Below are 55,253 nucleotides of genomic sequence, written 5' to 3'. Positions count from 1 at the left end.
CTTCAAACAGGACCTAGGCCCGTACTTCGCAGGTCACCCGTTAGGAACGCCTCAACTCAAGATCGTTGGCCGATCTCGGCCGCGTTGGCCCAGCCGTGACAGACCGCACGGCGTCAACTATCCGATGGCGACCGATCGCGACCGGTTGATCTTCACGATCGGGTGACCTGCGAAGTCCGGGACTAGGGTGACCGCATGACCTCTGGCATATTCGACGCCTACCTGCGGCGGCTGGGCGTCCCCGGCCCCGCCGCCGCCCCCTCCGCCGAAGGGCTGTTCGCGCTCCAGCGGGCCCATCTGGAGCGCGTCCCCTACGAGAACATCGACATCCACCTCGGCCGGCCGCCCGGCATCGACCCCGAGCTGTCCGCCCGGCGTTTCGCCGCCGGGCACGGCGGCTACTGCTTCCACCTCAACGGGGCGTTCGCCGCGCTCCTCGGCCACCTCGGCTACGACGTCACCTTGCACCTGGGCGGGGTCTACGAGGAGACCGGGGCGCAGGACGTCAACGGCAACCACCTCGCGCTGACCGTCCGCGTCGACGGCGCCGAGTACCTCGTCGACGTGGGCCTCGGCGACGGCCCGCACGAACCGCTGCCGCTGCGCGAGGGCGCGTACGACCAGGGCGGCTTCTCCTACCGGCTGGAACCGCTGGCCGGGCCGCTGGAGGGCTGGACCTACCGCAATCCGTTCGGCCCCTTCCCCGTCATGAACTTCCTCTCCGCGCCGGCCGCCATGGACGACTTCGACGCGGAGCACCTGCGGCTGTCCACCGCCGAGGACTCCCCCTTCGTACGCACGCTGGCCCTGCTGCGCCGGGACGCCGAGTCCCTCGACCTGCTGCGCGGGCGGATCCTGACGCGCATCGACCCGGCCAAGGGGCCGAGCGAGCGGGAGCTGACCACCCCGGAGGAGTTCTACGAGGCCATCGCCACCGTCTTCGGGCGCGACCTGGACGACCTGACCCCGGTGGACCGGGCCGCGCTGTGGACCCAGGTGAACCGGGCCCACGAGGAGTGGCTGGCCTCCCGGGAGGGCTGATGCCGGCGCCGCAGGGCAGACTTGGGGCATGTCCCACTCCCCCCGTCGGGCCTGTCCCGCATGCGGGCGCGACTGCGCCGTGACCGCCGGCCGGATCGCCCGTCACGACCCGCCCGCCGGGCGGGTCCGCGGCGACCTGGTGTCCTGCCCCGGCTCCCGGGCCCGGGTGCTCCTCGGCGCCTCCGCGCCGACCCTGGACGGGTTCACCCTGGGCCCGCACCCGGGGCAGTTGCCACTGTTCTGAGTCTCGGTACGGGTCCGGGCGGGCTGAGGACGGGCGCGGATCCCCGTACGGCCGCCGCGGGCCACGAGGGCCCCGTGGCCTAAGAGATGGCGGTGCGGAGCCGGGCCACGTCGATCGGCTCGGTTTCGTCGTGGGCCGTCAGGTCGATGACCTGGCCGACCGCGCGCATCTCGGGGGTGGCCGGCTTGGTCTGCGCGGACTCCGCCTTGTGGAGGGCGAGGGCCTCGGCGCCGACCACGTCGGCGAGGTCCTCGTTCTGGACCGCGTCGACCACCGCACGCGCCTGCGCCGTGCTCTTGGTACCGAAGAAGTCGAAGCCGCCCTCGACGCGGGACGCGGTCCGCCGCTGCGCCGCGTACGGAGCCACGGCCGCGGCCGGCCGCCGGGCCGGGACCGCGGCGGCCGGCCGCCCGTGACCCCCGTCGCCCCCGGAAGGCGAGGTCGGGGACGGGGGCGCGGCGGGCAGCGCCCTCGGCTCCCTCTGCGGCTGGGCCGAAGCCTGCGCCTCGGCCTTGCGGGCCGCCAGCGCCCCCAGAGCCGCATGGGCCCGGGTGTAGCCAACCGCGGTGGGCGCGCCCGCGGAGGTGCGCTCCTCCGTGGCCGGCGCAAGCTGCTTCGGCGCGGCCGGGGCCGCGGCGGCCTCGATGGCCAGCAGCCGGCGGCCCTCCAGCGCGCTGGCGCGCTCGGTCTCGGCGGTCGCGTACCGCCGCAGCAGCGCCGCGTGCTCGCCGCGCAGCCCGGCCAGTTCGACCCGCTTGGCGCGCAGCTTGCCGTCCAGCTTGGCGCGCAGCATCCGCGCTTCTTCGAGATCGGATTCGAGCTCGGCTATCCGCTCTTCCGTCCTCCACTCGTCCTTGACCCGCTCGCGCGCGAGTTCCGCGACGCGGCGGCCCGCCGAACGGTCCCAGGCGCGCATCACGACGGCACCGGCCACCCCGGCGCCCGCCGTGAGGGCCACGAGCAGCCGTAGCGCCACAGGTTCCGCGAGCAGCCAGGCCGCGCCGGCGCCGGCGATGGACACACCGGCCACGCTCGTCGGCGTAAGCAACCGGTGCAGGGGTTCGGGATTGCGGTGGCGTCCACGGGGCATGGCCTGAAATTTACAGGGCGTGGACGCCATGTGGGGTACCCGCCCGGCAAATCTCTCCCGGACGGTTACCCCACATTTCTCCACCAACCGCTTAACTTCTACTTCTTCAGCAGGCCCTTGGATTCCAGGTAGGCCTTCGCGACGTCCGCCGGCTTGGCGCGCTCCGCGTCCACCTTGCGGTTCAGGTCGACCAGGTCGGCCGTCGTGAGCGTCTTCGTCAGCCGGTCGAGCGCCGCCGCGACCTCCGGGGCGCCCGCGTCCTTGGCGTTGACCACGGGCAGCACGTTGTCGGCGTTCTGGAGCTTCTTGTCGTCCTCCAGCAGGACCAGGCCGAAGCTGTCCAGCGTGGCGTCCGTGGTCGTGGTCAGCACCAGCTGGTCCGCCCCGTCCTTGACCGCCTGCTTGGCCTGCGGGGTGCCGACGCCCTTCGGGTCAATACCGGAAACCTGGATTCCGTATGTCTTCGTCAACCCGGGTGCGCAGAAGGGGCGGACGGCGCATTCGTCGCCCGCCGCGATCTTCACCTTCAGACCCGACTTTCCAAGATCGGAAAGGGATTTGAGATTGTTCTTCTCGGCGAATTCATTGGTCACCGCGAAGGCGTTCTGGTCGACGGCCGCACCCGCCGGCAGCGCCTTGAGGCCGAGCGGGGCCCCGAGCTTCTCCAGGGCGGCCACCGTCGCCGCGACGTCGCTCGACGCGACCGGCTTGTCCTCCGGCGCCTTCGGGCCGTTCACCTTGGCGTTGAGGAACTCCGCGAGCGTGGCCGCGTACTCCGGGACGACGTCGATCTCGCCCTTCTCCAGCGAGGGCTCGTACAGCTCGCGGTTGTTGACCGTCTTGATCGACGTGCTGTAGCCGGCGTCCTTGAGGAGCTGCGCGTACAGCTCGGCCAGCACGTTGGACTCGGTGAACCCGGCCGCGCCGATCACCAGGCTGCCCTTGGCGCCGCCCGAGGCGGGGGCGGCGGCGGAAGACGAGCCGCCGTCCTTGCTCTTCTCCAGGCTGTCGCCACCGCACGCGGCCAGCGACACCGTCAGGGCCAGGCTGCCCAGGGACGCGCCGAGGACGCGCGTGGTCTTGGTCATGGAGGTACTCCGTTCGAGGCGGGGAAAAACGGGAGAAGGAGGCGGCACGGATCAGCGGTGGGCCCCGACCCGCGGCAGCAGCCGGTCCGCCGCCACCAGGGCGCCCTCCACCAGCAGGGCCAGCGCCGCCACCAGCAGGGCGCCCGCGACGACCTGCGCGGTGTTGTACGTGTTGAAGCCGGCGGTGATGATCCGGCCGAGACCGCCCTGGCCGACCATCGCCGCGATCGTGGCCGTGGCGATGACCTGCACCGCGCCCGAGCGCAGCCCGGTCATCACCAGTCCGCGGGCGAGGGGAAGTTCGACCCGGAAGAAGAGCTGGCCGCCGGACATGCCCATGCCCCGCGCGGCCTCCACCACCGAGCGGTCCACCTCGCGCATGCCCACGTACGCGTTGGTCAGCAGCGGCGGGATCGCGAACAGCACCAGCGCGACGATGGTCGGCAGGTAGCCCGCGTTGCGCAGCGGCGAGACCATGAACAGCGCGAGCACGGCGAAGACGGGCACGGCGCGGCCGATGTTGGAGATGTTGACGGCGAGAGCGCCGCCCTTGCCGAGGTGGCCCAGGAACAGGCCGGCGGGCAGGGCCACCGTGCAGGCGATCGCGAGGGCGACCGCGCTGACGTAGGCGTGCTCGCCGAGCCGGTGCCAGACACCGCTCTCGCCCGACCAGTTGGCGCCGTTCGCCAGCCAGTCCCAGGCACCTCCCAGGACACCCATGGCCTCAGACCGCCTTTCCCGCGGTCGGCGGGGCGATGGGGTCCGGAACCGGCGCCGACCGGGCCGCCGGCCGTCCGGAGACCCGCGTCCACGGCGTCAGCAGCCGCTGTACGCCGAGCAGCAGCAGGTCGGCCACGAGCGCGAGCAGCACGCACAGCACCGAGGCGGTGAGCACCTGGGCCTTGAAGGAGCTGTTCACGGCCGGGGCGATGAGATTGCCGAGGCCGCCCTTGCCGACGATGGAGCCGACGGTGGTCAGCGCGACGGTCGACACGGTCGCGATCCGGACCCCGGCGAGCAGCGCGGGCAGCGCCAGCGGCAGCTCGACCTGCCAGAGCAGCCGGCCGGGGCCGTAGCCCATGCCGCGCGCGGCCTCCCGGACCTCCTCGGGGACGGCTTCCAGGCCCGCGATCACATTGCGGACCAGGATGGTCAGCGAATAGAGCACGAGGCCGGTCACCACCAGCGCCGCGGAAAGCCCGAACACCGGCAGCAGCAGGGAGAACATGGCGAGCGAGGGGATCGTGTAGAGCAGGGTGGTGAAGGCGAGCACGGGCGCCGCCCAGCGCCGGCCGCGGCGGGCCAGCAGGGCGAGCGGCACGGACACGGCGAGGCCGATGAGGACGGACGCGCCCGTGATCCAGATGTGTTCGAGGGTGGCGTCGGTGAGCTCCTGGGAGCGCGAGGAGACGTACTCCCAGCAGATCCAGTCGTTCGCCACCAGGCAGCTGCCCTGCCCGGCCATGTTCCTCACCCCCCGTCACCGAACGCCCGTATCAAGGCCTCCGGTCGACCTTAACCCCCGGCACCGTCAATGGCCGGAACCCTTCACAGTCGCGCAACACACACCTGACAAAGCCTTCGCCGAAACGGGCGCACCGGTAGGGAAGGATGGAGAGGTGATCCGATTCGAGCATGTGACCAAGCGCTACCCCGACGGGACGACGGCCGTCGAGGACCTGTCCTTCGAGGTGGCCGAGGGTGAACTGGTCACGCTGGTGGGCCCCTCGGGCTGCGGCAAGACGACCACGATGAAGATGGTCAACCGGCTGATCGAGCCGACCTCCGGCCGCATCCTGCTCGGCGGCGAGGACATCGCGGCCGCCGACCCGGTCGAGCTGCGCCGCCGGATCGGCTACGTCATCCAGCAGGTGGGACTCTTCCCCCACAAGACGGTGCTGGAGAACACGGCGACCGTGCCGCAGCTGCTCGGCACCCCCAAGGCCAAGGCCCGGGCGCGGGCGGCCGAGCTGCTCGAACTGGTCGGCCTGGACCCGGCCGTGTACGGAGGCCGGTACCCGGAGCAGCTGTCGGGCGGGCAGCGCCAGCGCGTCGGCGTGGCCCGCGCGCTCGCCGCCGATCCGCCGGTGCTGCTGATGGACGAGCCGTTCGGCGCGGTGGACCCGGTGGTGCGCGAGCGCCTCCAGAACGAGTTCCTGACCCTCCAGAAGACGGTGCGCAAGACGATCCTGCTGGTCACGCACGACCTGGAGGAGGCGATCCGGCTCGGCGACCGCATCGCCGTCTACGGGGAGGGCACCATCGAGCAGTTCGCGAGCCCGGCCGCGGTCCTCGGGGCGCCCGCCACCGAGTACGTGGCCTCCTTCGTCGGCGCCGACCGGGGGCTCAAGCGGCTCGCGGTCACTCCGGTGGAGGCGGCCGACGTGGTGGCGGCGGACGGCACGTCCTGCGCCCCGGCGGTGGCGGTGGAGCTGGGGGCGACCCTGCGCGAGGCCCTCTCCGCCCTGCTCCAGGAGGACTCGGGCCGGATCGGGGTCACGGACCCGGACTCCGGCGAGCTGATCGGCGTACTGACCCCGGAGGGCGTCCACCGGGCGCTGCGCCGCGCCCAGTTGCAGGAGGCGTAACCGAAGGGGCGTAGGCGACGGCGTAACGGAAGGGGCGTGGCGGAAAAGGCGTGGCGGAAAAGGCGGAAGGGCCCGGCCGGAGCCGGGCCCTTCCGCCTGCGCCGCGCACACGGCTCACGCCTGGATGCGGCCGCTCATCCACACCAGCATCGGCGGGATCTCGCGGCGCCACGTGTTGAAGTTGTGGCCGCCGCTGTCGAGGATGATCGAGGAGACCCGGTCCGGGCCCTTGACCAGCTTGATGAACTTCTTGGTGTCGCCGAGGTTCGGCTCCCCCTTCTCGCTGCTGGTGACGAGGAAGGAGGTACCGGTCGGCTTCTTGTTCTCGATGCTGTGCAGGACGTCCGCACGCTTCTTCAGTTTGGCGTCCCCGTGGAACAGGTCACCGGTCGTCGGGTCGTCCGGGGCCTCGTAGTACGCGGACAGACCCGCGGCGGCACCGAAGGTCTGCGGGTAGTGCGCGGCGATCTTCAGGGCGCAGTAGCCGCCCGTGGAGTTGCCGATGAAGCCCATGTTCTGCGGCTTCTTGCCGACCCGGAAGGTGTCCGTGATGACCTGCGGGAGGTCCTGGCCGAAGAAGGTCTCGGTCTGCGGTCCGCCGGGTATATCCACGCACTCGGTGTCACGCGGGGGCGCGACGGTCGGGCGCAGCATGACCAGGATCATCGGCTTCATCTTGCCTGCCTTGGACAGGCTGAAGGCCTTCATGGGATAGTCGAGCCCTTTGATCAGGTTCTCGGCCGTGCCCGGATACCCCGTCAGGACGATGGAGGCGGGAAAGTTCTGGTCCTTGTGCTGCGGCTGGAAGTACTCCGGAGGGAGCCACACGTAGCCGGGGCTCGTTATCTTCGACTTCTGGCCGGTTATGGCAACCTTCAGGATCTGACCGCCGACCTGCGGCTTGCCGCCGCCGGGGACGTCCAGGTGCTGCTTGTCGAGGACCTTGATGTCCTTGCTGTTCATCGAGTGGTCGACGACCTTGCCGATGGACGTCTCCTGGCCGAGCAGGTCGGCCCAGGAACCGTAGAAGAGGAACGACTTGTTAGCCGCGAGACCGACGGCCGAGAACAGCGCCAGCTGGGTCGCCAGCAGGAGGCCGATCCGGCCGGCCAGCGCCCGCCAGGTGCGGCCGGAGAGCTTCGGCCAGAACCAGATCGTTGCCGCGAAGAGCAGCACACCGGCGATGATGGCCAGCGCCAGGACCGTATTACTGGTGAGACCCATGAGCAGTCAGTCGACTTTCTGATGGCAGGACTAGTTTTTTTCCGACGGAAGAGTGAACCCGCTCCTCCTCGATGTCGTCCTAAGGGACGCACCAACACATCGGAGGCTGTCGCGGCCTTCGGCCACATGATCTCTCGCGGAGCAACGGGAAGCGATGTCTAGCAGGATAGATGGCGATAAGTCCGGACAGGTTCCGAAGCGGGTCCGCCGAATCCTCAGCGGACCACGACCGGAGTCCGTGCCCGGCCTCGTAGGTACGGCCGTCACGATCGTCGGCCTTCTGGACATCGCGGCCGGGGTGTTCCCCCGGTTCCGGCACAGCCGGATCCACGCGGTCACCGAGGTGCTGCCCGGCTCCGTCGGACCCTTCGCAGCCGCCCTCGCCATCAGCTCGGGCGTCCTGCTCCTGCTGCTGGCGCACGGCCTCAAGCGGCACAAGCGGCGCGCCTGGCGGGCCGCCGTCCTCCTGCTGCCCGCGGGAGCCGCCGCACAGTTCGCGTACCGGCACTCCCTCATCGGCGTCGTCATCGCGGCCGTCCTCTTCGGCCTGCTGCTGCGCCACCAGGGTGAATTCAAGGCGCTGCCCGACCCGCGCAGCCGCTGGAAGGCGCTCGCGAACTTCGTCCTGATGAGCGCGGGCTCCATCGGCCTGGGCCTGGTCATCGTCAACGTCCACCCGAGCAAGGTCGTCGGCGACCCGGGGCTGTACGAGCAGATCACGCACGTGGTCTACGGCCTCTTCGGCTTCGAGGGCCCCGTCGACTACGTCGGCCAGGTGTCCTGGACCGTCGGGTACTCCCTCGGCGCCCTCGGCATGCTGACCGCCCTCACCACGATCTACCTGGCCTTCCGCCCCGAGCACCCGGCCGCCCGGCTCACCGCCGACGACGAGGCCAAGCTGCGCGAGCTGCTCGCCAAGCACGGCGGCCGCGACTCGCTGGGCCACTTCGCGCTCCGCCGCGACAAGGCCGTCGTCTTCTCCCCCAGCGGCAAGGCCGCCGTCACCTACCGCGTCGTCTCCGGTGTGATGCTCGCCTCCGGCGACCCCGTCGGCGACGTCGAGGCCTGGCCCGGCGCCATCGAGCGGTTCATGGAGGAGGCCAAGGCCCACTCGTGGACCCCTGCCGTCATGGGCTGCAGCGAGACCGGCGGCGAGGTGTGGACCCGCGAGACCGGCCTCGACGCGCTGGAGCTGGGTGACGAGGCGATTGTCGATGTCAAAGACTTCTCCCTCTCGGGCCGCGCCATGCGCAATGTCCGCCAGATGGTGAAGCGCATCGAGCGCAACGGCTACACCACCAAGGTCCGCCGTGTGAGCGAGCTCACCGAGCTGGAGCTGGAGCAGGTGCGCGGCGCCGCCGAGGCCTGGCGCGGCACCGACACCGAGCGCGGCTTCTCCATGGCGCTGGGCCGGGTCGGCGACCCGGGCGACGGCGACTGCTTCATCGCGACCGCCCACCGGGTGGAGGAGGGCGACACCAGCCCCTTCGGCGACCTGAAGGCCGTCCTGCACTTCGTCCCGTGGGGCGCCGACGGCATGTCGCTGGAGCTCATGCGCCGCGACCGCGCCGCCGACCCCGGCATGAACGAGCTGCTGATCGTCGCCTCGCTGGAGGCCGCCCCCGCCCTGAAGATCGAGAAGGTCTCGCTGAACTTCGCGATGTTCCGCTCGGCCCTCGCCCGCGGCGAGAAGATCGGTGCCGGGCCGGTGCTGCGGATGTGGCGCGGCCTGCTGGTCTTCCTGTCGCGCTGGTTCCAGATCGAGTCGCTGTACAAGTTCAACGCGAAGTTCCGCCCCCGCTGGGAGCCCCGCTTCGTGGTCTTCCGCACCACCCGCGACCTGCCCCGCATCGGCTTCGCCGCGATGCAGGCCGAGGGCTTCGTCACGCTGGCGCTGCCGCGGCTGTTCGCCGGCCGCCGCCGGCCCAAGCCGGTCCGCACCTGCGCCCACACCGACAGCCACACCACCGCCAAGGTCCCGGCCCAGGCGGAGCGCGAGGTCCAGGTCGCGTAGCTGCCCGTACACCTCGTACGGCCCCCGGAGCCCCGGCAGCCGACAGGCGCCGGGGCCCTGCCGTATCGAGGGCAGCCCTACCCTTTACCTATGAACACGAAGAGCGGAGCCACCGGCAGGGGCCGGGTCGCAGGTCTGCCCGAGTGGGACCGCTGCGCGGTCATGGGCGTCGTCAACGTCACCCCCGACTCCTTCTCCGACGGCGGCCGCTGGTTCGACACCACCGCCGCGGTCAAGCGCGGCCTCGACCTGGTCGCCCAGGGCGCCGACCTCGTCGACGTCGGCGGCGAGTCCACCCGCCCCGGCGCCCCCCGCGTCGACGCGGAGGAGGAGCTGCGCCGGGTCGTCCCCGTGGTGCGCGGCCTCGCCTCCGAGGGCGTCACCGTCTCCGTGGACACCATGCGCGCGGCCGTCGCCGCCCAGGCCGTCGCGGCCGGCGCCGCTCTGGTCAACGACGTCAGCGGCGGACTCGCCGACCCCGGCATGATCCCGGCCGTCGCGGCCGCCGAGGTGCCCTTCGTGGTCATGCACTGGCGCGGCTTCAGCGACACCATGAACAGCCTCGCCGTCTACGAGGACGTGCTCGCCGAGGTCACCGCCGAACTCCGGGCCCGCATCGACGCCGTCGTCGCCGGCGGGATCGCCCCCGAGCGGATCGTCGTCGACCCCGGCCTCGGCTTCGCGAAGAACGCCGAGCACGACCTGGCCCTCGTGGCCCACCTGCCCCAGCTGCGCGCACTCGGCTTCCCGCTGCTGGTCGCCGCGTCGAGGAAGCGTTTCCTCGGCCGGGTCCTGGCCGGCGCGGACGACGCCGCCCCGCCGCCCGCCCGCGAGCGCGACGCCGCCACGGCCGCCGTCTCCGCCATCGCCGCCCACCAGGGCGCCTGGGCCGTACGGGTCCACGAGGTACGGGCGACCGCGGACGCGGTTCGGGTGGCCCGCGCCGTGGAAGGAGCGTTCTACCTCGATTCCCGTACAACCGGGGCCACCGCCCGAGAAGGAGCCACGTGAGCAGAACCGACATCGAAGCGGTCGAAGAGGTCAACACGGCCTTCTACGAGGCCATGGAGCGGGGGGACTTCGACACGCTGTCGGCGCTCTGGCTCGAAGACGAGATCTCCTGCGTGCACCCCGGCTGGCCGGTGCTGTCCGGCCGCGGCGAGGTGCTGCGCTCGTACGCCCTGATCATGTCCCACACGGACTACATCCAGTTCTTCCTCACCGACACCAAGGTCGCCGTCATAGGCGACACCGCGCTGGTGACGTGCACGGAGAACATCCTCAGCGGCGGGCCCGCCGAGGACGGCGGGGAACTCGGCCCGCTGGTCGGCCAGCTGGTCGTCGCGACGAATGTGTTCCGACGCACATCCGAGGGCTGGAGACTGTGGTCCCACCACGGTTCTCCCGTCCTCACGGAGTCCGATGAGGACGAGGAGGACGACGCCTCCTGACCCCTCCGGCAGGGTCGCGGGGTTTTCGCAGGTAAATTCGAAGACGGACGACGCCGACCGCACTCGGCGTAGGCCCATGGCCCCGGGGAGCCCCGGGACCGGAAGAACCTACGAAAGCAGGAGTGATTCGCGTGGATCGTGTCGCGCTGCGCGGCCTCAAGGCTCGCGGGCACCACGGCGTCTTCCCCCGGGAGCGCGAGGAAGGCCAGACCTTCATCGTCGACCTCGTGCTGCACCTCGACACCCGCCCTGCGGCGGCCGGAGACGACCTGGCGAAGACCGTGCACTACGGGGTCGTCGCCGAGGAGGTCGTCGACGTGGTCCAAGGAGAGCCGGTCGACCTGATCGAGACGCTCGCCGAGCGGATCGCCCAGCAGTGCCTGAAGCACGAAGCGGTGGCGCAAGTCGAGGTCGTCGTCCACAAGCCGGACGCGCCCATCACCGTCCCCTTCGACGACGTGACCATCACGATCACCCGGAGCCGCGCATGAACAACGGACTGAGCGCCCAGAGCGACCCCACCGTCCAGCCCGTACCCGCATCGGTCGTCGAAACGGTCGACGCTGCGGACGTCACTCTCTCCAACCCCAAATGGGCCGTCATCGCGCTCGGCGCGAACCTCGGCAACCGGCTGGAGACCCTCCAGGGCGCCATCGACGCCCTCGGCGACACCCCCGGCCTGCGGGTCAAGGCCGTCTCCCGCGTCTACGAGACCGAGCCGTGGGGCGTCGACCCCGGCTCGCAGCCCGCGTACTTCAACGCGGTCGTCTCCGTGAAGACCACCCTGCCCCCGTCCTCGCTCCTGGAGCGCGGCCACGCCATCGAAGAGGCCTTCGACCGCGTCCGCGAGGAGCGCTGGGGCCCGCGCACGATCGACGTCGACATCGTCGCGTACGCCGACGTGGTCTCCGACGACCCCGTCCTCACCCTCCCGCACCCGCGCGCCCACCAGCGCGCCTTCGTGCTGGCCCCCTGGCACGACGTCGACCCGGAGGCCCAGCTCCCGGGCCGCGGCCCCGTCGCCGACCTCCTGGCCGGAATCGGCCTCACCGGAGTCACGGCGCGCCCGGATCTGGAACTCCGCCTCCCCGAGTAGTCGTTACCCTGTGGACTGCCTGACGGATCGGCGCGGAAAGCGGGGAACGGGCACGTGAAGCAACTGAGGCCTGCGGTCCTGGCGGGGATCTTCGTCGTCGCGGGGGTCCTGTGCTGGGCCGCCGCCCGGCTGTGGAACGCGTACGGCACCCTGCCGGGCGTCCCGCTGGCCGCCCCCATCGTCCTGGGCGCCATCGCGGCGATCCTCCTCGCGACGGCCCTGTCGATGCGGGCCCGCCTCAAGGCCCAGCGGGAGCGCCGCCCGGGCGCCAAAGGCGTGGAGCCGCTGATGGCGGCCCGCGCGGTGGTCTTCGGCCAGGCCAGCGCCCTGGTGGCGGCCCTCGTCGCGGGCGCCTACGGCGGCGTGGGCGTCTTCCTGCTGATGGACTCCCTCGACGTCCCCGCCCGCCGCGACCAGGCCTGGTACGCCGGCTTCTCGGTCCTGGCGGGCGCGGCCGTCATTGCCGCCGCCCTCTTCCTGGAACACGTCCTGAAGCTTCCCGAGGGCGACGACACCACCCCGGAAGCCCAGGCCCGCGCCTGAGCGCGGCACCTGGTGCCCACTACCCGTCGGCCCGCAGCAGGTGGCCGTACACAAGGAAGGTGGAATACGGCTCCAGGCGGTAGCTGTAGATCCTGCGGCGTGAACAACCCGGTGAACCTAGGCGGTCACAGCACTAGCGAGCCACGATCAGGCTCATCGCCTCGCTGCGGGTCGCGGGATCGCGCATCTGGCCGCGCACGGCGGAAGTGAGGGTCTTCGCGCCGGGCTTGCGGATGCCGCGCACCGACATGCACATGTGCTCGGCCTCGACGACGACGATGGCGCCGCGCGCTTCGAGAATCTGCATCAGCGAGTTGGCTATCTGCGTCGTGAGCCGTTCCTGCACCTGCGGGCGGCGGGCATACACGTCGACCAGCCGGGCCAGCTTCGACAGGCCGGTGATCTTGCCGGACTCGGCCGGGATGTAACCCACGTGGGCCACTCCGTGGAACGGCAGCAGATGATGTTCGCACAAACTTACGATTTCAATGTCCTTCACCAGGATCATCTCGTCGTGCCCGAGGTCGAACGTCGTCGTCAGCACCTCCTCGGGTTCCTGCCTCAGTCCGGCCAGGATCTCCTTGTACGCCCGCGCCACGCGCGCCGGGGTCTCCAGCAGGCCCTCGCGGTCCGGGTCCTCGCCGACCGCGATCAGGAGCTCGCGGATCGCCGCCTCGGCGCGCTTCTCGTCGAACTCGCCGATCGTGCCCTCGCCACCGGTCAGGGTCACTGGGTCGGTCATCTCATCCTCGTTCCTTCGTGCACGTCCACGGGCACGTGAAAGTGCCGCGCCCCCAAGGCTAGAACCTGGGGGGCGCGGCATCCATTCCGGGTGATCCTGTGCGCGGACTACTCCGCGCGGTCCTCCGGGGCGGCCTCCGGGGCCTTCTCCACCGAGACGGCGGCCTGGGCCGCAGCCGAGGTTCCGTTGGCGGAGTTCGTCAGCTGGAGCTCCTTGGGAGAGAGCACCGGCGGACGGGTGGAGGGGGTGCGGCGGGAGGAGCCGGTCCACGCGGGGCGGGCCGGACGCTTCACGATCGTGGAGAAGATCTCGGCGATCTGCTCCTTGTTCAGCGTTTCCTTCTCCAGCAGCGCGAGGACCAGGTTGTCGAGGACGTCGCGGTTCTCGACGAGGATCTCCCAGGCCTCGTTGTGCGCGGTCTCGATGAGCTTCTTGACCTCTTCGTCGACCAGCGCCGCGACCTCTTCCGAGTAGTCCCGCGGGTGCGCCATCTCGCGCCCCAGGAACGGCTCAGTGTTGTCGCCGCCGAACTTGATCGCGCCCAGCCGCTCGGTCATGCCGTACTGGGTGACCATCGCGCGGGCCGTTGCCGTGGCCTTCTCGATGTCGTTCGCCGCGCCCGTGGTCGGGTCGTGGAAGACCAGCTCCTCGGCCGCGCGCCCGCCCAGCATGTACGCCAGCTGGTCGAGCATCTCGTTGCGCGTGGTCGAGTACCTGTCCTCGTCGGGCAGGACCATGGTGTAGCCCAGGGCCCGGCCGCGGGACAGGATCGTGATCTTGTGGACCGGGTCGGAGTTCGGGGAGGCCGCCGCGACCAGGGCGTGTCCGCCCTCGTGGTACGCGGTGATCTTCTTTTCCCGGTCCGACATGATCCGGGTCCGCTTCTGCGGGCCCGCCACGACGCGGTCGATCGCCTCGTCCAGGGCGTGGTTGTCGACCAGCTTCTTGTCCGAGCGGGCCGTGAGCAGCGCGGCCTCGTTCAGGACGTTGGAGAGATCGGCACCGGTGAAGCCGGGCGTACGACGGGCAACCGCGCCCAGGTCGACGTCCGGAGCGACCGGCTTGCCCTTCTGGTGGACCTTGAGGATCTCCAGACGGCCCTGCATGTCCGGACGGTCGACGGCGATCTGCCGGTCGAAGCGGCCGGGGCGCAGGAGCGCCGGGTCGAGGATGTCCGGACGGTTCGTGGCGGCGATCAGGATGACGCCGCCCTTCACGTCGAAGCCGTCCATCTCGACCAGCAGCTGGTTGAGGGTCTGCTCGCGCTCGTCGTGACCGCCGCCGAGACCCGCACCGCGGTGCCGGCCGACGGCGTCGATCTCGTCGACGAAGACGATCGCCGGGGCGTTGGCCTTGGCCTGCTCGAACAGGTCTCGGACACGCGAGGCACCGACACCGACGAACATCTCGACGAAGTCGGAACCGGAGATCGAGTAGAAGGGAACACCGGCCTCGCCCGCGACGGCACGCGCGAGCAGGGTCTTACCGGTGCCGGGCGGGCCGTAGAGCAGCACGCCCTTGGGGATCTTGGCGCCGACGGCCTGGAACTTCGCCGGCTCCTGGAGGAACTCCTTGATCTCGTGGAGTTCCTCGACGGCCTCGTCCGCGCCCGCGACATCGGCGAACGTCGTCTTCGGGGTGTCCTTGGTGATGAGCTTGGCCTTGGACTTCCCGAAGTTCATGACTCGGGAGCCGCCGCCCTGCATCTGGTTCATCAGGAACAGGAAGACAACGACGATGAGGACGAAGGGCAGGAGCGAAAGCAGCACGCTCAGGAACGGGCTGGTCTTGTCCGGAGTGACGGAGTATCCGTCCGGGATCTGACCGGCTTCGTACTTGGTCTGGAGGTTCTGGGCGAGCTGGACGCCCTGATCCCCGATGTAGTTGGCCTGGAACTTGGTGCCGTCGTGCTTGCCGAGCTTCTGGCCTTGGCTCAGCTCGATCTTGATCATCTGGCTGTCGCCGGTGGTCAGCTTCGCTGTCTCCACCTGGCCACTGTTGATCGCCTTGATGACCTCGCTGGTGTCCACCGACTTGTAGCCGCCGCCGGAGCCGACGACATTCATCAACACGACCACGGCGAGGACGGCCAGCACGATCCACATGACCGGCCCACGGAAGTATCGCTTCACGTCCATCCATACGGGGCGCCAGGCACCCCGTCCCTCCTGCCCGTAGGTAAATGCTGCTGTGAGTAAAGACTGTTCTTCGGAATGTACCCCTGTATTGTCACCCGCGGCCTCGTGGGACGGCTGACAGACCCGCCTTCCCCTGCTTCAACGGCGGGAATCGCCCCCAGGTTCCCCGAGCCTTCACGGGGTTCCCGGGGACGGGAGCGGGATCAGCCGCCGTAGACGTGCGGGGCGAGCGTGCCGACGAACGGCAGGTTGCGGTACTTCTCCGCGTAGTCGAGGCCGTAGCCCACGACGAACTCGTTCGGGATGTCGAAGCCGACCCACTTCACGTCGATCGCGACCTTCGCCGCGTCGGGCTTGCGCAGCAGCGTGACGACCTCGATCGAGGCCGGCTGGCGCGAGCCCAGGTTCGACAGCAGCCAGGACAGCGTGAGACCGGAGTCGATGATGTCCTCGACGATCAGGACGTGCTTGTCCTTGATGTCGGTGTCCAGGTCCTTGAGGATCCGCACCACGCCGGAGGACTGCGTCCCGGCGCCGTACGAGGACACCGCCATCCAGTCCATGGTGAGCGGGGTGGACAAGGCGCGCGCCAGGTCCGCCATCACCATCACGGCACCCTTGAGCACACCGACGATGAGCAGGTCCTTGCCCGCGTACTCCGCGTCGATCTTCGCGGCCAGCTCGGCCAGCTTCGCGTCGATCTCTTCCTTGGTGATGAGCACCGACTGGAGGTCGTTGCCCATGTCCTTCTCGTCCACCCGCATCACTTTCGTTGTCGGCCGGGGCTCCGGGGGTGCCCCCGGAGGACTCAGCCGTGTTTCAGCACCAATCAGCCCTGCCGAATGACAAGTCTGCCACCCTGCCGCTGGGCCTCGACCCGGCCGGGCAGGTTGATGGCGCCCTGACCGCGCCATCCGGTGATGAGGCGGTCGACTTCCTCGATGTGGCGGGCGAAAAGGGAGCCTGCGGGGGAGCCGGCGGCGACCACGGCGCGGCGCAGCACCCGGCGGCGGACGGCCGGGGGCAGGGCGTACAGCTTGGCGCACTCCAGGCGGCCGTCCTCGTCCCGTACGCCGGTCTCCGCCTCGGCGGCCCAGGCGTCGAGGGCGTCGGCGTCGTCGCGCGAGAGCTGGGCGGTGCGGGCGAGCGCCTCGACGACCCCCTTGCCCAGCGCCTTCTCCAGGGCGGGCAGTCCCTCGTGGCGCAGGCGGGAGCGGGTGTAGGCGGGGTCCATGTTGTGCGGGTCGTCCCAGACGGGGAGGGACTGGACCATGCAGGCCTTGCGGGCGGTCTGCCGGTCGACCTGGAGGAACGGGCGGCGGTAGCGGTGGCTGCGGCCGGGGCCGCCGGACACTTCCGCCATGCCGGACAGCGAGCGGATGCCGGAGCCGCGGGCGAGGCCCAGCAGGACGGTTTCCGCTTGATCGTCCCGGGTGTGGCCGAGCAGCACGGCGGCGGCGCCCAGCCGGTCGGCGGCCTCGTCCAGAGCCCCGTAGCGGGCATCGCGGGCGGCGGCCTCGGGTCCGCCTTCCCGGCCGACGCGCACGGCGACGGACTCCACCGGGTCGAGGCGGAGGGCGGTCATGCGGGTGACGACCTCGGCGGCGCGCAGGTCGGAGCCGGGCTGGAGGCCGTGGTCGACGGTGATGCCGCCGGCCCGGATGCCGAGTTTGGGGGCCTCGAAGGCGAGGGCCGAGGCGAGGGCCATGGAGTCGGCGCCGCCGGAGCAGGCGACGAGGACGAGTGGCGGGTTCCCGGCGCCGGTGCGAGGCTCGGCGCAGGGGGCACCCCCGGACGGAGTCCGGTGGAGGTCGGGGAGGTCGGTGAGGACGTCGTGGAGTACGCGGCGGACCGCCAGGCGTATCGCCGCGACCGCAGGATGGGGACCCATGTCCGGTGCCCTTCGATGAGTTCGGATGCCTCGGAGGCTTTGGGGGTGTGGTGCGCTGGGGGTGGTGCCCGGTACCCCCGCGGACGGGGGCTGTCACTCAGGGATGCCACTCAGGGATGTCACTCAGAGTGCGACGATGGTGACAGAACCGAGCCGTTCCCCGAGCATCGCACGCCCTTCCACGGCCCACGGTCCCTCGGACGGGTGATGCTGCTTCCCCCAGTGAGACATGTTTACGCCCCCTGGGTCACCCTCGTTCGCTCTCTTCGCTCCCCTTGCGGTGGACCCGGGCCACCCAGTCCGCGGGCCTGGCGATCTCGGCCTTGGTCGGCAGTGTGTTCGGGGAGGTCCACACCCGGTTGAAGCCGTCCATCCCCACCTGGTCGACGACGGCGCGCACGAACCGCTCCCCGTTTTCGTACTGCCGCAGCTTCGCGTCCAGGCCCAGCAGCTTGCGCAGCGCGGCGTCGAGCCGCCCCGCCCCGCTGGCCCTGCGCTGCTGGAACTTCTCCCGGATCTCGGCGACCGAGGGCACGACCTCGGGTCCGACCCCGTCCATGACGTAGTCGGCGTGGCCCTCCAGCAGGGACATGACTGCGGTGAGGCGGGCCAGCACCTCGCGCTGCTCGGGGGTCTGCACGATCTCGACGAAGGAGCGGGCCTCGTCGCCCCGCTCGGCGTCGGGGCGGGCGCCCGCGAAGGACTGGGCGGCCTCGCGCAGGCGCTCCAGGACGGTCATCGGGTCCACTTCGGTGGCGCGGAGGAACGTCTGGATTTCGCCCTCCAGGTGGTCGCGGAGCCACGGGACGGCCGTGAACTGGGTACGGTGCGTCTCCTCGTGCAGGCACACCCACAGCCGGAAGTCGTGCGGGTTCACCTCCAGCTCGCGCTCGACGTGCACGATGTTGGGCGCGACCAGCAGCAGCCGGCCGCCGCCGGAGCCCGAGCCGGAGCCCGGCAGATCGCGGGAGACCGGCGCGAAGGTCTCGTACTGTCCCAGGACCCGGGAGGCCAGGAAGCTCAGCAGCATGCCCAGCTCGACGCCGGTGACCTTGCCGCCGACCGCGCTGAGGACGGCCCCGCCGGGGGTGCCCGCGCGGCGGTCCAGCAGCTTGCCGAGGAGCGGCTGGAGCAGCTCGCGGAAGCCGGCCACATTGGCCTTGACCCAGCCGGCCCGGTCGACGACCAGGACGGGGGTGTCGTTGACGGCTGCCCCTTCCGGGACCATCCGGGTGAACTCGCGCACGTGCCGTTCCGAGGTCCTGGCGTGCCTGCGCAGCTCCGCGACGACGGCCCGGGCCTCGTCCCGGCTGACCTCCGGGCCGGGCCGCACCAGTCGGGTCGCGGTCGCCACCGCGAGGTTCCAGTCGACCATCTCCGCACCACTGATGCTCGTCATGCGTCAACCGTACGTGGACCAGCGCTTTCGCGGACCCCCTACGGAGTGCCCGCGACAGCGGCGGCCAGCTTGTCGAGGCGCTTCTCGGCAGCCGGGCCGTCGGCGCTGTTCGCGGTCAGGAAGGCAAAGGCGAGGAGCCTCCCGGACGGGTCCACCACCGTCCCCGCCAGCGAATTGACCCCGGTCAGGGTGCCGGTCTTGGCCCGGAGCAGGCCGGCGGCCGGAGAGGTGCCGGCGTTGCGGGTGCGCAGGGTCCCGCTGAATCCGGCGACGGGCAGTCCGGTCAGGACCGGCCGGAGCTCGGGGTGCTGGGGATCGGCGGCCCTGGCGAGGAGCCCGGTCAGCAGGCCCGCGCTGACCTTGTCGGCGCGGTTGAGTCCGCTGCCGTCGGCGAACCGCGAACCGGCGGTGTCGACACCGAGAGCGGCGAGCTTGGCCCCCACCGCCTTCTCGGCGCCCTCGAAACTGGCGGGCTGCCCGGAGGCGAGGGCGGTCTGCCGGGCGAGGGCCTCGGCGATGTCGTTGTCGCTGTTGGTCAGCATCCGCTCGACGAGCCCGGCCAGCGGCGTGGAGAGCGTACTGGCCAGCGGCCGTGCACCGGCGGGGGCCTTCGCCCGTACGGGTTCGCCGCTGACCTTGACCCCGCGCTCCGCCAACAGGGCGGCGAAGGCCCGGGCGGCGGCCTGGGAGGGGTCCTCGGTCCGTTCGACGGGCCCGGAGGTGGAGTCGTCCGGGCGCCCCTCGTCGGCGGCCAGGGCGGTCACGAGGGCGATGTTGGGGTTGTCGCCGATCGGATGGCGGGCGGGGCCGCTGTAGAGGCTGTCGTCGTACCCCAGCGTCACGCTGCCGGTCCCGGCGGCCTTCAGTACCTGCGCAGTGTCGGCGGCGAGCGCGACGAGGCTGCCGCCGGACCCGGCCGGACTCTTCTTCTTGGCGGTCAGGGAAGGATCACCGCCCCCGACGAGGACGATCTGCCCGGGGCCGGCGCCCGACGTGACGGTGGTCTTGATCCGGTGCTCCGGCCCCAGCGCGGCCAGTGCCGCCGCAGCGGTGGCGATCTTGACAGTGGAGGCGGGGGTCATCGCCTCCCCCGCCCCGGACTCGTACAGCACCTCGCCGGTGGCGGTGTCGACGACGGAGGCGGTGCGCACCGTGCCGAGCGCGGGATCGGCGAGCAGGGGCGTCAGCACGGCGGCGAGCCCCTCGGAGGCGACCGCGGCCTGCCCGCGCGGGACGCCCGGCCCGACGGCCCCGAGCACTCCGGGAGCGCTGGGCGCGGCCTGCGGCAGCGCCTCCGCGCCGTGATCTGCGCCACCCGTACGGCCCCAGGAGGCGGCCCTGTCCCGCTCGGCCTTACGCTGGCCGGAGTCCCATGGACCGGAGGCGGCCACCACTGCCACCGACAGGGCCAGGCCGGAGACGGCCGACCCGGCGATGAGCTGCCACGTCTTGACCAATGGCACCTCGGACCAGCCCCTTTCGCGATCACACATATGCGTGAGGGACACTTAATCACTGCGTCTTGCCGCGAGCATGGCACCCCACCCGGCTGGGGGTACCTCCCAGCGGTAGCTGGGGGCGGCTGGGCCGGACGCGCTATCACTCGAAGCATATGGAGGAGCAGGACGTGGAGTTCGACGTCACCATCGAGATCCCCAAGGGTTCGCGGAACAAGTACGAGGTGGACCACGAGACCGGCCGGATCCGCCTGGACCGTCGCCTCTTCACCTCGACCAGCTACCCGGCCGACTACGGCTTCGTCGAGAACACCCTCGGCGAGGACGGCGACCCGCTGGACGCGCTGGTCATCCTTGACGAGCCGACCTTCCCGGGCTGCCTCATCAAGTGCCGCGCCATCGGCATGTTCCGCATGACGGACGAGGCGGGCGGCGACGACAAGCTGCTGTGCGTGCCGGCCTCCGACCCGCGTGTCGAGCACCTGCGCGACATCCACCACGTGTCCGAGTTCGACCGCCTGGAGATCCAGCACTTCTTCGAGGTCTACAAGGACCTGGAGCCGGGCAAGTCCGTCGAGGGCGCTGACTGGGTCGGCCGCGCCGAGGCCGAGGCCGAGATCGAGGCCTCGTACAAGCGCCTCGAGGCCCAGGGCGGCCACCACTGACGCTGCCCCGGCAGCACGGGGCGCGGGGCATGGCCCCCGCCCCACAGAGTTACGCGGGCGGCACCCCCGGGGGGTGCCGCCCGCGCCCGTATCCCCAGCCGGTGCGCCGCCGCCGGGGCTCCGCCCCAGACCCCGCGCCTCAAACGCCGGCGAGGCTGACGGGAGCCCCCCGCGCCCCCGCCGAAACGGTTCCGCATACTGATACCGGGCTGCCAGGACTGGAGGACGTGTGGCGGAGGCCGAAGGATCCGGGTCCGAGGACCGGAAGCCGAAGTCCGACGAGGCGCACAGCGCCTTCTCGGTGCCGCCGGGGATGGAGGCGGAGGTTCCGGACGAGGACCAGCCGACCTCCGAGTTCGCCCGTCCGGCCGGTGCCGAGCTGCCCGCCGCCGAGCCCGAAGGTTCCGCTTTCGCCGCCCCGGCCACCTACAGCGCCCAGCACTCCCCGCCCGCCTACACCCCCGGCCAGGGGTTCCCCGTGGCCGCCATGAAGGAGTCCCCCTGGCAGGACCGGATGCGCACGATGCTGCGCATGCCGGTCGACGTGCGTCCCGTACCGGACCTCGTGCAGAGGCCGACCGAGGCCGGGCCCGCCGTGGGCCGCGTACTCGACCTGACCCTGCGCATCGGCGAGCTGCTGCTCGCGGGCGGCGAGGGCGCCGAGGACGTGGAGGCCGCGATGTTCGCCGTGGCCCGCTCGTACGGGTTGGACCGCTGCGAGCCCACCGTCACCTTCACCATGCTGTCGATCACCCACCAGCCGTCCCTCGTGGACGACCCCGTCTCGGCGAACCGGACCGTGCGCCGCCGCGGCACCGACTACAACCGCCTGGCGGCCGTGTACCGGCTCGTGGACGACATCAGCGCCCACGAGATCGACGTGTCCCTGGAGGAGGCCTACCGGCGGCTGGCGGAGATCCGCCGCAACCGCCACCCGTACCCCGGCTGGGTGCTCACGGCCGCCGCCGGGCTCCTCGCCGGGGCGGCCTCCACCCTGGTCGGCGGCGGGGTGCTCGTCTTCATCGCCGCGGCCCTCGGGGCGGTGCTGGGCGACCGGCTGGCGTGGCTGTGCGCCGGGCGCGGGCTGCCGGAGTTCTACCAGTTCGTGGTCGCCGCGATGCCGCCGGCCGCGTTCGGGGTGGCGCTCAAGCTGGCGGAGATCGAGGACATCAGGGCCTCCGCCGTGATCACCGGCGGACTGTTCGCGCTGCTGCCCGGGCGGGCGCTGGTGGCTGCCGTCCAGGACGGCCTGACCGGCTTCTACATCACCGCCTCCGCCCGGCTGCTGGAGGTCATGTACCTCTTCATCGGCATCATCATGGGCGTGCTGATCGTGCTCTACCTCGGGCTCCAGCTCGGCGCCTCGCCCAAACCGGAGGAGGTCCTCCAGATCACCCAGCGGCCGCCGATCCAGATCGCGGCCTCGATGGTGCTGGTGTTCACATTCGCGATCCTGCTCCAGCAGGAGCGGTCCACCGTGTGGATCGTGACGCTGAACGGCGGGGTCGCCTGGGTGACCTTCGGGGCCCTGCACTACGCGGGAGGCATCCCGCCCGTGCCGTCCACGGCCGTCGCCGCCGGGCTGGTGGGCCTTTTCGGCCAGCTCTTCTCCCGCTACCGCTTCGCCTCCGCCCTGCCGTACACGACCGCGGCCATCGGCCCGCTGCTGCCCGGCTCGGCGACGTACTACGGGCTGCTGCTGATCGCCGAGAACCGGCTGAACGAGGGGCTCGGGTCGCTCACGAACGCCGCGGCCATCGCCCTGGCCATCGCGATCGGGGTCAACCTCGGGTCGGAGACCTCGCGGCTGTTCATGCGGATTCCGGGGGCGGCGAGTGCGGCCAAGCGGCGTGCGGCCAAGCGGACGCGCGGCTTCTAGGAGCCGCCGTACGTACGCGTACGCCCCCGCAGGCTCTGCTTGAGCCTGCGGGGGCGTACGGGGCGGCTGATGCGGGCTGGCTCGCGCGGCTGCCGACGGGGCCGGATCGCGGCCGATGCCGCCCTCTACCGCTTTGCGTGGCGGCCGCGCTGGCCCGGGGTCTGGGGGCCGTCGGCCTCGAAGGGGGCCCCGGCGGAGAGGGCCTTCTTCTCCTTGCGGGCCTTCAGAACCTCGAAGATCACCGGGACGAGCGAGATGAGGACGATCAGGACGAGGATCGCCTCGACGTTGGCCTTGATGAACTCGATCTGGCCGAGCCAGTAGCCCGCGATCGTGATCCCCGCGCCCCAGCCGATGCCGCCGATGACGTTGTACGTGAGGAAGGTGCGGTACTTCATCGAGCCGGCGCCCGCGACCATCGGCGCGAAGGTACGGATGATCGGTACGAAACGGGCGAGCACGATGGCCTTCGGGCCGTGCTTGTCCATGAACTCGTGCGCCTTGTCCAGGTTCTCCCGCTTGAAGATCTTGGACTTGGGCCGGTTGAAGAGCTTGGGCCCGAAGAACTTGCCGATCATGTAGCCGACCTGGTCCCCGATGATCGCGGCGGCCGCGATCAGAGTGCAGACCAGCCACAGCGGCTGCTTGATGTACTCGCCGTTCGCGACCAGCAGGCCCCCCGTGAACAGCAGGGAGTCACCCGGCAGGAACGCGAAGAGTCCCGACTCCGCAAAGACGATGACCAGGATGCCGGCCAATCCGAAATGTGAGATCAGGTAGTCCGGGGACAGCCACTGGGGCGCGAGCGCAAGCGTGTACACGGTTTCCGGACTCTCCTGGATGAGGGGGCGTGCTGCGGGGGCGGGCGGTCTCAATTATCAACGCACACGACCCCCACCCGGTTCCAGAGCCCGGAGGGAGCCGCGTGCGTGAGGATTCGCCTACGCCTTGCGCACCGCGTTGGCCAGGATCGCGTCCCGCAGGTGCTCGGCGAGACCGGGCTTCACGGAGTCGTAGAACTCCTTGAACCGCTCGTCCGACACGTACATCTCACCGAGGCCCGTGTGGATCTCGTACGTGCAGTCGTAGTACCACTCGACGATGTGCCGGCGGTGCTCCTCGGCCATGTCCATGGCCGCCTCGCCGTCCGCGGGCTCACCCGCCTCCATCAGCGCCGCGTACCGGGCGCCCCAGTCGGCAACCTCGGCCTGGACCCGCTTCCAGTCCTCCTTGGTGTAGGTGGCGACCCGGCGCTGCGACTCGGCGTAGGCCTCGGTGTCGCCCCACCGCCGCTCGGCCTCCTCCGCGTACTGCTCGGGGTCCTTGTCCCCGAAGACCTCGAACCGCTCCTCGGGCGTGAGGTTGATGCCCATCTTCTTCGCCTCCATGGCGTGCTCAACGGCCTTGGCCATCTGCTGGAGCCGGGCGATCCGGTCAGTCAGCAGGGCATGCTGCCGGCGCAGATGCGCCCGCGGATCCGTCTCCGGGTCGTCCAGCAGGACCGCGACCTCGTCGAGCGGGAAGCCGAGCTCCCGGTAGAACAGGATCCGCTGCAGCCGGTCCAGGTCGGCGTCGTCGTACCGCCGGTGTCCTGCGTGGCTGCGGCCGCTCGGGGAGAGCAGGCCGATCTCGTCGTAGTGGTGCAGGGTGCGCACCGTGACTCCGGCGAAACCGGCGACCTGGCCCACGGAGTAGCCCATTGCCTTCCGCTCCTCTGGTTGGGTACGCCCTTCACTGTGGGCCCTCACGCCACGTGAGGTGCAAGCCCCCGCTCCACCTCGCGTCCCGCGGCCGGGCTACACACCCATCGCGCGGGTTCCGTCGATGGTTTCGCGGACGATGTCCGAGTGGCCGGCGTGCCGGGCGAACTCCTCCACCAGGTGCAGGAGCATCCAGCGCATGGAGACCTTGGTGTTCTCGGGGAACCAGGGCGCCGGCGGGAGCGGGAAGGTGTCGTCCAGGCTGGGGACGGCGGCGATGAAGGCCTCCAGCTCCTGCCGGACCTCGTCCCAGAAGGCCAGGATGTCCGGGATGGATTCACCCTCGACGAGGCGGAAGCTGTCGTTCCAGGTCTCCTGCGTACGCTTCCGCTCGTTCGGCCGCTGCTGGGCCATCCGCAGCCAGCCGAGCTCGACCTCGGCGACGTGCTTGAGCACCCCGGACAGGCTGAGCTCGCTGGCGCAGGGGCGGCTCGCGGCCTGCTCCTCGCTCATGCCGAGCAGCGTTTCGCGGATCGCCGTGCGCTGGGCCTCGACGAAGGAGAGGAGCGTGCCGCGCTCGTCGCCGGGAACCTCGGTGGAGATCTGAGCCATGACGAACCGCCTTCTGTGTCAGGTGTCTTGTGCTGGGTGCCGCGCGACGCGTGACGCGCTCGTCCGCGCCTCGTTCTTTCTTTCCGACACCCCAGACACTACGAACCATTGAGGTCAGGTTCTGTCCTCAATCCCCCCTCACTGAGCCGGGATTTCCGCGTCCGGACGCAGTGCGGGCAGCGCGGTGGCCGGCTGCGGCAGCAGGGCCTTGGAGAGGTCCTGCTTCCCTGTCGGGTCGAGCCCGTACATCGCCTCGTAGATCTTGCGGACCGCCGGCCCGGACGCCCCGGAGCCGGTACCGCCCTGGGAGATCGTCATGACGATGGCGTAGTCCTCGGTGTACGAGGCGAACCACGAGGTGGTCTGCTTGCCCTGGACCTCGGCGGTGCCCGTCTTGGCGTGCATCGGGATCTGCTTCTGCGGCCAGCCGCCGAAGCGCCAGGCGGCGCTGCCGGTGGTGGCGACGGAGGCGAGGGCCTCGTCTATGTCGTCGCGGGTCTTCGCGTCCATCGGCAGCTTGCCCTGCACCTTCGGCGCGATCTCCCGGACCGCGGCGCCGTCGGCGCTGACGGCCGCCTTGCCGACACTGGGCTGGTGCAGCGTGCCGCCGTTGGCGATGGCCGCGTAGACGGAGGCCATCTGGATCGGCGTGACGAGCGTGTCGCCCTGCCCGATCGAGTAGTTGATGGCGTCACCCTCGCGCATCTGGTTGCCCTGGCGGCAGTTCTCGTAGGCGATCTTCTCGGCGAAGGTGCCGTTCTTCTTGCCGTCCCGGCACCAGGCGGCCTTGTTCGCCTCGAAGAAGTCCTGCTTCCACTTGCGGTCGGGGACCCGGCCGCTCACCTCGTTGGGCAGGTCGATGCCGGTGGGCTTGCCCAGTCCGAACGCGTGGGCCGTCTTGAAGAACCAGTCGTTCGGCGTCTTCTTCGGGTTGATGCCGCCGTCCTTCTTCCACTCCTGGTCCGCGATGGAGTAGTAGACCGTGTCGCAGGAGACCTCCAGGGCGCGGCCGATGGTGATGTCGCCGTAACCCTGGGACTCGAAGTTGGTGAAGGTCTGGCTGCCGACGGAGTACGAGCTGGGGCAGGGGTAGCGGCCGTTGAACGGGTATCCGGCGTTCACCGCGGCCGTCGAGGAGACGACCTTGAAGATGGAGCCCGGCGCCGCCTGGGCCTGGATCGCCCGGTTCAGCAGCGGGTAGTTCGACTTCTTGTCGGTGAGCCCGGCGTAGTCCTTGGCCGAGATGCCGCCGACCCAGGCGTTGGGGTCGTAGGTCGGGTTCGAGGCCATCGCCACGACGCGGCCGGTCTTGGCCTCCATGACCACCACGGCGCCCGAGTCCGCCTCGTAGTTCCTGCGGGTGTTCTTGTCGTACGTCTTGCGGGCCTCGACCATCGCGTTGTTCAGCTCGCGCTCGGCGACCGCCTGCACGCGGGAGTCGATCGAGGTCACGATGTTCGAGCCGGGCTGCGCCTTGTCGGTCTGGCCCTGGCCCGTGACGCGGCCGAGGTTGTCCACCTCGTACCGGGTGATGCCGGCCTTGCCGCGCAGCTCCTTGTCGTACGTGCGCTCCAGGCCGGAGCGGCCGACCTGGTCGGAGCGCAGGTAGGGCGAGTCGGAGTTCTTCGCCTTGGCGATCTCCTCGTCGGTGACCGGCGAGAGGTAGCCGAGCACCTGGGAGGTGTTGGCCTCGTCCGGTGCGGCGTAGCGGCGCATGGCGGTGGGCTCGGCGGTGATGCCGGGGAAGTCCTCGGCGTGCTCGTGGATCTGGAGCGCCTGCTCGGTGGTCGCCTCGTCGCTGACCGGGATGGGCTGGTAGGGCGAGCCGTTCCAGCAGGGCTTGGGGGTCTTGGCGTCGCAGAGCCGGACCTTGTCGATCACCTCTTGGGGGTCCGCGCCGAGGACCCCGGCGAGGCGGGTGAGGACGGCCTTGCCCTTGTCCTTCATCGTGAGGAGCTCGGTGCGGTTGGCCGAGACCACGAGGTGGGTGGCGTTGTCGGCGAGCGGGACCCCGCGCGAGTCCAGGATGGAGCCGCGCACGGCGGGCTGGACCACCTGCTGGACGTGGTTGTTCTTGGCCTCGTCCGTGTACCCCTGGCCATTGCGTATCTGGAGGTACCAGAGCCGCCCGCCCAGAGTGAGCAGCAGCGAGAAGACCACGATCTGGATGACGACGAGCCGGTTCTGGACCCGAGGGGTCCGGCCGGTCTCCGGTATGTTGCTCAACTCGATCTCCCCCGGACGTATGCCGTACGCCCGGATGAGTCTAGAACGGGAAGCGGCTCCGCCCGTGCTGCACCGAGATCCATTTCTGCGTGGTGAAGGCCTCGACGGTGGCCTCGCCGTTGAGGCGGCCCAGGCCGGAGGCCTTTTCGCCGCCGAAGGCGGCCAGCGGCTCGTCCCCGATCGTGGAGTCGTTGACGTGGATCATCCCCGTCTCGATCCGCTGCGCGAAGCGGACTCCGCGTTCCACGTCCCGGGTGTGCACAGCGCCGCTCAGCCCGTACGGGGTCGCGTTGGTCAGCCGTACGGCCTCGTCCTCGCCGTCGAAGACCACCAGCAGCGCCACCGGGCCGAAGATCTCCTGGCCCAGCAGCGGGGAGTCCTCGGGGAGCCCGGCCAGCACGGTCGGCTCGACCAGGTTGCCGCGCGTGGATCCCCGTACGAGTGCCGTCGCGCCGGATTCCACGGCCTTGTCGACGAGTGCGGTCAGGGCGTCGGCCTGGAAGGAGTTGATCAGCGGGCCGATCTGCGTGTCGGCGTCGTGCGGGTCGCCCGTCTTCAGGGCCCGCACGCGGGCGGTGAACTTCTCGGTGAACTCCTCCGCGACCGCCGCGTCGACGAGGATCCGGTTGGCGGCCATGCAGACCTGGCCCTGGTAGACGAACCTGCTGAAGACGGCGGCGTCCACCGCGTAGTCGAGGTCCGCGTCGTCGAGGACGACCAGCGCGCTGTTGCCGCTGAGCTCCAGGACCGTCCGCTTGAAGTGGCGGGCGGCGACCGCCCCGACGTGCCGGCCGACCCGGTCCGATCCCGCGAAGGAGATCACCTTGGGGACGGGGTGCGTCAGCAGCGCGTCGCCTATCTCGGCTATGTCGGTGACCAGGACGTTCAGCAGGCCCGCCGGGAGCCCCGCGTCCTCGAAGATCTTGGCGATGACCCCGCCGCCGATCACCGGGGCGTTCTGGTTCGGCTTGATCACCACCGCGTTGCCCAGCGCGAGCGCCGGGGCGGCCGACTTCAGGGTGACGAGGAAGGGGAAGTTGAAGGGGCTGATCACGGTCACGACGCCGACGGGCAGGCGCTGGACCCGGTTCTCCTTGCCCTCGACCGGCGAGGCCAGGATCCGGCCCTCGGGGCGCACGGCCAGCTGGAGCGACTCGCGGATGAACTCCTTGGCGAGGTAGACCTCGTACTCGGCCTTGGGGCGGGTCCCGCCGAGCTCGTCGATCATCGCCTCGATGATCTCCTTCTCGCGCTCCTCGGTGATCCGCAGGGCGCGCTCCAGGACCGCTCGTCTGACGTACGGGCTGGTGGCAGCCCATTCCTTCTGCGCACGCTCGGCGCCGCGGTAGGCCTGGTCCACCTGCTCGACGGTGGCCACGGTGATGGCGGCGAGCTTCTCACCGTTGTACGGGTTGACGTCGATGATGTCCCACGAACCGGTGCCGGCCAGCCATTCGCCGTCGATGTACTGGTGAGCGAGGTCGCTGAATATGGACATGCCATCCCTTACTGCGAGCGCGCACCCGTGCGCTGCACCGGAGACCGATCGGTCGTCATGCACTGATCAGACGTCATAGTACGTGCGGATCAAGACAGTTGGAGCAGGCCACGGAGAAGATCCCTGGTCCGGTCGGGGTCGGGGCAGTCGGCCTGAAGTCGCCGCATCGCCCGCTCGTACTGCCCCACTTCCTCGCCCTTGTCCAGGTAGAGGGCACTGGTGAGCTGTTCCAGATAGACGATGTCCTGGAGGTCGGACTCGGGGAAGCGCAGCAGGGTGAAGGCTCCGCTCTCGCCCGCGTGGCCGCCGAAGGAGAACGGCATCACCTGGAGCTGGACGTTGGGCCGCTGGGAGACCTCGATGAGGTGCTCCAGCTGGCCGCGCATGACGTCCCGGTCGCCGTACGGGCGGCGCAGCGCGGCCTCGTCGAGGACGGCGTGGAAGACCGGGGGGTTCTCGGAGACGAGGACCTTCTGGCGCTCCAGACGCAGCGCGACGCGGCGGTCGATCTCGGCGGAGGTGGCGCCGGGCATGCCGCGGCTGACGACGGCGTGGGCGTAGGCCTCGGTCTGCAACAGGCCGTGCACGAACTGGACTTCGTAGATGCGGATGAGCGAGGCGGCGCCCTCCAGGCCGATGTAGGTCTGGAACCATCCGGGCAGCACGTCGCCGTAACTGTGCCACCAGCCGGTCGCGTTGGCCTCGCGGACCAGGCCCAGCAGGGACTCGCGCTCCGCGCTGTCCGTGACTCCGTAGAGCGTGAGGAGGTCCTCGACGTCTCTGGCCTTGAAGCTCACCCTTCCCAACTCCAAGCGGCTGATCTTCGATTCGGATGCGCGGATCGAGTAGCCGGCCGCCTCACGGGTGATGCCGCGGGATTCTCGGAGTCGCCTGAGCTGGGAGCCCAGGAGGATGCGGCGCACCACAGAACCGCTTGCTTCTGCGGTCACTAGTACTGCCCTCCCCATCGCATTGGCGTGCGCGTGGTGTGCGCGTGCGTGCGGGGCCCCCGTACCCCAGGGGCCGCAGTCTGCCACCAAAACGCATCTGCCCGTACTCGTTCTGTAACGGAATTCGGCGTCCCGGAAAAGAAGTCCGTAAGGATGCGTAGGAAGAAATGAGCAAGAACCATCACGGGAGCGGACAGGTCCGGCGCGTGCACGTGCATCTGCCCTTGCATCCGGCTCCACCATTCGGAACGATGGTCCCCGCGCACCTGCGTGCTGTTCGCGCCGGCGCACGGACCCACCCCGCAGTTCTTTCTGGACGGAGATGACCGCTCCGTCCGCGAATCCCGGGAGTGCCTCGCATGGGGACGAATGGATCGACCATGCTCGAGCCGTTACGGCAGGGGCTGCCCCCGGTCGACCCCACGGCTGTCTCCGGGTCCGCTTCCTGCGCTCTGCCCGCCCGCTTCGAGGCGGTGCGCGGCGCCCGTACGTTCACCCGTTCCACGCTGTCGCAGTGGGGTCTCGACGACCGCTTCGACGACGTGTCGCTGGTCGTCTCCGAGCTCGTCACCAATGCGCTCCGCCATGCCCTGCCGGAGGACTCGCGGCGCGCGGCCGCCGAGGCGGAGCCGCCGGTACGGCTGCACCTGATGCGGTGGAGCACCCGGCTGGTGTGCGCGGTGCGCGACCCCAGCGAGGACCGGCCGGGCGGTGCCTTCTCACCGGAGCGTACGGACGAGAACGTCGACCTGGAGTCGGGGCGGGGGCTGTTCCTGGTGGACTCGTACAGCGACAGCTGGGGCTGGCACCCGCTCGCCGGGCGACTGACCGGCAAGGTGGTCTGGGCGCTGTTCCTGCTCCAGGACTGAACAGGGCCCGCCTGGACGGCTTTCAGCCGTGCGGGTGGGATCCGTACGACAATCGGCCGGGATTGATCGTTGCGATCATTCCCGGCCGCTGCACGTGCATGGCTTGATGAGTGCGCCGTTCCCTCAGCCGATCAGGTGATCGAACTCGCCGTCCTTCACGCCCAGGAGCAGGGCCTCTATCTCGGCCGGCGTGTACACGAGCGCCGGTCCGTCCGGAAAGCGCGAGTTGCGCATGGCGACGTCGCCGCCGGGCAGTTTCGCGAACTCCACACAGGATCCCTGTGAGTTGCTGTGCCTGCTCTTCTGCCAGGTCACTCCGTCGAGTTCTGCAGCTGCCATCCCGTTGTACGCGTGGTCCACAGGAAGCCCCCGATAGTGCAGATGTCAACTGCACCGGATCATAGCTGTGTTCATTGGCCCATGCATGGGCAGATGCACGTGCACGCGGGGTGTTCCCGCGATCACACACAGGCCCTGACGAAGGCCGGCCGGGCTTCGGTTGCGGATCACCCTCACGGGCGAAGGGCGTCCGACACTTCGTCCAGCGAGCCCAGGAGCTGCTCGGCGGCCCCGCGCAATACCCCCGCCGCGGGGGCGTCCCAGTCCGCCAGCACGGCCCGGACCCCGTCCCAGCACGGGACCCGGCGCTCCCGCACCGCCTTCGCGCCCGCCTCGGTGGCGGTGCGCAGCGCCTCGGCAAGGGCGGCCGCGCCCGGGACCGGGTCGTGGGCGCGGTCCGGGAGGTGGGCCTCCAGCAGCATGGCGCCCCGGCCCAGCGCGGCAAGGGCGTCCCCCGCGTCGTCGGCGGCCGTGTGGGAGAGCCCGCGGTGGCGCACCGGCTCGCCGGCGGCCCGGGCGACCGCCTCCTGCCAGGCCACGCGGGCGTCGCGGGCGGCGAGCAGGGCCTCGCGGACATCGGCGCGCCGGGCCCCGGCCGGGTCGGCGTACTGGCTGACGACGGCGGCCGCGTACCGCCCGTCGGCGGCGATCCAGTCGGCGAGGCGGGTCCGCAGCCGCGGGGTCTCCCAGGCCGGGTAGAGGGCGTAGGCGACCATCGCCAGCAGCCCGCCGACCAGGGTGAGGGCGACGCGGTCGGGCACGGTCTGGTCCCAGCGGACCCCGCCCATGCCGAGCAGGAAGACGACGTACGCGGAGACGAAGACCTGCGCGACGGCGTACCCGGTGCGCATCAGCACGTACATCAGGCCCGCACTGACGACGGCGAGGAAGCCGGACAGGTACATGCCGGGCTGCGCCAGCTGCACGATGCCGGTGGCGACGGCGACACCGACGAGGGTGCCGCCGAAGCGGGCCACGGCGCGCGAGTAGGTCTGGGAGAAGTCGGGCCGCATGACCATCACGGATGCCATCGGGGCCCAGTAGGCGTGCCCGAACGGCAGCGCGTGGCCGATCAGGTAGCCCACGCAGGCCACGGCCGTCACGCGCAGGGCGTGGCGCAGGATCGGGGACCCGGGGTGCAGTTCGGCCCGTACCGCCTTCAGGACGATCGGCGCCAGGCCGGGCATCGTGGGCCGCAGCATCGACTCCCCCGGATCGGCCGTGCGCCCGGATCGTGGTTCGGCCGTCTCCAGTACGTCGTCCAGCAGGGCGGCGAGCCGGCGCGCGGCCCGCAGGGGTGCGCCGGTGAGGAGGTCCGCCGTGTCGGGGGACTTGAGGACCGCCAGGGCCGGCGCGGGAAGGCGTACCGGATCGCCGTGCCGGATCGCATGCGCGGCGGCGTCCAGGACCGAGGCGGCCGCGGCGAGCAGTTCGCGCACACGGTCCCGCCCCGGGCCCTCGGCGGGGGCTCCGACCGCCGGATCGGCGAGCGAGGCCAGCACCGGCCGGATCCGCTCCGCGAGCCCCCGCGCCCCGTGCAGCTCGGCGGGGCGCCGCCGGGCCTGCCGGGGCGTGACCGTGGCGGCCGCCCGCGCGCGCATCAGGGGCTCCGGGTCGAAGGAGGCGACCGGATCCTGGCGCAGCCGGCGGGCGTAGTCGCCCTCGGCGGCGAGCGCGTCGGCGAGGGCGTCGCGCTGGGCGCCCCAGCGGCGGACGGGGAAGAGCGCGATGAGCAGCGCCTGGACCACCCCGCCGGCGGCGATCATCGCGGCGTGCCCGGCGGCCTGCGGCACGGAGCTGGGCAGGGTGACGGTGACCAGCATGATCGCGACGTTGCCGGAGGCGATGATCCCGGCGGTGGGGCCGGCCGCCCACAGGAGGCTCGCCAGGAAGGTCCAGAGGGCGAGCAGCGCGAGGAAGAGCGTGGTGTGCGAGGACCCGACGAGGTAGCCGACGAAGGTGGAGACGGCGAGCGTCAGGCCGGAGGCGAGGGCGAGGCCGGGGCGCGGGCGCCAGCTCTTCTGGAAGGTGGCGATGGCGGCCATGAAGGCACCGAAGGCCGAGCTGGCCGCGGAGCCGGGGCCGAGGAAGGCGAGTCCGGCGCCGATGACGATGGCGAGCCCTGCCGCCGCCCGCAGGGCGACGAGGGGTTCGAGCCGGGTCCGCTCGACCGCCATGCCCGAGCGGGCGGTGCCCTTCAGCGCCCGAAACCAGCCCATGCCGCCGAGCGTAACCGTTTCACCCCGATCCGCCCGCTTCGACCCCCGACGCCACCTCTCCCGCGGCCGTTCCCGCTGTGCGGAGCCCCACGGCATTCGGGTGCGGCGCCGCTGCCGGGGGCCGGCCCCCGGACCCCCGCGCCTCAAACGCCGGCGGGGCTGGAATTGCCCTGCGGGCAACCCAGCCCGCAACGAGCAGCAGGGCAGCAGGGCAGCAGGGCAGCAGGGCAGCAGGGCAGCAGCACCACTGCGCACACGTCCAGGCTTCCGCCGGCAACTCCCAGCCTCGCCGGCGATTGAGGCGCGGGGTCTGGGGCGGAGCCTCAGCAGCGGCGCCGCACCCGAGCCGGGATCCAGGCCTACGCCGGCAACTTCCAGCCTCGCCGGCGATTGAGGCGCGGGGCGCGGGGCAGCGCCCCAGCAGCGGCGCCGTACCCGTACCCGTACCCGGATCCGGGGTCCGGGGTCCGGGGGCCGGGGCGGGGCCCCGCATGTCAGCCCCGCCGGCGATTGAGGCGCGGGGCGCGGGGCAGGGCCCCCGTTACCGGGGGAGCGGCTTGCTGCGGCGGCCTACATGCGCGGCGTCGGCGGCAGCCGTGCCGTGCTCCCAGCCCGCGAGGTCGGTCGCCCCGCGCAGCCGGGTCGTCGTGGTCTGCGGGAACATCTCCTCCGCCCGGGAGGTGACCGCCACCTCCCGGGCCACCAGGGCCGGCAGGTTGTCCGGAGCTTCGCTCGCCGCGTGCTCGGCGGTCTCGGCGAGCCGCTGCCCGAGCCGGCTGGCGTAGGCAAGCAGGAAGGACTGCCTGAAGGCCTTCGTCCGCTTGCGCCCCCCGGACCGCTGGGCCGCCTCGGCGCGCGTCATGGCGGCCGTCCCCTGCACGAGCAGCGACGTATAGAGGAGCTCCACGGCCTCCAGGTCGCTCTCGAACCCCACGACCGTGGAGAACTCGAAGCCGCTGTTCCACACCGCCCGGCAGCGGTTGGCCGTGGCCACCGCGTCGAGCAGTACCGCCTTGGCCTCCTCGTACGGCGGCTCGACGCCGATCCGGCACGCCGCCGGGACCTGGGCCGGCCCCTTGCCGCTCGCCGCGAGCAGGGCCTCGTCCACGGTGTGCCGGGCCATCAGCTCCTGCGCCTTGGCGCTGAGCGCCTCCGCCTCCTCCGGGAAGGTGGTCGCCTCGGCCTTGGCGAGCAGGGCCCGGATGCGGCCGAGCATCCGCGGCTCGATGTGCGCGTGCTCCAGTGCATCGGCGGCCGGATCCCCGGGAACCGGACCCACCGGTTCGATGGAGGGCAGCCGGAGCAGCAGCCGGAACACCTCCAGGACGGCGGTGGCGAGCGTGAACCGGTCCGCCCTCTCCCGCCCCGCGAGCTGCTCGGCATAGGTGTCGTCGCCCGTCCACCACACCTCGGTGTCGGTCCACCGCTCGGGAAGCCGGGCGTAGCGGCGCGCCTCGGCGGCGATCAGGTCGCCGGTGATCCGCAGGTGCCGCTCCTCCAGGTCCCGCCGCACCAGCCGGAGCACGTCGGCCGGCCGCCAGCCCCGCTCCCAGGCCTGCCGGACGTACGCCTCCCCGCGCACCAGCAGCTCCCGCCCGACCCCGGCCCACCGCTCCGGCTCCGCGACGAGCACCGAGGCGCCGGTGTCCAGCCCGGTGTCGTCCTGGGCGTACAGCGCTGCGGCGAAGGCTCGGTCGACGGTCTCGGCAAGGTCTCTCACCCCCTCAGCTTGGCATGTCCCCTCACCACCGAATACCGGCACCCAGCGCCGCCACAGACGGCCCACGGCCCGGCGCCGCCGGACTGTCAGACCCTGGTGGGACACTCGCAAGCGTGAGCGAAACCGCGGGCCGGTGGGCCATGGCCGAGGACGGCGACCGGGACGGACAGTGGCACGCCGCGCCCCTGGACCCCCGCACCGGCCCCCGCATCACCGTGCGCGACCCCGCCGACGCCCTCCGCGCCGCGCCCGCCGGCACCCGCTGGGTCTGGCCGTCCACCGCCGCGGTGTACCCCGGCCTGCTCGCCGCGGGCGCCCGCGTCGAGCGGTGCCACGACATCGAGGCCGCCGAGCTCCTCCTGCTCGGCCACGAGGGCCGCTTCGGGGAGCCCCGCTCCGCGGCGGCCGCCTGGGCCCGGCTCACCAACGCACCGGTCCCGCCCGACCCCCCGCAGCGCGCCGCCGAGCGCGGCGCACAGGACTCCCTGTTCGACCCCCGCCCGGCCCCCCTCCCCCTCGACGCCCTGCTCGCCGTCCACGCCGACCAGGCGAGGCGCATCGACGCCACCGCCCACCCCGACCGGATGCGGCTGCTCATCGCCGCCGAGTCCGCCGCCTTCCTCGTGGCCGCCGAGATGAACCGCGCGGGCCTGCCCTGGCGGGCCGACGTACACCGAGCCCTCCTCACCGAGCTGCTCGGCGAGCGCTACGCCGGCGGCGGCGAGCCCCGCCGTCTCGCCGAACTGGCCGACCGGGTCTCCGCCGCCTTCGGCAGACGCGTACGCCCCGACCTGCCCGCCGACGTCATCAAGGCCTTCGCCGAGGCCGGGATCAAGCTCAAGTCCACCCGCCGCTGGGCGATCCAGGAGCTGGACCACCCCGCCGTCGAGCCGCTGATCGAGTACAAGAAGCTGTACCGGATCTACACCGCCCACGGCTGGAGCTGGCTCGCGGACTGGGTCCACGACGGCCGCTTCCGCCCGGAGTTCATCCCCGGCGGCACCCTCACCGGCCGCTGGGTCACCAACGGGGGCGGGGCCCTCCAGATCCCCAAGGTCATCCGCCGGGCCGTCGTCGCCGACCCCGGCTGGCGGCTCGTCGTCGCCGACGCCGACCAGATGGAGCCCCGCGTGCTCGCGGCGATCTCCCGCGACCCGGCCTTCATGGAGGTGGCCGGCCGCCCCGAGGACCTCTACACCGCCGTCTCCCGCCACGGCTTCTCCGGCGACCGCGACAAGGCCAAACTCGCCGTCCTCGGCGCCGTCTACGGACAGACCTCCGGGGACGGCCTCAAGAACCTCGCCGCGCTGCGCCGCCGCTTCCCCCGGGCCGTGGCCTACGTGGACGACGCGGCCCGGGCCGGCGAGGAGGGCCGGCTCGTACGGACCTGGCTGGGCCGCACCTGCCCGCCCCCGGCCGGATCCGGCTCCGCCGACAAGGACCCAGACGCGGGCGAGGCCGGGATCCCGCAGGACCGGGAGGACGGCTGGACCCCGGGCTACGCCTCGACCAACACCCGGGCCCGCGGCCGCTTCACCCGCAACTTCGTCGTCCAGGGCAGCGCCGCCGACTGGACCCTGCTGCTGCTCGCGGCCCTGCGGCAGGCGACCGCCCCGATGCGGGCCGAGCTGGTGTTCTTCCAGCACGACGAGGTGATCGTGCACTGCCCCGCCGAGGAAGCCGAGGCCGTCGCCGAGGCGATCCGCGCCGCCGCCGAGCGGGCCGGCCGGATCGCCTTCGGCGACAGCCCGGTCCGGTTCCCCTTCACGACGGCGGTCGTGCAGTGCTACGCCGACGCGAAATGACGGCCGCCAGGGGACCCTTACCGGCGCGGGGCGAGCGCGATCCCCTTCAGCGTCCCGACGCGACAGACCCGCCGGAATCTTTCACGAATACGGTCAACCGATGAACACGCAAGTGCCACCCTTGAGCCATGCCGGGTATGCGGGGGGCGAACCCCGCGCCTTTGGGGCGCCTTGTACTGGACCGGTACGAGTTACTTGAGCACTTCCCGGGAGGCATGGCAGAAGTCTGGAAGGCCCGCGACCTGCGGCTGGACCGCACCGTCGTCGCCAAGTTCCTCCGCGTCGCGGACCGCGGCACCCATGCGGCCCGCCGCTTCCTGCGCGAGGCCAGGAACCTCGCGGCCATCGACGATCCGCACGTCGTCCGCATCCACGATGTGGACGAGACCGAGATAGCCGGATCCTGGCACCTCTACCTGATCACCCAGTTCATCGAGGGCCGCACCCTGCGCGCCGCCGTCCCCAAGGGGCACCGGCTGCCCGCGGCCCACGCCCTGGCCTGGGCCGCCCAGCTCTGCGACGCACTGGTCCCCGTACACGCCCGCAACCTCGTCCACCGCGACGTCAAACCGGGCAACGTCATGGTCCGGGAGCCCGCCGACCGGCTGATCCTGCTCGACTTCGGCATCGCCCGCTCCTACACCGCCGTCGGCGAGCTCGGATACGCCGCCGGCGTGACCGCCACCGGCCAACTCCTCGGCACACCCGAGTACATGGCCCCCGAGCGGTTCCTCCTGGAGCCCGTCACCCCCGCCACCGACCTCTACTCCGTCGGCTGTGTCCTGTTCGAGATGCTCACCGGCCGCCAGCCCTACGTATCCCACGGCGACTACGGCGCCCTGGCCAAGCAGCACTGCCACGCCGTGGTGCCCTCCGTACGCGAGCTGCGCCCGGAGGTGCAGCCCGCCGTGGACGTCCTGGTGACCCGGCTGCTCGCCAAGAACCCCGGCCACCGCCCGGCCGACGCACGGGAGATGGCCGCGCTGTTCCGCGCCCTGAGCGCGGCGGCCACCCCGCCGCCCACCCCGCCGCCCACCGTGGTCGCCACCCCGCACGCCCCGCCGCCCCCTCCCCCGCCGCCCGGGCCCCCGGCCGACCCGGCGGCCGAGGTCGAAGCCCGGTGCAACGCCGTGCTGGAGAAGGAGTCCGACCCCGCCGAGCGGGTCAGACGGCTCGGCGAGGTCCTCGACTACGCGTCCGGCGTGCTTCCCTCCGACCACCGCAGCGGCTGGCTCGTCGTCCTGCACCTCGCCCAGGCCCTCGCCCGGGCCGGGCAGCCCTCCAAGGCGGCCGACCGGCGGGGTGGCCGGCGTACGGGTCCCGCTGCCGCGGAACCGGTCCGGGACGCGGCGGTACCTCTTCGCCACGCCCGACTTCCCGCTGACCGCGCCGCTGCTGCTGGAGGAGGCCGGGGCCGGCGGGCGCCATCCGGAGCTGCTGGTCGCCGAGTTGCCCTGGGACCACCGGGTGCCGGAGCGGGAACGGCTCCGGGAGGCGCTGCGGAACGCGGGCGGGGGTGCGGGGGCGGGAGCGGGGCCGCCGGGCGCGGCCTTCGCCGAGCCGGTGAGGGGGACCGGAGAGCCCTTCGCCGCCGGTCCGGTACGCCAGGACGGACTCCCGGCCGGCCGGCCCGACCCGCCCCCTCCGCCGTCGCTCTCCGGCGTCTCCGGCGTCTCCGGCCTCTCCTGTCCCGCTGCCCGACCCGCGCGCGTCGGCGCCCGTACCCGAGCCGCCGCCCGGTCCCGGGACCTCGCCGATCTCCCCGGACGCCGCGGCCCGTCCCGCCGAACGGCCCCCCGGGCGGATCCGCCGGCTCACCATGCGGGTGGGGATCGGCCGGACCAGCGCGGCCCGCGCGGGACTGTTCGCCCGTACCGGGGGACTGTTGTCGCCCGCCCTCGCCGACAGCCACGTCCTGCTCGTGGGGGTCGGCTCGGTCGGCAGCTACCTGGCCGAGGTCCTCGTCCGCTCGGGCGTCGGCAGGATCACGCTGGTCGACCCCGACCGTGTGGAGCCGGCCAACCTGGGGCGTTCGATGTTCGACACCCGCGACATCGGCCGGAACAAGGCCAAGGCCACCGCCCGCCGCCTGAAGCGGGTGAACCGGCGGCTGAAGGTCACCGTCGTCAAGCGCGAGGTCGCCGCGCTGGACAACCACACCTGGCACCAGCGGATCTCCGACGCCCAGTTGGTGATCGCCGCGACCGACGACAACCACGCCCAGCAGCGCCTCAACCACCTCGCGTACTTCGTCGGCCGCCCGGCCCTCTTCGTCGGGCTGTACGAGGGCGCGGCGGGCGGCGAGGTCGTGTTCACCACCCCCGGCTCCCCCTGCTGGGCCTGCGCCACCGGCGGGGTCCGCGAATCCCTGGGCGAGCTGGGCCACCAGCCGCGTACGGACTACGGAACGGGCCGGACGTACGCCGTACCGGGCCTGTTGACCGACATCCACCACCTGACCGCTGCCGCCGCGAAGATCGCGCTGGCCCTGATGCACCCGACGGGCAGCCACGAGCGGATCCTCCTCCTGACGCACTGGACCCTCCCGTTCCAGAAGGCGGCGGAGCTGTCGGTGCACTGGCGGTCCCCGCACGAACTGGCCGTACGGGAGAGGGCCTGGCCCGAATTCCAAGAGGTCCGCGACATCGTGCTGTTCCAGGGCCCCGGCCGGGCCTACCCGTGGCTGTACCCGGCCTGCGCCGTCCTGCTGCTACTCATCGTGCGGGCGGCCAGGACTCCGGTCGCGCTCCAGGCCCTGCTGGGCTCGGCCGTCGCGCTGTACGGATTCGCGGCACTGGTCGCGAGTGGCCCGGTGCTGCTCGGCCTGTGGCCGCTGACCGCCGCACTGCTCCTGCTGAGCGCCGGCTTCCTCTACTGGATCCGGCTGAGGGAGTAACGCCGGGCCGCTGTACGGGACGTGGTCAGCCGAGGTCGTGGAAGTAGATGTGGAAACCTTGGACCTGCGCGAACCCGACCGCCCTGGTCCACAGTCCGCAGTCCACATGTGCATTCCTGCGCGCCGCGGCCCCTTGTGCGCGGGGCGCCGCCCGGCAAGCACAGGGGAGCCAAGCCCCCACCCCTCCAACCTAGCCCGCACCCCCACCCCAGCGACCGGGGCCCGCGGTATTCAGGGGCGGCGGCTCGGGAGGAGGGTCGCGGGGAGCAGGGCCAGGGCGAGGAGGGCCGCCGCGGCCGCGTACGCGAGGCGGAAGCCCGCCGGGTCCGCGCCGGCCGAGCCGAGGAGTACGGAGATGAGCGCCGTCCCCACCGAGGCCCAGACCTGTGCGTTGATGCTCAGCGCCGTGCTCGCCGCCGCCATGCGGTCGTTCGGCAGGCCTCGGCTCGCCGTCGTCATCGTCGGCATCAGGACCATCCCCGCACCGACCCCGATCAGCATCGCCGAGCCGACGACCCGCCAGGCCGCCACGTCCTGGACCCCGGCGTGGAACGCCGACAGCGCCATCCCCAGCGCCCCCACCGCGATCCCGGCCGAGACCAGGCGCCGCGGCGCCACCCGGTCGACGCGCCGAGCCGCGAGCTGCATCGCCGTGCCGGCCGCGAGCCCCACCGGAGCGCCGAGCAGTCCCGCCGTCTGCGCGCCCATGCCGTGTACCTGCTGCCAGTACATCGGCGCGAGCAGCATCGACCCGAAGTAGCCGCAGGAGAACAGCGCGAGGGTGCCGATCCCGGCGGCGAAGGTACGGTCGCTCAGCATCCGCAGGTCCAGCAGCGGTTCACGGGCCGTCAGCGCCCGCCGTACGAACCCGGCCACGAGCACAGCTCCGGCCACCGCGGGCACGAACGCCCCGGCCGCGGTGAAGTCACCGTCCTCCCCGCCCCGCGCCAGCCCGAACAGCAGCAGCGCCAGCCCCGGAGAGAGCATCAGCAGACCCGGCACGTCCAGCCGCGGAGCCACCCCACCGACTGCCGTACGCGGCGCATCGGGCCGCAGCAGCTTCGCGCCGAGCGCCAGCGCCACCGCCCCCATGGGCAGGTTGACGAGGAAGATCCAGCGCCAGGACACGGTGTCGACCAGCCAGCCCCCGAGCGCCGGCCCGATCACCGGCCCGATGATGACGGGCAGCCCGCTCAGCGCCATCGCCCGCCCGAGCCGCGCGCGGTCCGCGGCGCGCATCACCATCGTCATGCCGACCGGCATGAGCAGCCCGCCGCCCAGCCCCTGCACCACGCGGAAGGCGATCAGGCTGCCCGCGTCCCACGCCGCCGCGGCGAGCACCGAGCCGAGGGTGAACAGGACGAGGGCGGTCAGGTACGTCCGCTTGGCGCCGATCCGCCCCATCGCCCACGCGGCGGTGGGAATGACGGCGGCGAGCGCGAGCGTGTAGGCGGTGGCGGCCCACTGGATCGTCTCCAGCGGCGCGTGGAACCCCTCCGCGAGGGTGCGCAGCGCGACGTTGACGATCGTCATGTCGAGCACCGACATCACGGAGCCGATGATCACGACGATGACGGTCCGGTTGAACACCGCGGCCGCGTCGCGGGACGGTTCCTGTGCCGGTGTCCCGACAGCGGCCCCGCCGTTCTTGGTCGTTGTCATGTCCCCCCGCCTCCCCTCAGCCCTCGTACGGCTGGGTCGCGCGGGCCGCCCGCAGCGCCCGCCCCCACCAGACCAGCTGGCCGAGCATCCCCTTGGCCGCGCTCTCGGACACGGCCGTATCGCGCGGCACGCCGTCCTCCCCGAGCCCCGACCACGGACCGTGCAGGCTGACGGCGTCGCGCATCGTCACGGCGTGCAGCTCGGCGAAGACCAGCCGCAGCTGCTCGACCGCGCGCAGACCCCCGCTGAGCCCGCCGTACGAGACGAAGCCTGCGGGCTTGGCACGCCACTGCACGTGGTGCCAGTCGATGAGGTTCTTCAGGGCGGCCGGGAAGCTGTGGTTGTACTCGGGCGTGACGACCACGTAGGCGTCGGCCGCGGCCAGCCGCGGCGTGACGTCGGCCAGCGCGGCGGCGGCCTCCGGGCTCGGCGTACCGCCCCACCCCGGCATGACCAGCGGCAGCGCAACGTCCGCGAGGTCGATGACGTCCAGCTCCAGCCCGCCGTGCCGCTCGGCGATACCGAGGAACCACTCGGTGACGGCACGGCCCGCACGCCCCTCGCGGACGCTGCCGATGACGACGGCGACGCGCAGCGGCACATCCTCGCGAGCAGCGGTGAACACGGATTCGGCTTCGGTGGCGGCGGCAGACATGGCGATCCCCTCATCGAGCGGGTCGGCCACCCGATGCGGCCTCCCCTCCGGTAAACTACAACGCACGTTGTAAAAAACACAACGGTCGTTGTACTTCTTGAGGAGCCGAGAGTGGGCAGCAGCAACGAGGCCTGGATGGACGCGGCGCAGCGCGAGGTCCCGCCCCGCAAGCTGGAGAAGCAGATCGCCATGATCCGCGCCGCCTGCGGGATCTTCGGCCGCGAGGGCTACACGCGCGCCTCGGTCGACGCGCTCGCCGCCGCGGCCGGCATCTCGACGCGCACGCTCTACAACCACTTCCCGGGCGGCAAGGCAGAGCTCTTCCGCACCGTCGTCACATGGACCTCGAACGAGGTGAAGGACGCCCAGATCTCCCGGATCCAGGCCCTCCTGCCCCCCGATCGCCCGCCCCACCCGGACGACCTGGAACGCGACCTCGTCGCCTTGGCCCGCGCGTTCGTCGCCCTCATGGCCGACTACCGGGACCACTTCGCGCTCGTCCGCCACATCCAGGCGGAGGTCGACCACGTACCGGCGGAGGTACTGGAGGCCTGGAAGAGCGCCGGCCCGGAGCCGGTCGGCCGCGCGTTCGCCGACACCATGACGGGCCTCGCCGCGGCCGGCCTGATCGACACCCACGGCGACCCTGCCCTGGCCGGCGCCCACTTCACGGCGCTGACCTCGCACTCGATCACGCAGCTCTCCTACTACGGCGTCCGGCCCCTGCCGCAGGAGCGGACCGACCACTTGATCACGAGCGGCGTCGCGACCTTCCTACGCGCCTACCGAGCCGCGTGAAGGGTGGGGCACGGCCACGCCGGCGGGCAACGGCTGCCCCAGCCGCGGACGGACGGGGTGGTCTCCCCCTCACCCCGGGCGACCGGGCCAAGCGGAGTGATGGCTGCAGCCAGCGACAACTACGCGGCGCGACCGCCAATCCCACCAATTGGATCTTCCCTTTCGGGGGTACCGATCGGATGCTAGCTTGCCCACGCAATGACACGGAGAGTGTCGCCCGGGACCGGCGGCTGCGACCCTTCGTGGCCGGAGGGGAGACACCCATGGGTCATCAGGCGGCTGCTCAGCAGCTCCGTGCTGCCACACCTGAGATCATCGAGGCCTACCGGTCGTCGCTGGGACGACTCGGCAGTTTGCTGGTGTCCCGCGAGGACATCTGGCGGCAGTGCCGCCATCAGGCGCAGAACATCGTGGCCGAGTGCGCGCAGGCACTGGAGGCCGGCCGGCACTCGGAACTCCCGGGGGCCGGGGAGTACTCGCGGCTGCTCGGGGCCCACCGCGTCGTCCAGCAGGTCCCGGTGTCCGAGTCCGTGCGGGCGGCGGAGGTCCTCTGGCAGGCCATGCAGGCCGCGGTCGCCGAAGCCGTCGAGCGGGTGCCGGCCGATGAGCGGCACGCGGCGGCGCAGACGGTGAGCACCGCCTTCCGGGCTGCTGCCGGGAGCCGCCTGTACCAGGGGATCCGGGGGTACGAGGAGGCGCAGCGGCCACCCACCCCCAAGGTGCAGGAAGGGGATCCCGGGGCGCCTGCGGGTGGCGCCAACGCCGCGGATGCTGCGGACGCGCAGGCCCTCGACCTGCTGACGCTGCGGGAGCGGCAGATCCTGGAGGCCGTGCGTTCGGGGCTGACGAACCGTCTGATAGGCCGCCGGTTCGAGATCAGCGAGGCGACCGTCAAGCGCCATCTGCACAACGCGTACCGCAAGCTCGGGGCCAGCTCCCGGGTGCAGGCACTCAACAAGGCCTTCCCCGGGCAGGGTTGACATTGCCACGATTCGCCCCGTCGCGGCTCACCCGGCGGCGAGCGCGGCCAGCATGAGCAGGTTGGCGCTGTACTGCGTGACCATGAACGCCCGGTAGGCCCCGCGGCGTTGCTGCCGGTCGGCCCTCTCCCGCCGCGCGTCGCGCATCACCCGGGCGACAACCCACACCGCCCCGGCCGCCACCGGCACTGCCCCCACGAGAGCGAGCGGGGCCCACAGGGCAGCCGCCACCGTCCCGGCCGCCCCGACCAGCACGGCACCCGCCATGGCCAGGGCCCGCGCAGCCGCCACCCCGCGGACGACCGCGACGGTACGCCGCCCCCCGGCCGCGTCCCCGCCGGCGTCCCCCAGGTCCTTGACCAGGGAGCCGACCAGAGCCATCCAGGCCGCCATCACGCAGCCGAACACCGCGCCCGTCGCGCTCCACCCGGACCCGGCTGCCGCGACCCCGGCCGCGTACGAGGTCGCGCCCAGGCCGAACACCACCACCGCGCAGGCCACGCTCGAATCCTTCGCCCGCACCGGAGCGCACGAGTACGCCCAGCCGAGCAGCAGAAAGCCCGCCACCCACCCGAGGACCCCGTTCCCTGCCAGCCCTCCGAGCACCAGCGCGGCGACAGCCAGCAGGACCGTGACGGCCGTGGCGGTGCGGACCGGGGGTCGCCCCGGGCGATCGGACGCCGGGAGCCGTTCGCCCGGTCCTCGCGGACGTCCGTCACGCCGTTGAGCAGGTACGCACAGGCCACGGCGCACCACCAGGACGCCAGGCCGACCATGGTCCGCCCCGAAGCCTGCGGCAGCTGGCCGGCGGACACCGCCCCCACCGCGAAGCGCAACAGGAACACCAGCTGTACCGACGGGCGCGCCTCTGCCCAGCACAGGCGCGCCGCAGTTACGGCGGTACGCCATCGGAGATCCAGCGCGCGAGCCGAATCGGGGGCGCTCAGGTAGCCAGCGGAATTGATCACGGTCGGAGCCTAGGAATGGCCTCGGGTTCACCGCCATACAACCCGTACAAGGTGTACACCCGGCTGAGCCCTTGGTGGCAATGCGTTGTGGCGACCGGAATTTATGGTTCAGGATGGGTGAGGCCGCGGCCCGGTGAAACGAATCCGGACGCCACGGCGGGGGTACGAATGGCGCCGGTTCCGGAGCCTCCGATTCCGAAAATTTCCGCAGCACGCGGACCGGACCGGGAGAGAAGCACCTACCTCTCACCCCCCTCATTCGAAACGGCAGGGACCCGTAGAAATGGATGCTCAGGTGGAAAGGTCGCAGCAGACCACGACGCTGATCTCCCAGGCGCACGTCCTCGAAGGAGGAGTGGGATGGCACCGAGCCGTCTTCGAAGAGATCGCATCACGTCTCGCCGATCCGGACTTCCCGTGCGTCTTCTCCCGGAACGCGTACCGGAAGCAGCTCCTGAAGTTCGTCTTCGTGGAGAGCGCCGGAAGCGCCGGCATGCGGCACCTGGCTGAAGCCCTCACCGAATACGTCGACTTGTCCAGGACATGGGACGGCCAGCTGGACACCGCTTACCCGCTGGTCGTGATGTTCTCGGCGGAAGCCGTGACCGCGCGCACCGTCGGTGAATACCACTCCTTCGGCTGGCAGGTGCTGCAGGAACTGCATCGTCTCGATCCCGCACCCTGGCCGGACGACGTCGGGCAGGACCCGGATTCCGAGACCTGGTCCATGTGCTTCAACGGAATGCCGTTGTTCTGCAACATGAGCAATCCCGCGCACCGGAACCGCCGCAGCAGGAATCTCGGCAAGTATTTCACCCTTGTCATCAATCCGCGGGAACGGTTCGACGTGTTCGCCGGCGATACGCCGAGCGGCCGGAAGGTCCGCGCGAACATCCGCAAGCGAATACGCCGTTATGACGGAATGCAGCACTCACCGCAGCTGGGCTCCTACGGAGGCGGAGCACTCGAATGGTTCCAGTACGGGCTTATCGACGAGAACACCGAGCGAAACGGTCTCTGCCCTTTCCAGCCCCAGACAGCCATTGAAACGAACAGGAAATCCTGACCAATGATCGAGCTCATCGTGTCCCAGGGACGAGTGGCCGACCGGGAACCCCGGATGATCGAGGGCGCCGCCCGCATCGCGCGGGCCCTGGAGAGCCGCTACGGACTCACCGGCCGCTTCATCGGAGAGCCCGCGCCGCCCGCCGACGACGACTGGACCGTCAGCCTTCCGCAGGCCGGGGAGACGCTTTCCGGGCTGCGCCGGGCCGTCACCGAGAGCATCGGGAACGGCAACCGGACGGTCTTGATCTCCAACACCTGTTCGGCGAGCCTCGGCACTCTGCCGGTCGTGGCCCGGGAGCACCCGGATGCCGTGGTGCTCTACATCGACGGCCACGGCGACTTCAACACGCCGGAGACGACCGGCACCGGGTATCTGGGCGGGATGGTCCTCGCCGGCGCATGCGGGCTCTGGGACAGCGGCCACGGCGCCGGCCTCCGCCCCGGACAGGCGATTCTGGTCGGATCGCGCGACATCGACGAGGCCGAGGGCGAGCTGATCGCGAAGCACGGCGTCCGGGTCATCCCCCCGTCGGAGACGACGGCCGAGAACATCCTGGCCGCCATCGGCGACTCCCCGGTGTGGGTGCACATCGACTGGGACGTGCTCGAACCGGGTCATGTGCCGGCCGACTACACGGTGCCGGACGGCCTGTTCCCCGAGCAGATCCGGGCGATCTTCGACGCGATTCCGCCGGCGCAGCTCCGCGGCGTCGAACTGGCCGAGTTCAACGCCCCCTTGGACGACGAGCTCAGCCGGCAGGCGGTCGAAACGATCCTCGACATGGTCGCCCCCGTCTTCGAGAGCACCCCGGCCGCCTGGTGATGTGACCTTGCCGTTCACGGCACCGAGCGGACGCCCGCCCCGTGAACGCACACGCCGGGCGCGGCCGACGGCCGGATCCTCCGGCCCCGCCGGCCCCCGCCGAACCGGCCTCCACCGAACCGGCCTCCACCGAACCGATCCCCACGGCCAGCGCCGCTGGCTCCACCTGCCTGGAGTACTTTCCGATGCCCCTCTACGACAGCATCCTCGACACCATCGGCCGCACCCCGATCGTCAAGCTGCACCGCATGGCCCCCGCCCACACCTCGGTCTACGTGAAGGTGGAGTCGTTCAACCCCGGCGGCTCGGTGAAGGACCGCCTCGCGCTCTCCGTCGTCCTCGACGCCGAGGCGAAGGGACTGCTCAAGCCCGGCGACACCATCGTCGAGTGCACCTCCGGGAACGTCGGGATCGCCCTGGCGATGGTGGCCGCGGCCCGCGGCTACCAGTTCGTGGCGGTCATGGGCGACACGTACTCGGCGGAACGGCGCAAGCTGATCCGGGCCTACGGCGGCAAGGTGCTCCTCTTCCCGGGCCACCTGGGCAGCAGCGACGGCAACGCCATCGCGGACGAACTCGCCGAGAAGCACGGCTGGTTCCGGGCCAACCAGTTCGACAACCCGGCCAACCCCGCGTACCACCGCGAGACCACCGCCTCGGAGATCCTCGGCGACTTCGCGGGCAAGCGGCTCGACTACTTCGTCACCGGCTTCGGCACCAGCGGCACCCTCACCGGCGTCGGACAGATGCTGAAGGCGGCCCGCCCCGGGGTGCGGATCGTCGCCGCCGAGCCGGACAACGCCGCCGTGCTCGCCGGGCAGGAGTGGAACGTCCACCGGATCCAGGGCTGGGCCCCGAACTTCGTGCCGGGCGTGCTCGACCCGAGCGTCATCGACCAGCTGGTGACCGTCGACGAGGTGGAAGGGCGCGACACCGCGCGCAGGCTCGCCGCCGAGGAAGGCATCTTCACCGGCATCTCGGCCGGCGCCACCCTGGCGACCGCGCTGCGCGTCGCCGAGACCGCGCCGGCGGGCTCGGTGCTCCTCGCCATGCTCCCGGACACCGGCGAGCGCTATCTCTCCACGTTCCTCATGGAAGGGGTGGTCGAGGGCTCGGACGACGAGTGGCTCGCCTCCCTGGAGACCGGTGACGGCGGGGCCTGACCCCGGCAGACGGCTCCCTCGCCTCGCGATACACCCACACCTGGCAGGAACCAGACACATGAGGGAATTCATCCCCCCCCGCGGCCCGTTTCGTCGACCTGCCCGCAGAATTCGCGATGCGACGGGGCGGAACACTGACCGGGGCGCGCATCGCGTACGAGACCGTCGGACGGCTGGCCCCGGAGCGCGACAACGCGGTCCTGATCCTCACCGGTCTCTCACCCGACGCCCATGCCGCCTCCCACCCTGCGGACACCGACCCCGGCTGGTGGGAAGCGATGGTGGGACCCGGAAAGCCCGTCGACACCGATCGCTGGTACGTGATCTGCCTGAACTCGCTGGGCAGTTGCAAGGGATCGACCGGCCCCGCCTCGGTCGACCCCCACACCGGCGAGCCCTACGGTCCCGGCTTCCCGGACCTGTCGATGGAGGACATCGCCGACGCCGCGGCCCACACGGTGCGCGCGCTGGGCATCGACCAGCTGACCTGTGTGATCGGCACCTCCATGGGCGGCATGAGCGCGCTGTCCCTGCTGGCCCGCCACCCCGGCCTGGCCCACGGCCACATCAACATCTGCGGCGCGGCGCACGCGCTGCCGTTCTCGATAGCGGTCCGCTCCCTGCAGCGTGAGGCGATCCGGTGCGACCCGCACTGGAACCAGGGCCGGTACGACGACGGGAACTACCCGCAACGCGGCATGTTCACCGCGCGCAAGCTCGGCATGATGACCTATCGGTCGGCCCAGGAATGGGACAGCCGGTTCGGCCGTGCGCGCATCGCGCCGGAGGACCGCGTGGACGACGACCCGTACGGCCATGAATTCCAGGTGGAGAGCTATCTGGAGCGTCACGCCTGGCACTTCGCGCGCCGATTCGATCCCAACAGCTATCTCTGCCTCAGCCGCTGCGTGGACCGGTTCGACCTCGGCGAGTCCTGCGGTGGCACCACCGACGAGGCCCTCTCCCGTATCCACCTGGAGAAGGCCCTGGTCATCGGGGTGGAAACCGACATCCTCTTCCCGCTGCGGCAGCAGCAGCAGATCGCCGACGGCCTTGCCGCCGGCGGTACGGACGTCGAATTCCTGGCCATGGATTCGCCGGAGGGGCATGACGCCTTCCTGATCGACACCGCCCGCTTCGGGGCGCCCGTGGCGAAATTCCTGGCCGGTCTCTAGTGCTGTGACCGGACGGTGCCGCCGTTCCCCTTCCTGCTCTCCCTTTGCCTGCCTTGGAGGACCGTATGCCGGACCCCTTCTCCAGACTCGCCCTCGTCACCGGCGCCAACCGGGGCATCGGCTTCGAGACCGCTCGTCAGCTCGCCTCCGCCGGCGTCCACGCGCTGCTCGCGGGCCGCGACGGCGAAGCGGTCACCGCAGCCGCGGACAAGCTGCGGGCCGACGGCCTCGCCGCCGACCCCCTCGTACTCGACGTCACGGACCCGGAGAGCATCCGGGCCGCCGCCGCGGAGATCGACAGCAGCCACGGCCGCCTCGACATCCTGGTCAACAACGCCGGCATCCGGATCGAGGAGTACGGAAAGCAGCCGTCCGAGCAGCCGATGCAGCAGTGGCGTCAGACCTTCGACACCAATCTGTTCGGCGTCGTCGAGGTGACCACGGCCCTCCTCCCACTGCTCGGCAGGTCCACGGCCGGACGCATCGTCAATGTGTCCAGCCTGCTCGGCTCGCTGACCACGCACAGCGACCCGGAGTCGTATGCGTACAGCCCCATGTTCAAATCGCTTCCCGCCTACAGCGCCTCCAAGAGCGCGGTCAATTCCTGGACCGTCCACCTGGCCTACGAACTGCGCGAGACACCGATCAAGGTGAATGCCGTGCACCCGGGCTACACCAGGACCGGAATGAACGACGGCGCGGGCGATCTCGACGTCACGGACGGAGCCAGGACCAGCGTCGCGATGGCCCTCCTCGGCGACGACGGCCCGACCGGCACCTACACCCACAGCGGAGAAACCGTCCCCTGGTAGCCACCTCGGAACGGGAGTTCCTCCCGTCCTTCCCCTATTGGAGTCACCCGATGGGCAACCATCTTGCTCTGGTCACCGACGAGACCAGCCTTGCCATTGATTACGACATGCCGTTGCTGCTCGACGCCTGCCAAGCAGCCGGCATCAGGGCCGAGATATGTTCCTGGCTGGATCCCGACATCGAATGGGATCGTTTCGACGCCGTCCTGCTGCGGTCTCCGTGGAGCTATGTGGAGTGTCTTCCGCAGTTCCTGGAATGGTGCGAGTACGTCACCGATGTGACGTACCTGTTCAACCCGCTTCCGGTGGTGCGGTGGAATCTCGACAAGCACTACCTGGCCGACCTGGCCGCGGCCGGCGTGCCGGTCGTGCCGAGCGGCTTCGTGGCCCCCGGCGCGGACCCGGCGGCAGCCCTGCGCACGTTTCTCGCCCGGCACGACCTGGCCCGGGAGATCGTGGTGAAGCCGACCGTCGGCGCCTACTCCCGGGACGTGCAGCGCTTTTCCCGGTCATCGGAGACCGAGGCGGCCCGCGCCGTGCGGGCCTCCTGCGTCGGCTCGTCGACCCTGCCGTCCGCCAGGAGCAGTGCGCGCTTGCGGATGGCGTGGCTGTAGACGCCGTCGAAGTGGATGAGGTCGGTCTCGCCGTCGTGATCGACCGAGTCCAGGTAGGGCTGCAGGATGACGTGGCAGCCTTGATCGAGCAGCTTGGCGACGTAGGGCCCTTGGTGCTCGAACTGGAGCTCTGCGAACCGTCGTTCAGCATGCCGTTCTCGGAACCCTCCGCCACACGATTCGCGCAGGCCATCTCCGTACGGCTGGAAGAAATCTCCCAGAAGAAGAACGGACAGTCATGACGGCACAGCAGGGTTCCCTCGCCCCCCTCACCACACCGACAACACCGACAACACCGAAGACACCGGCGGCCTCGAGCGGCACCCTCTACGCCGCACTCGGAGTGCTCAGTTTCTCCTTCAGCTTCCCGGGAACGGTGTGGGCGCTCGACGGATTCGGGCCGTGGAGCGCCATCGGAGTGCGCGGCGTACTGGCCGCCGTCATCGCGGTCGCCGCGCTCCTCATCACCCGGGCGCCGCTGCCGACGCGCGGGGACTGGCCCGCACTGGCCGTCGTCGCCGGCGGCTGCGCGGTCGGCTTCCCGCTGCTCACCACACTCGCCCTGCAGACCTCGTCCACCGCGAACTCGGCGGTCGTGATCGGTGCGCTGCCGATGGCCACGGCGGTGTTCTCTGCGGTCCTCACCCGGCGCAGCCCCTCGAAGGTCTTCTGGGCCGCGGCCGGCCTCGGAGCGGCGACCGTCCTCGTGTTCACGCTGTCGCAGAACCACGGCCGGCCGACCGTCGCGGACCTCTTCCTCTTCGGCGCCCTGCTGGTCTGCGCGGCAGGCTACGCCCACGGCGGACGGCTCTCCGCACGCATGCCGGGCTGGCGCGTCATCGCCTGGGGCGTGGTCCTCGCCGCCCCCGTCAACCTCGCCGTGGCCCTGTGGGCGCTCCCGCACGAGCCCGTGCACCTCACCGCGAAGGCCGTGCTCGGCATGGCCTACATCGCCGGCATCTCGCAGTTCGGCGGATTCGTCGTCTGGTACAAGGGCATGGGCCTCATCGGCGTGGCGAGGGCGAGCCAGCTCCAGCTGGCGCAGCCGCTGCTGACGCTGGTGTGGGCGGTGCTCCTGCTCGGCGAACAGATCACCCCGGCCGTCCCGCTCACCGCCGCCATCGTGCTCACCTGCATCGTGGTCACCCAGCGGGCCCGAACATCCTGAGCCGGAGCAGAGCGGGGGAGGACACCGGCGGACGGCGCCGTCTGCTCCCCCGCCCCTGTTCAGCCCCAGTCATAGCAAAACCCCCAGGTCACGGCGAGTGAGTCCTGGGGGTTCTACAGAGCCGCCTTCGGGATTCGAACCCGAGACCTACGCATTACGAGTGCGTTGCTCTGGCCAACTGAGCTAAGGCGGCACCGCTGATCCGACAAGTATTCCCCCGGAGAGGCGTGCTCATCAGCAGCGGCGCCAAGTCTACAGGCTGCGAACGGGTGCCTCGAACCGCATTCCGCAGAGCCGGACAATCGGTCGGATATGGGGGCGGGTGTGGTATATCCGGCATGTCGGTGGTTCTGCCTTCTTGGGCGCCCCCGAGGGGATGCGTGGCCTGCGCGCGCTGCTACGGCTTGGAGGCCCCGCGGCACTTCTTGCCGTTCTCCGGGGCCTTGCCCTCCAGCAGGTACCGGTTGATCGCGGTGTCGATGCAGTCGCTGCCCCGGCCGTACGCGGTGTGGCCGTCGCCCTCGTACGTCAGGAGGGTGCCCGACTCGAGCTGGCCGGCCAGGGCCTGGGCCCACTTGTACGGGGTCGCGGGGTCGCGTGTCGTGCCGACCACCACGATCGGCGGGGCGCCCTTGGCGGGCAGGGGCTTCGCCGTGCCCGTCGCCTTCACCGGCCAGTACGTGCAGTTCAGCGAGGCCCAGGCCAGTCCCGCGCCGAAGACCGGGGAGGCCTTCTCGAAGGAGGGCAGCGCCGTCCGCACCGCCTCCGGGCCGTCGAAGGCCGGCGGCTGGTCCAGGCAGTTGACGGCCGCGTTCGCGTACATCAGGTTGGCGTACTTGCCGTCCGGCTCGCGCTCGTAGTAGCTGTCGGCGAGGGCCAGCAGGGGCGCCCCGTCACCGTTCATGGCCGCGGTGAGCGCCTCGCGCAGCTGCGGCCAGGCGCTCTCGTCGTACAGCGCGGCGATCACCCCGGTCGTCGCGAGGGCCTCGCCCAGCGGGCGGTCCCGCTCGCCCGTGGGCACGGGCTGGGCGTCGGCCTTGCGGAAGAACTCCTTCAGGCGCGCCCCCACCGCCTCCGGGCCGCCCTTGCCGAGCGGGCAGTCGGACTGCTTCGCGCAGTCCTTCGCGAAGGAGGTCAAGGCCGTCTCGAAGCCCGCCGTCTGGTCCCGGTTCAGGTCGAGCGCCGAGCGGGAGGGGTCCATCGCACCGTCCAGGACCAGCCGGCCGACCCGGTCGGGGAAGAGGTCCGCGTACGTCGCCCCCAGGAAGGTGCCGTACGAGGCCCCGACGTACGTGAGCTTCTTGTCGCCGAGCACTCCGCGCAGCAGGTCCAAGTCGCGGGCCGCCTCGACGGTGGAGACGTGCGACAGGACCCGCTGCGAGCGCTCCTGGCAGCCGGCCGCGAACTCCTTGAACGCGGTCACCAGCCGGGCCTCCTCGGCCGCGTCGTCCGGCGTCTGGTCCACCTGCGTGTACTTGTCCATCGCCGGGCCGGTCAGGCACTCGACGGGACTGCTGCGGTCCACCCCGCGCGGGTCGAAAGAGACCATGTCGTACCGGGCGCGGACGGGCGCGGGATAGCCGATGCCCGCGTACGCCTGGAGGTAGCCGATGCCCGAGCCGCCCGGGCCGCCCGGGTTCACCACCAGCGAGCCGAGCCGCTTGCCCGGGCCGGTGGCCTGGCGGCGGGCCACCGCGATGTCGACGTCCTGGCCGGAGCCGGGGTTCGCGTAGTCCAGCGGGGCCTTCATGGTGGAGCACTGGAACCCGGGGACACCGCAGTCGCGCCAGCTCAGCTTCTGCGCGTAGTACGGGCGCAGCGCGGCCGGGTCCGGGGACGGCTGCGCCGACGGCGTAGCGGAGGAGGCGGCGGCCCGCGGCTCCCCCGACCCGCCCGAGGTGCATCCGGAGAGCAGCAGCCCGGCGGCTGCGATCACGGTCCCGGTGGTACGCAGCAGGCTCCTGGTGTCCATCCCCGGAGCCTACGTCCTGCCGGCGGGGGCCAGCGGGCAGTCCTGCACCGGACAGCCGCGCGCCTTCCGCGGCCGCTACCTGGCGGGGTACGGACCGGGGCCCGTGCCGACCCGGGCGGCGGGTCCGCCCGTACGGGTGAGCCGGTCAACCGGGCGTTGCCGCCTCAGCCCGCGCGCAGCGACATCGTCATCGCCTCGACCGCGAGGAGGGGGGCGACATTGCGGTCCAGGGCGTCCCGGCAGGCGATGATCGCCTCGATCCGGCGCAAGGTCCGCTCGGGGCCCGAGGCCCGGGCGATCCGGTCCAGGTCGGGCCGTATCTCCTCGTTGGCGATGGCCACGGACGAGCCGAGCTGAAGGGCCAGCACATCGCGGTAGAAGCCGGTGAGGTCGGTCAGCGCCAAGTCGAGGCTGTCGCGCTGGGTGCGGGTGCGGCGGCGCTTCTGCCGGTCCTCCAGTTCCTTCATCACGCCCGCCGTGCCGCGTGGCATCCGGCTGCCGGCGCCCGCTCCGCCCAGCGCGGCCCGCAGCTCCTCGGTCTCCTTGGTGTCGACCTCCTCGGCGACCTGCTTGGCATCCTCGGCGGCGGCGTCGACCAGCTCCTGCGCGGCCTTGAGGCAGCCGCCCACGTCGTCGACGCGAAGCGGCAGCTTCAGCACCGTGGCCCGGCGGGAGCGGGCGGCCTCGTCGGTGGCGAGCCGGCGGGCCCGGCCGATGTGCCCCTGGGTCGCTCGGGCGGCGGCCGCGGCGACGGCGGGCTCGATGCCGTCCCGCCGGACCAGCACCTCGGCGACGGCATCGACGGGCGGGGTGCGCAGCGTCAGGTGCCGGCAACGGGAGCGGATCGTGGGCAGCACGTCCTCCAGGGAAGGCGCGCACAGCAGCCACACCGTCCGGGGGGCGGGCTCCTCCACTGCCTTCAGGAGCACGTTGCCCGCGCCCTCGGTGAGCCGGTCCGCGTCCTCCAGGACGATGACCTGCCAGCGGCCCACGGCCGGGGAGAGCTGCGCCCGGCGGACCAGGTCGCGGGTCTCCTTCACGCCGATGGACAGCAGATCCGTACGGACGATCTCCACATCGGAGTGCGTGCCGATCACGGTGGTGTGGCAGCCGTCGCAGAACCCGCAGCCGGGCTCGCCGCCCAAGGCGCGGTCGGGGCTGGTGCACTGCAGCGCGGCGGCGAAGGCGCGGGCGGCGGTGGACCTCCCGGAGCCGGGCGGACCGGTGAACAGCCAGGCGTGGGTCATCTTGGACGCGGCGGGCGGCGCGGTCCTGTCCGTGACGGCCGTGACCAGGGCGTCGGCATCGCGGGCGGCGGCGGCCAGCTGCGTCTGGACCCGCTCCTGTCCCACCAGGTCGTCCCATACGGGCATCCCGCCCACCACCTTTCACTCTCCGTGCACCCATTGTGTCGGGCGCCACTGACAATCCGGTCCGGCCGCGACCATCCGGTCTGTCCCGGTCCGGGTCCCGCCGGTCCGGTCCGCCGCGGTCAGCGGCGGCGGCGCGGGCCCCGGCCCTCGTCCTCGTCGTCCTCGTGGCGGCCCAGCAGTTCGTCCGCCAGCGTCGGCAGATCGTCCAGCGGGGTCTCCTCGGCCCAGTCCGGGCGGGGGCGGCGCGGGCGGCCGTCGTCGCCGAGGACCGGGAGCTCCCGCGTCCGGTCGTTGCCGGCGTCCCGGAAGATGTTCGGCGGCACCCGGTCGGCCGGGTTCTCCTCGGGGCGCCGACTCGTCGGCCGCGAGGCGGAGCGGGCCGGTCCGGTCTCACCAGACGGCCCGGACGGCCGTACGGGCGGCAGGACGGCCGTCTCGTCGGTAGCGCGGACCGGCGGCAGCACCGAGGTCTCCGCGGCGGACGCATCCGCCGCCGGGTCGGCCTTGGGCACCGGAACGGTCTGCGTGACGTCGTCCGGCCGCACGACCCGCTTGGCCAGCGGGGTCTCGACCGTCACAGCGTCGTCCGCCTGCGGGGCCTTCGTCATGCCGACCTTGGGGGCGGGGGCGGGGGCGGG

Annotated in this window: 48 protein-coding genes, 1 tRNA gene and 3 pseudogenes; 25 read left to right on the top strand and 27 right to left on the bottom strand. The window is 71.5% G+C overall.

Features of this window, described 5'->3' with window-relative positions; genetic code table 11:
- Positions 1-195 precede the first annotated feature (195 nt).
- Together J7E94_RS01180 and J7E94_RS01175 are read left to right on the top strand one after the other, a co-directional pair.
- Positions 196-1,041, top strand: coding sequence for an arylamine N-acetyltransferase (locus tag J7E94_RS01180; RefSeq protein ID WP_215011454.1), 846 nt, complete (start codon positions 196-198; stop codon positions 1,039-1,041).
- A 28-nt stretch (positions 1,042-1,069) separates the two neighbouring features.
- Positions 1,070-1,285, top strand: coding sequence for a hypothetical protein (locus tag J7E94_RS01175; protein ID WP_215011452.1), 216 nt, complete (start codon positions 1,070-1,072; stop codon positions 1,283-1,285).
- A 79-nt stretch (positions 1,286-1,364) separates the two neighbouring features.
- On the opposite strand, the gene J7E94_RS01170 is transcribed toward J7E94_RS01175, so the two are convergent.
- From J7E94_RS01170 to J7E94_RS01155, 4 genes are all read right to left on the bottom strand, one after another.
- Positions 1,365-2,375: a hypothetical protein gene (locus J7E94_RS01170; RefSeq protein WP_215011450.1), complete on the bottom strand. Its 1,011-nt coding sequence runs from the start codon at positions 2,373-2,375 to the stop codon at positions 1,365-1,367.
- 98 nt (positions 2,376-2,473) lie between these two features.
- Complete coding sequence (locus J7E94_RS01165) at positions 2,474-3,463, bottom strand: ABC transporter substrate-binding protein (RefSeq protein ID WP_215011448.1); 990 nt, start codon at positions 3,461-3,463, stop codon at positions 2,474-2,476.
- Between the two features lie 51 nt (positions 3,464-3,514).
- Positions 3,515-4,183: an ABC transporter permease gene (locus J7E94_RS01160; protein ID WP_215011446.1), complete on the bottom strand. Its 669-nt coding sequence runs from the start codon at positions 4,181-4,183 to the stop codon at positions 3,515-3,517.
- Between the two features lie 4 nt (positions 4,184-4,187).
- A complete protein-coding gene (locus J7E94_RS01155; protein WP_215011444.1) occupies positions 4,188-4,928 on the bottom strand; it encodes an ABC transporter permease in 741 nt (246 codons plus the stop codon).
- A 154-nt stretch (positions 4,929-5,082) separates the two neighbouring features.
- Between J7E94_RS01155 and J7E94_RS01150 the strand changes: the two genes are divergently transcribed.
- Complete coding sequence (locus tag J7E94_RS01150) at positions 5,083-6,051, top strand: ABC transporter ATP-binding protein (RefSeq protein ID WP_215011442.1); 969 nt, start codon at positions 5,083-5,085, stop codon at positions 6,049-6,051.
- 114 nt (positions 6,052-6,165) lie between these two features.
- Here the strand turns inward: J7E94_RS01150 and J7E94_RS01145 are convergent, their stop codons facing one another.
- A complete protein-coding gene (locus J7E94_RS01145) occupies positions 6,166-7,275 on the bottom strand; it encodes an esterase family protein (protein WP_215011440.1) in 1,110 nt (369 codons plus the stop codon).
- 154 nt (positions 7,276-7,429) lie between these two features.
- Here J7E94_RS01145 and J7E94_RS01140 point away from each other — a divergent pair, with 154 nt between their 5' ends.
- From J7E94_RS01140 to J7E94_RS01115, 6 genes are all read left to right on the top strand, one after another.
- Complete coding sequence (locus J7E94_RS01140) at positions 7,430-9,289, top strand: phosphatidylglycerol lysyltransferase domain-containing protein (RefSeq protein ID WP_215011438.1); 1,860 nt, start codon at positions 7,430-7,432, stop codon at positions 9,287-9,289.
- Positions 9,290-9,379: 90 nt separating this feature from the next.
- Positions 9,380-10,300, top strand: a complete 921-nt coding sequence (gene folP, locus J7E94_RS01135; RefSeq protein ID WP_215011436.1) for a dihydropteroate synthase — start codon at positions 9,380-9,382, stop codon at positions 10,298-10,300.
- Positions 10,297-10,740 carry a nuclear transport factor 2 family protein gene (locus tag J7E94_RS01130; RefSeq protein ID WP_215011434.1) on the top strand — a complete coding sequence of 148 codons (444 nt, stop codon included), beginning with the start codon at positions 10,297-10,299 and terminating at the stop codon, positions 10,738-10,740. The genes folP and J7E94_RS01130 overlap by 4 nt, the downstream gene beginning before the upstream one ends.
- 131 nt (positions 10,741-10,871) lie before the next feature.
- Positions 10,872-11,231 (top strand): dihydroneopterin aldolase, encoded by a 360-nt coding sequence (gene folB / locus J7E94_RS01125; protein ID WP_030010912.1) that lies wholly within the window; start codon positions 10,872-10,874, stop codon positions 11,229-11,231.
- On the top strand, positions 11,228-11,836 hold the full coding sequence (folK, locus tag J7E94_RS01120) for a 2-amino-4-hydroxy-6-hydroxymethyldihydropteridine diphosphokinase (protein ID WP_215011432.1): 609 nt from the start codon (positions 11,228-11,230) through the stop codon (positions 11,834-11,836). The genes folB and folK overlap by 4 nt, the downstream gene beginning before the upstream one ends.
- Positions 11,837-11,890: 54 nt before the next feature.
- The gene (locus J7E94_RS01115) at positions 11,891-12,379 is read left to right on the top strand and encodes a DUF3180 domain-containing protein (protein WP_215011430.1); all 489 of its coding nucleotides are present in this window, start codon (positions 11,891-11,893) and stop codon (positions 12,377-12,379) included.
- 133 nt (positions 12,380-12,512) lie between these two features.
- On the opposite strand, the gene folE is transcribed toward J7E94_RS01115, so the two are convergent.
- The 6 genes from folE to dacB all read right to left on the bottom strand — a co-directional run bounded on the left by folE (position 12,513) and on the right by dacB (position 20,012).
- Positions 12,513-13,121, bottom strand: a complete 609-nt coding sequence (gene folE, locus J7E94_RS01110) for a GTP cyclohydrolase I FolE (RefSeq protein ID WP_215011428.1) — start codon at positions 13,119-13,121, stop codon at positions 12,513-12,515.
- A 107-nt stretch (positions 13,122-13,228) separates the two neighbouring features.
- The gene (ftsH, locus tag J7E94_RS01105) at positions 13,229-15,259 is read right to left on the bottom strand and encodes an ATP-dependent zinc metalloprotease FtsH (protein ID WP_215011426.1); all 2,031 of its coding nucleotides are present in this window, start codon (positions 15,257-15,259) and stop codon (positions 13,229-13,231) included.
- 203 nt (positions 15,260-15,462) lie between these two features.
- Entirely contained in the window at positions 15,463-16,023 is a 561-nt protein-coding gene (gene hpt, locus J7E94_RS01100) for a hypoxanthine phosphoribosyltransferase (RefSeq protein ID WP_215011424.1), read from the bottom strand.
- A 65-nt stretch (positions 16,024-16,088) separates the two neighbouring features.
- Positions 16,089-17,150: a tRNA lysidine(34) synthetase TilS gene (gene tilS / locus J7E94_RS01095; protein ID WP_215011422.1), complete on the bottom strand. Its 1,062-nt coding sequence runs from the start codon at positions 17,148-17,150 to the stop codon at positions 16,089-16,091.
- Positions 17,151-17,397: 247 nt separating this feature from the next.
- Complete coding sequence (locus J7E94_RS01090) at positions 17,398-18,549, bottom strand: zinc-dependent metalloprotease (protein ID WP_215011420.1); 1,152 nt, start codon at positions 18,547-18,549, stop codon at positions 17,398-17,400.
- A 38-nt stretch (positions 18,550-18,587) separates the two neighbouring features.
- Positions 18,588-20,012 (bottom strand): D-alanyl-D-alanine carboxypeptidase/D-alanyl-D-alanine-endopeptidase, encoded by a 1,425-nt coding sequence (gene dacB, locus J7E94_RS01085; protein WP_308344341.1) that lies wholly within the window; start codon positions 20,010-20,012, stop codon positions 18,588-18,590.
- A gap of 164 nt (positions 20,013-20,176) precedes the next feature.
- On the opposite strand from dacB, the gene J7E94_RS01080 reads away from it, so the two are divergent.
- Together J7E94_RS01080 and J7E94_RS01075 are read left to right on the top strand one after the other, a co-directional pair.
- A complete protein-coding gene (locus J7E94_RS01080; protein WP_215011464.1) occupies positions 20,177-20,671 on the top strand; it encodes an inorganic diphosphatase in 495 nt (164 codons plus the stop codon).
- A gap of 229 nt (positions 20,672-20,900) precedes the next feature.
- Positions 20,901-22,550 carry a threonine/serine exporter family protein gene (locus tag J7E94_RS01075; RefSeq protein WP_308344339.1) on the top strand — a complete coding sequence of 550 codons (1,650 nt, stop codon included), beginning with the start codon at positions 20,901-20,903 and terminating at the stop codon, positions 22,548-22,550.
- 205 nt (positions 22,551-22,755) lie between these two features.
- Here J7E94_RS01075 and J7E94_RS01070 read toward each other — a convergent pair.
- The 6 genes and pseudogenes from J7E94_RS01070 to J7E94_RS01045 all read right to left on the bottom strand — a co-directional run.
- Positions 22,756-23,371 (bottom strand): annotated as a pseudogene (locus J7E94_RS01070) (VTT domain-containing protein); the annotation flags it as partial.
- 120 nt (positions 23,372-23,491) lie between these two features.
- Entirely contained in the window at positions 23,492-24,250 is a 759-nt protein-coding gene (locus tag J7E94_RS01065; protein ID WP_215011414.1) for a MerR family transcriptional regulator, read from the bottom strand.
- A gap of 96 nt (positions 24,251-24,346) precedes the next feature.
- A complete protein-coding gene (locus tag J7E94_RS01060; RefSeq protein WP_215011412.1) occupies positions 24,347-24,862 on the bottom strand; it encodes a DinB family protein in 516 nt (171 codons plus the stop codon).
- Positions 24,863-25,000: 138 nt separating this feature from the next.
- Positions 25,001-27,088 (bottom strand): penicillin-binding protein 2, encoded by a 2,088-nt coding sequence (gene mrdA, locus J7E94_RS01055; RefSeq protein WP_215011410.1) that lies wholly within the window; start codon positions 27,086-27,088, stop codon positions 25,001-25,003.
- 40 nt (positions 27,089-27,128) lie between these two features.
- The gene (locus J7E94_RS01050) at positions 27,129-28,586 is read right to left on the bottom strand and encodes an aldehyde dehydrogenase family protein (RefSeq protein ID WP_215011408.1); all 1,458 of its coding nucleotides are present in this window, start codon (positions 28,584-28,586) and stop codon (positions 27,129-27,131) included.
- 89 nt (positions 28,587-28,675) lie between these two features.
- A complete protein-coding gene (locus J7E94_RS01045) occupies positions 28,676-29,554 on the bottom strand; it encodes a helix-turn-helix transcriptional regulator (protein ID WP_215011406.1) in 879 nt (292 codons plus the stop codon).
- 341 nt (positions 29,555-29,895) lie between these two features.
- Here J7E94_RS01045 and J7E94_RS01040 point away from each other — a divergent pair, with 341 nt between their 5' ends.
- Complete coding sequence (locus J7E94_RS01040; protein ID WP_215011404.1) at positions 29,896-30,405, top strand: ATP-binding protein; 510 nt, start codon at positions 29,896-29,898, stop codon at positions 30,403-30,405.
- 123 nt (positions 30,406-30,528) lie between these two features.
- Here J7E94_RS01040 and J7E94_RS01035 read toward each other — a convergent pair whose 3' ends face one another.
- The 3 genes from J7E94_RS01035 to J7E94_RS01025 all read right to left on the bottom strand — a co-directional run bounded on the left by J7E94_RS01035 (position 30,529) and on the right by J7E94_RS01025 (position 34,683).
- Positions 30,529-30,765, bottom strand: coding sequence for a DUF397 domain-containing protein (locus tag J7E94_RS01035; protein ID WP_215011402.1), 237 nt, complete (start codon positions 30,763-30,765; stop codon positions 30,529-30,531).
- 152 nt (positions 30,766-30,917) lie between these two features.
- Complete coding sequence (locus J7E94_RS01030) at positions 30,918-32,963, bottom strand: FUSC family protein (protein ID WP_215011400.1); 2,046 nt, start codon at positions 32,961-32,963, stop codon at positions 30,918-30,920.
- A 541-nt stretch (positions 32,964-33,504) separates the two neighbouring features.
- Positions 33,505-34,683 carry a DUF2786 domain-containing protein gene (locus tag J7E94_RS01025; protein WP_215011398.1) on the bottom strand — a complete coding sequence of 393 codons (1,179 nt, stop codon included), beginning with the start codon at positions 34,681-34,683 and terminating at the stop codon, positions 33,505-33,507.
- A 140-nt stretch (positions 34,684-34,823) separates the two neighbouring features.
- On the opposite strand from J7E94_RS01025, the gene J7E94_RS01020 reads away from it, so the two are divergent.
- From J7E94_RS01020 to J7E94_RS01010, 3 genes and pseudogenes are all read left to right on the top strand, one after another.
- Complete coding sequence (locus J7E94_RS01020; protein ID WP_215011460.1) at positions 34,824-36,488, top strand: bifunctional 3'-5' exonuclease/DNA polymerase; 1,665 nt, start codon at positions 34,824-34,826, stop codon at positions 36,486-36,488.
- Between the two features lie 128 nt (positions 36,489-36,616).
- Positions 36,617-37,390 (top strand): annotated as a pseudogene (locus J7E94_RS35855) (serine/threonine-protein kinase); the annotation flags it as partial.
- Positions 37,391-38,307: 917 nt separating this feature from the next.
- Positions 38,308-39,384 (top strand): ThiF family adenylyltransferase, encoded by a 1,077-nt coding sequence (locus J7E94_RS01010; protein WP_251055947.1) that lies wholly within the window; start codon positions 38,308-38,310, stop codon positions 39,382-39,384.
- 231 nt (positions 39,385-39,615) lie between these two features.
- Here the strand turns inward: J7E94_RS01010 and J7E94_RS01005 are convergent, their stop codons facing one another.
- Both J7E94_RS01005 and J7E94_RS01000 read right to left on the bottom strand, forming a co-directional pair.
- On the bottom strand, positions 39,616-41,046 hold the full coding sequence (locus J7E94_RS01005; protein WP_215011394.1) for a DHA2 family efflux MFS transporter permease subunit: 1,431 nt from the start codon (positions 41,044-41,046) through the stop codon (positions 39,616-39,618).
- Between the two features lie 16 nt (positions 41,047-41,062).
- On the bottom strand, positions 41,063-41,701 hold the full coding sequence (locus J7E94_RS01000) for an NADPH-dependent FMN reductase (RefSeq protein WP_215011392.1): 639 nt from the start codon (positions 41,699-41,701) through the stop codon (positions 41,063-41,065).
- Between the two features lie 111 nt (positions 41,702-41,812).
- Here J7E94_RS01000 and J7E94_RS00995 point away from each other — a divergent pair, with 111 nt between their 5' ends.
- Both J7E94_RS00995 and J7E94_RS34075 read left to right on the top strand, forming a co-directional pair.
- Complete coding sequence (locus J7E94_RS00995) at positions 41,813-42,499, top strand: TetR/AcrR family transcriptional regulator C-terminal domain-containing protein (protein WP_215011390.1); 687 nt, start codon at positions 41,813-41,815, stop codon at positions 42,497-42,499.
- Positions 42,500-42,762: 263 nt separating this feature from the next.
- Positions 42,763-43,479 carry a helix-turn-helix transcriptional regulator gene (locus tag J7E94_RS34075; protein ID WP_251055946.1) on the top strand — a complete coding sequence of 239 codons (717 nt, stop codon included), beginning with the start codon at positions 42,763-42,765 and terminating at the stop codon, positions 43,477-43,479.
- Positions 43,480-43,506: 27 nt separating this feature from the next.
- Here the strand turns inward: J7E94_RS34075 and J7E94_RS00985 are convergent, their stop codons facing one another.
- Entirely contained in the window at positions 43,507-44,388 is an 882-nt protein-coding gene (locus J7E94_RS00985; RefSeq protein WP_251055945.1) for a UbiA family prenyltransferase, read from the bottom strand.
- Between the two features lie 342 nt (positions 44,389-44,730).
- Here J7E94_RS00985 and J7E94_RS00980 point away from each other — a divergent pair, with 342 nt between their 5' ends.
- The 8 genes from J7E94_RS00980 to J7E94_RS00945 all read left to right on the top strand — a co-directional run bounded on the left by J7E94_RS00980 (position 44,731) and on the right by J7E94_RS00945 (position 51,270).
- Entirely contained in the window at positions 44,731-45,513 is a 783-nt protein-coding gene (locus J7E94_RS00980) for a YqcI/YcgG family protein (protein WP_215011386.1), read from the top strand.
- A gap of 3 nt (positions 45,514-45,516) precedes the next feature.
- Positions 45,517-46,338: an arginase family protein gene (locus J7E94_RS00975; RefSeq protein ID WP_251055944.1), complete on the top strand. Its 822-nt coding sequence runs from the start codon at positions 45,517-45,519 to the stop codon at positions 46,336-46,338.
- 185 nt (positions 46,339-46,523) lie between these two features.
- Positions 46,524-47,501, top strand: a complete 978-nt coding sequence (gene cysK, locus J7E94_RS00970) for a cysteine synthase A (RefSeq protein WP_215011384.1) — start codon at positions 46,524-46,526, stop codon at positions 47,499-47,501.
- A 116-nt stretch (positions 47,502-47,617) separates the two neighbouring features.
- Complete coding sequence (locus tag J7E94_RS00965; RefSeq protein ID WP_215011382.1) at positions 47,618-48,676, top strand: homoserine O-acetyltransferase; 1,059 nt, start codon at positions 47,618-47,620, stop codon at positions 48,674-48,676.
- A gap of 65 nt (positions 48,677-48,741) precedes the next feature.
- On the top strand, positions 48,742-49,488 hold the full coding sequence (locus J7E94_RS00960) for an SDR family oxidoreductase (protein ID WP_215011380.1): 747 nt from the start codon (positions 48,742-48,744) through the stop codon (positions 49,486-49,488).
- A 50-nt stretch (positions 49,489-49,538) separates the two neighbouring features.
- Complete coding sequence (locus tag J7E94_RS00955; RefSeq protein ID WP_215011378.1) at positions 49,539-50,102, top strand: RimK family alpha-L-glutamate ligase; 564 nt, start codon at positions 49,539-49,541, stop codon at positions 50,100-50,102.
- Positions 50,093-50,344, top strand: a complete 252-nt coding sequence (locus J7E94_RS00950) for a hypothetical protein (RefSeq protein ID WP_215011376.1) — start codon at positions 50,093-50,095, stop codon at positions 50,342-50,344. Before J7E94_RS00955 ends, J7E94_RS00950 begins: the two co-directional genes overlap by 10 nt.
- On the top strand, positions 50,341-51,270 hold the full coding sequence (locus tag J7E94_RS00945; RefSeq protein WP_215011374.1) for a DMT family transporter: 930 nt from the start codon (positions 50,341-50,343) through the stop codon (positions 51,268-51,270). The genes J7E94_RS00950 and J7E94_RS00945 overlap by 4 nt, the downstream gene beginning before the upstream one ends.
- Positions 51,271-51,389: 119 nt before the next feature.
- Here the strand turns inward: J7E94_RS00945 and J7E94_RS00940 are convergent.
- The 4 genes and pseudogenes from J7E94_RS00940 to J7E94_RS00925 all read right to left on the bottom strand — a co-directional run.
- A tRNA-Thr gene (locus J7E94_RS00940) sits at positions 51,390-51,463 on the bottom strand.
- A 204-nt stretch (positions 51,464-51,667) separates the two neighbouring features.
- On the bottom strand, positions 51,668-53,242 hold the full coding sequence (locus J7E94_RS00935; RefSeq protein ID WP_215011372.1) for an alpha/beta hydrolase: 1,575 nt from the start codon (positions 53,240-53,242) through the stop codon (positions 51,668-51,670).
- Positions 53,243-53,406: 164 nt separating this feature from the next.
- Entirely contained in the window at positions 53,407-54,615 is a 1,209-nt protein-coding gene (locus J7E94_RS00930; RefSeq protein ID WP_215011370.1) for a DNA polymerase III subunit delta', read from the bottom strand.
- Positions 54,616-54,734: 119 nt separating this feature from the next.
- Positions 54,735-55,253, bottom strand: a pseudogene (locus tag J7E94_RS00925) (dTMP kinase); the annotation flags it as partial.

Origin of the sequence: Streptomyces sp. ISL-94, from assembly GCF_018614075.1 — a bacterium.
Taxonomy (GTDB): Bacteria; Actinomycetota; Actinomycetes; order Streptomycetales; family Streptomycetaceae; genus Streptomyces.
The sequence above is the reverse complement of the archived record's forward strand: the minus strand, read 5'-3'. Positions and strand labels throughout refer to the sequence as shown.

Coding starts and splice junctions, on each gene's coding strand:
- J7E94_RS01180 (WP_215011454.1), top strand. CDS start 196: ATGACCTCTGGCATATTCGACGCCTACCTGCGGCGGCTGGGCGTCCCC.
- ftsH (WP_215011426.1), bottom strand. CDS start 15,259: ATGGACGTGAAGCGATACTTCCGTGGGCCGGTCATGTGGATCGTGCTG.
- J7E94_RS00975 (WP_251055944.1), top strand. CDS start 45,517: ATGATCGAGCTCATCGTGTCCCAGGGACGAGTGGCCGACCGGGAACCC.
- J7E94_RS00960 (WP_215011380.1), top strand. CDS start 48,742: ATGCCGGACCCCTTCTCCAGACTCGCCCTCGTCACCGGCGCCAACCGG.
- J7E94_RS00945 (WP_215011374.1), top strand. CDS start 50,341: ATGACGGCACAGCAGGGTTCCCTCGCCCCCCTCACCACACCGACAACA.
- J7E94_RS01090 (WP_215011420.1), bottom strand. CDS start 18,549: ATGACGAGCATCAGTGGTGCGGAGATGGTCGACTGGAACCTCGCGGTG.
- J7E94_RS01165 (WP_215011448.1), bottom strand. CDS start 3,463: ATGACCAAGACCACGCGCGTCCTCGGCGCGTCCCTGGGCAGCCTGGCC.
- J7E94_RS01155 (WP_215011444.1), bottom strand. CDS start 4,928: ATGGCCGGGCAGGGCAGCTGCCTGGTGGCGAACGACTGGATCTGCTGG.
- J7E94_RS01145 (WP_215011440.1), bottom strand. CDS start 7,275: ATGGGTCTCACCAGTAATACGGTCCTGGCGCTGGCCATCATCGCCGGT.
- J7E94_RS00955 (WP_215011378.1), top strand. CDS start 49,539: ATGGGCAACCATCTTGCTCTGGTCACCGACGAGACCAGCCTTGCCATT.
- J7E94_RS01040 (WP_215011404.1), top strand. CDS start 29,896: ATGGGGACGAATGGATCGACCATGCTCGAGCCGTTACGGCAGGGGCTG.
- J7E94_RS01005 (WP_215011394.1), bottom strand. CDS start 41,046: ATGACAACGACCAAGAACGGCGGGGCCGCTGTCGGGACACCGGCACAG.
- J7E94_RS01020 (WP_215011460.1), top strand. CDS start 34,824: ATGGCCGAGGACGGCGACCGGGACGGACAGTGGCACGCCGCGCCCCTG.
- J7E94_RS34075 (WP_251055946.1), top strand. CDS start 42,763: ATGGGTCATCAGGCGGCTGCTCAGCAGCTCCGTGCTGCCACACCTGAG.
- J7E94_RS01160 (WP_215011446.1), bottom strand. CDS start 4,183: ATGGGTGTCCTGGGAGGTGCCTGGGACTGGCTGGCGAACGGCGCCAAC.
- J7E94_RS01060 (WP_215011412.1), bottom strand. CDS start 24,862: ATGGCTCAGATCTCCACCGAGGTTCCCGGCGACGAGCGCGGCACGCTC.
- J7E94_RS01170 (WP_215011450.1), bottom strand. CDS start 2,375: ATGCCCCGTGGACGCCACCGCAATCCCGAACCCCTGCACCGGTTGCTT.
- folK (WP_215011432.1), top strand. CDS start 11,228: ATGAACAACGGACTGAGCGCCCAGAGCGACCCCACCGTCCAGCCCGTA.
- J7E94_RS01010 (WP_251055947.1), top strand. CDS start 38,308: ATGCGGGTGGGGATCGGCCGGACCAGCGCGGCCCGCGCGGGACTGTTC.
- J7E94_RS01045 (WP_215011406.1), bottom strand. CDS start 29,554: ATGGGGAGGGCAGTACTAGTGACCGCAGAAGCAAGCGGTTCTGTGGTG.
- J7E94_RS00930 (WP_215011370.1), bottom strand. CDS start 54,615: ATGCCCGTATGGGACGACCTGGTGGGACAGGAGCGGGTCCAGACGCAG.
- J7E94_RS01050 (WP_215011408.1), bottom strand. CDS start 28,586: ATGTCCATATTCAGCGACCTCGCTCACCAGTACATCGACGGCGAATGG.
- J7E94_RS00980 (WP_215011386.1), top strand. CDS start 44,731: ATGGATGCTCAGGTGGAAAGGTCGCAGCAGACCACGACGCTGATCTCC.
- tilS (WP_215011422.1), bottom strand. CDS start 17,150: ATGGGTCCCCATCCTGCGGTCGCGGCGATACGCCTGGCGGTCCGCCGC.
- J7E94_RS01140 (WP_215011438.1), top strand. CDS start 7,430: ATGTCTAGCAGGATAGATGGCGATAAGTCCGGACAGGTTCCGAAGCGG.
- J7E94_RS00985 (WP_251055945.1), bottom strand. CDS start 44,388: ATGGCGTACCGCCGTAACTGCGGCGCGCCTGTGCTGGGCAGAGGCGCG.
- cysK (WP_215011384.1), top strand. CDS start 46,524: ATGCCCCTCTACGACAGCATCCTCGACACCATCGGCCGCACCCCGATC.
- J7E94_RS00965 (WP_215011382.1), top strand. CDS start 47,618: ATGCGACGGGGCGGAACACTGACCGGGGCGCGCATCGCGTACGAGACC.
- folP (WP_215011436.1), top strand. CDS start 9,380: ATGAACACGAAGAGCGGAGCCACCGGCAGGGGCCGGGTCGCAGGTCTG.
- J7E94_RS01000 (WP_215011392.1), bottom strand. CDS start 41,701: ATGTCTGCCGCCGCCACCGAAGCCGAATCCGTGTTCACCGCTGCTCGC.
- J7E94_RS01030 (WP_215011400.1), bottom strand. CDS start 32,963: ATGGGCTGGTTTCGGGCGCTGAAGGGCACCGCCCGCTCGGGCATGGCG.
- hpt (WP_215011424.1), bottom strand. CDS start 16,023: ATGCGGGTGGACGAGAAGGACATGGGCAACGACCTCCAGTCGGTGCTC.
- folE (WP_215011428.1), bottom strand. CDS start 13,121: ATGACCGACCCAGTGACCCTGACCGGTGGCGAGGGCACGATCGGCGAG.
- J7E94_RS01065 (WP_215011414.1), bottom strand. CDS start 24,250: ATGGGCTACTCCGTGGGCCAGGTCGCCGGTTTCGCCGGAGTCACGGTG.
- J7E94_RS00935 (WP_215011372.1), bottom strand. CDS start 53,242: ATGGACACCAGGAGCCTGCTGCGTACCACCGGGACCGTGATCGCAGCC.
- J7E94_RS01175 (WP_215011452.1), top strand. CDS start 1,070: ATGTCCCACTCCCCCCGTCGGGCCTGTCCCGCATGCGGGCGCGACTGC.